The organism is Pseudomonas turukhanskensis, assembly GCF_027922365.1.
Classification (GTDB): domain Bacteria; phylum Pseudomonadota; class Gammaproteobacteria; order Pseudomonadales; family Pseudomonadaceae; genus Aquipseudomonas; species Aquipseudomonas turukhanskensis.
Genome location: NZ_BSFN01000006.1, coordinates 229568 through 285680, shown reverse-complemented (window position 1 = coordinate 285680; position 56113 = coordinate 229568). Strand labels below are relative to the sequence as shown.

At 61.7% G+C, this 56113-nt stretch carries 55 protein-coding genes (1 of these 55 only partly in view); 30 read left to right on the top strand and 25 right to left on the bottom strand.

Annotated features, from left to right (window positions below; all coding sequences use genetic code 11):
- Positions 1–148: 148 nt before the first annotated feature.
- Both PKE98_RS13320 and moaA read right to left on the bottom strand, forming a co-directional pair.
- On the bottom strand, positions 149–961 hold the full coding sequence (locus PKE98_RS13320) for a substrate-binding periplasmic protein (RefSeq protein WP_271195776.1): 813 nt from the start codon (positions 959–961) through the stop codon (positions 149–151).
- Between the two features lie 133 nt (positions 962–1094).
- Positions 1095–2099, bottom strand: coding sequence for a GTP 3',8-cyclase MoaA (gene moaA, locus PKE98_RS13315; protein ID WP_271195807.1), 1005 nt, complete (start codon positions 2097–2099; stop codon positions 1095–1097).
- 225 nt (positions 2100–2324) lie between these two features.
- Here moaA and PKE98_RS13310 point away from each other — a divergent pair, with 225 nt between their 5' ends.
- Positions 2325–2963 (top strand): TetR/AcrR family transcriptional regulator, encoded by a 639-nt coding sequence (locus PKE98_RS13310; RefSeq protein WP_271195775.1) that lies wholly within the window; start codon positions 2325–2327, stop codon positions 2961–2963.
- A gap of 135 nt (positions 2964–3098) precedes the next feature.
- On the opposite strand, the gene PKE98_RS13305 is transcribed toward PKE98_RS13310, so the two are convergent.
- The gene (locus PKE98_RS13305; RefSeq protein ID WP_271195774.1) at positions 3099–3530 is read right to left on the bottom strand and encodes a GlcG/HbpS family heme-binding protein; all 432 of its coding nucleotides are present in this window, start codon (positions 3528–3530) and stop codon (positions 3099–3101) included.
- 317 nt (positions 3531–3847) lie between these two features.
- Between PKE98_RS13305 and gcl the strand changes: the two genes are divergently transcribed.
- From gcl to PKE98_RS13275, 6 genes are all read left to right on the top strand, one after another.
- Entirely contained in the window at positions 3848–5623 is a 1776-nt protein-coding gene (gcl, locus tag PKE98_RS13300) for a glyoxylate carboligase (protein ID WP_271195773.1), read from the top strand.
- 143 nt (positions 5624–5766) lie between these two features.
- Positions 5767–6549 carry a hydroxypyruvate isomerase gene (gene hyi, locus PKE98_RS13295; protein WP_271195772.1) on the top strand — a complete coding sequence of 261 codons (783 nt, stop codon included), beginning with the start codon at positions 5767–5769 and terminating at the stop codon, positions 6547–6549.
- A gap of 11 nt (positions 6550–6560) precedes the next feature.
- Positions 6561–7451 carry a 2-hydroxy-3-oxopropionate reductase gene (locus PKE98_RS13290; protein WP_271195771.1) on the top strand — a complete coding sequence of 297 codons (891 nt, stop codon included), beginning with the start codon at positions 6561–6563 and terminating at the stop codon, positions 7449–7451.
- Positions 7452–7675: 224 nt separating this feature from the next.
- On the top strand, positions 7676–8950 hold the full coding sequence (locus PKE98_RS13285; protein WP_271195770.1) for a glycerate kinase type-2 family protein: 1275 nt from the start codon (positions 7676–7678) through the stop codon (positions 8948–8950).
- Positions 8947–10392, top strand: a complete 1446-nt coding sequence (gene pyk / locus PKE98_RS13280; RefSeq protein ID WP_271195769.1) for a pyruvate kinase — start codon at positions 8947–8949, stop codon at positions 10390–10392. Before PKE98_RS13285 ends, pyk begins: the two co-directional genes overlap by 4 nt.
- A gap of 219 nt (positions 10393–10611) precedes the next feature.
- Positions 10612–11508 (top strand): urea transporter, encoded by an 897-nt coding sequence (locus tag PKE98_RS13275; protein ID WP_271195768.1) that lies wholly within the window; start codon positions 10612–10614, stop codon positions 11506–11508.
- Positions 11509–11698: 190 nt separating this feature from the next.
- On the opposite strand, the gene PKE98_RS13270 is transcribed toward PKE98_RS13275, so the two are convergent.
- From PKE98_RS13270 to dinG, 6 genes are all read right to left on the bottom strand, one after another.
- Positions 11699–12163: an outer membrane lipoprotein gene (locus PKE98_RS13270; protein ID WP_271195767.1), complete on the bottom strand. Its 465-nt coding sequence runs from the start codon at positions 12161–12163 to the stop codon at positions 11699–11701.
- A gap of 101 nt (positions 12164–12264) precedes the next feature.
- Positions 12265–12912, bottom strand: a complete 648-nt coding sequence (gene pdxH, locus PKE98_RS13265) for a pyridoxamine 5'-phosphate oxidase (protein WP_271195766.1) — start codon at positions 12910–12912, stop codon at positions 12265–12267.
- Positions 12913–12967: 55 nt separating this feature from the next.
- Positions 12968–13912, bottom strand: a complete 945-nt coding sequence (locus tag PKE98_RS13260; RefSeq protein ID WP_271195765.1) for an OmpA family protein — start codon at positions 13910–13912, stop codon at positions 12968–12970.
- 221 nt (positions 13913–14133) lie between these two features.
- Positions 14134–15282: a serine hydrolase domain-containing protein gene (locus tag PKE98_RS13255; RefSeq protein WP_271195764.1), complete on the bottom strand. Its 1149-nt coding sequence runs from the start codon at positions 15280–15282 to the stop codon at positions 14134–14136.
- Positions 15283–15381: 99 nt separating this feature from the next.
- Entirely contained in the window at positions 15382–17940 is a 2559-nt protein-coding gene (locus PKE98_RS13250; protein WP_271195763.1) for a beta-agarase, read from the bottom strand.
- Positions 17941–17999: 59 nt separating this feature from the next.
- Positions 18000–20144, bottom strand: coding sequence for an ATP-dependent DNA helicase DinG (gene dinG, locus PKE98_RS13245; RefSeq protein WP_271195762.1), 2145 nt, complete (start codon positions 20142–20144; stop codon positions 18000–18002).
- A 100-nt stretch (positions 20145–20244) separates the two neighbouring features.
- Here dinG and PKE98_RS13240 point away from each other — a divergent pair, with 100 nt between their 5' ends.
- On the top strand, positions 20245–20709 hold the full coding sequence (locus PKE98_RS13240; RefSeq protein WP_271195761.1) for a CopD family protein: 465 nt from the start codon (positions 20245–20247) through the stop codon (positions 20707–20709).
- Positions 20710–20831: 122 nt separating this feature from the next.
- Here PKE98_RS13240 and PKE98_RS13235 read toward each other — a convergent pair whose 3' ends face one another.
- The 4 genes from PKE98_RS13235 to PKE98_RS13220 all read right to left on the bottom strand — a co-directional run bounded on the left by PKE98_RS13235 (position 20832) and on the right by PKE98_RS13220 (position 23602).
- Positions 20832–21611: a collagen-like protein gene (locus PKE98_RS13235; RefSeq protein ID WP_271195760.1), complete on the bottom strand. Its 780-nt coding sequence runs from the start codon at positions 21609–21611 to the stop codon at positions 20832–20834.
- A complete protein-coding gene (locus PKE98_RS13230) occupies positions 21604–21969 on the bottom strand; it encodes a DUF1145 domain-containing protein (RefSeq protein ID WP_271195759.1) in 366 nt (121 codons plus the stop codon). The genes PKE98_RS13235 and PKE98_RS13230 overlap by 8 nt, the downstream gene beginning before the upstream one ends.
- 129 nt (positions 21970–22098) lie before the next feature.
- Positions 22099–22761 (bottom strand): OmpA family protein, encoded by a 663-nt coding sequence (locus PKE98_RS13225; protein WP_373877853.1) that lies wholly within the window; start codon positions 22759–22761, stop codon positions 22099–22101.
- Between the two features lie 142 nt (positions 22762–22903).
- On the bottom strand, positions 22904–23602 hold the full coding sequence (locus tag PKE98_RS13220; RefSeq protein WP_271195758.1) for a PA1041 family peptidoglycan-binding anchor lipoprotein: 699 nt from the start codon (positions 23600–23602) through the stop codon (positions 22904–22906).
- A 131-nt stretch (positions 23603–23733) separates the two neighbouring features.
- Here PKE98_RS13220 and PKE98_RS13215 point away from each other — a divergent pair, with 131 nt between their 5' ends.
- Together PKE98_RS13215 and PKE98_RS13210 are read left to right on the top strand one after the other, a co-directional pair.
- A complete protein-coding gene (locus PKE98_RS13215) occupies positions 23734–24231 on the top strand; it encodes a DUF6231 family protein (protein WP_271195757.1) in 498 nt (165 codons plus the stop codon).
- A 5-nt stretch (positions 24232–24236) separates the two neighbouring features.
- On the top strand, positions 24237–24722 hold the full coding sequence (locus tag PKE98_RS13210) for a YchJ family protein (RefSeq protein ID WP_271195756.1): 486 nt from the start codon (positions 24237–24239) through the stop codon (positions 24720–24722).
- Between the two features lie 134 nt (positions 24723–24856).
- Here the strand turns inward: PKE98_RS13210 and PKE98_RS13205 are convergent, their stop codons facing one another.
- A complete protein-coding gene (locus PKE98_RS13205; protein WP_271195755.1) occupies positions 24857–25417 on the bottom strand; it encodes a hypothetical protein in 561 nt (186 codons plus the stop codon).
- Positions 25418–25544: 127 nt separating this feature from the next.
- On the opposite strand from PKE98_RS13205, the gene PKE98_RS13200 reads away from it, so the two are divergent.
- The 4 genes from PKE98_RS13200 (at position 25545) to PKE98_RS13185 (ending at position 29833) form a co-directional block, all read left to right on the top strand.
- Positions 25545–26039: an LEA/WHy family protein gene (locus PKE98_RS13200; RefSeq protein WP_271195754.1), complete on the top strand. Its 495-nt coding sequence runs from the start codon at positions 25545–25547 to the stop codon at positions 26037–26039.
- A gap of 7 nt (positions 26040–26046) precedes the next feature.
- Positions 26047–26250, top strand: coding sequence for an SEC-C metal-binding domain-containing protein (locus tag PKE98_RS13195; RefSeq protein WP_108097445.1), 204 nt, complete (start codon positions 26047–26049; stop codon positions 26248–26250).
- A gap of 289 nt (positions 26251–26539) precedes the next feature.
- On the top strand, positions 26540–27187 hold the full coding sequence (locus tag PKE98_RS13190; protein ID WP_271195753.1) for a glutathione binding-like protein: 648 nt from the start codon (positions 26540–26542) through the stop codon (positions 27185–27187).
- A 105-nt stretch (positions 27188–27292) separates the two neighbouring features.
- Positions 27293–29833 carry a penicillin acylase family protein gene (locus tag PKE98_RS13185; RefSeq protein ID WP_271195752.1) on the top strand — a complete coding sequence of 847 codons (2541 nt, stop codon included), beginning with the start codon at positions 27293–27295 and terminating at the stop codon, positions 29831–29833.
- Positions 29834–30308: 475 nt separating this feature from the next.
- Here the strand turns inward: PKE98_RS13185 and PKE98_RS13180 are convergent, their stop codons facing one another.
- Positions 30309–32402: an LTA synthase family protein gene (locus tag PKE98_RS13180; RefSeq protein WP_271195751.1), complete on the bottom strand. Its 2094-nt coding sequence runs from the start codon at positions 32400–32402 to the stop codon at positions 30309–30311.
- A 268-nt stretch (positions 32403–32670) separates the two neighbouring features.
- Positions 32671–33531: a polyamine aminopropyltransferase gene (speE, locus tag PKE98_RS13175; protein WP_271195750.1), complete on the bottom strand. Its 861-nt coding sequence runs from the start codon at positions 33529–33531 to the stop codon at positions 32671–32673.
- A gap of 179 nt (positions 33532–33710) precedes the next feature.
- Here speE and PKE98_RS13170 point away from each other — a divergent pair, with 179 nt between their 5' ends.
- Positions 33711–34601, top strand: coding sequence for a DNA-3-methyladenine glycosylase family protein (locus PKE98_RS13170; RefSeq protein WP_271195749.1), 891 nt, complete (start codon positions 33711–33713; stop codon positions 34599–34601).
- A 5-nt stretch (positions 34602–34606) separates the two neighbouring features.
- Complete coding sequence (locus PKE98_RS13165; RefSeq protein WP_271195748.1) at positions 34607–35080, top strand: methylated-DNA--[protein]-cysteine S-methyltransferase; 474 nt, start codon at positions 34607–34609, stop codon at positions 35078–35080.
- Between the two features lie 2 nt (positions 35081–35082).
- Here PKE98_RS13165 and PKE98_RS13160 read toward each other — a convergent pair whose 3' ends face one another.
- Entirely contained in the window at positions 35083–35274 is a 192-nt protein-coding gene (locus PKE98_RS13160; protein ID WP_110618342.1) for a PLDc N-terminal domain-containing protein, read from the bottom strand.
- 155 nt (positions 35275–35429) lie between these two features.
- Between PKE98_RS13160 and PKE98_RS13155 the strand changes: the two genes are divergently transcribed.
- The 3 genes from PKE98_RS13155 (at position 35430) to PKE98_RS13145 (ending at position 39543) form a co-directional block, all read left to right on the top strand.
- Positions 35430–35948, top strand: a complete 519-nt coding sequence (locus PKE98_RS13155) for a sigma-70 family RNA polymerase sigma factor (RefSeq protein WP_271195747.1) — start codon at positions 35430–35432, stop codon at positions 35946–35948.
- Between the two features lie 2 nt (positions 35949–35950).
- Positions 35951–36904: a FecR family protein gene (locus PKE98_RS13150; protein WP_271195746.1), complete on the top strand. Its 954-nt coding sequence runs from the start codon at positions 35951–35953 to the stop codon at positions 36902–36904.
- A 173-nt stretch (positions 36905–37077) separates the two neighbouring features.
- On the top strand, positions 37078–39543 hold the full coding sequence (locus PKE98_RS13145) for a TonB-dependent siderophore receptor (protein WP_271195745.1): 2466 nt from the start codon (positions 37078–37080) through the stop codon (positions 39541–39543).
- A gap of 79 nt (positions 39544–39622) precedes the next feature.
- Here the strand turns inward: PKE98_RS13145 and PKE98_RS13140 are convergent, their stop codons facing one another.
- From PKE98_RS13140 to aroC, 6 genes are all read right to left on the bottom strand, one after another.
- Positions 39623–39835: a PLDc N-terminal domain-containing protein gene (locus PKE98_RS13140; protein ID WP_271195744.1), complete on the bottom strand. Its 213-nt coding sequence runs from the start codon at positions 39833–39835 to the stop codon at positions 39623–39625.
- Between the two features lie 79 nt (positions 39836–39914).
- Entirely contained in the window at positions 39915–40598 is a 684-nt protein-coding gene (mtnC, locus tag PKE98_RS13135; protein WP_271195743.1) for an acireductone synthase, read from the bottom strand.
- A 188-nt stretch (positions 40599–40786) separates the two neighbouring features.
- A complete protein-coding gene (locus tag PKE98_RS13130; protein ID WP_271195742.1) occupies positions 40787–41332 on the bottom strand; it encodes a 1,2-dihydroxy-3-keto-5-methylthiopentene dioxygenase in 546 nt (181 codons plus the stop codon).
- Positions 41329–41964, bottom strand: a complete 636-nt coding sequence (locus PKE98_RS13125; protein WP_271195741.1) for a methylthioribulose 1-phosphate dehydratase — start codon at positions 41962–41964, stop codon at positions 41329–41331. Before PKE98_RS13125 ends, PKE98_RS13130 begins: the two co-directional genes overlap by 4 nt.
- The gene (locus PKE98_RS13120) at positions 41961–43160 is read right to left on the bottom strand and encodes an MFS transporter (RefSeq protein ID WP_271195740.1); all 1200 of its coding nucleotides are present in this window, start codon (positions 43158–43160) and stop codon (positions 41961–41963) included. Before PKE98_RS13120 ends, PKE98_RS13125 begins: the two co-directional genes overlap by 4 nt.
- 59 nt (positions 43161–43219) lie before the next feature.
- A complete protein-coding gene (aroC, locus tag PKE98_RS13115; RefSeq protein ID WP_271195739.1) occupies positions 43220–44311 on the bottom strand; it encodes a chorismate synthase in 1092 nt (363 codons plus the stop codon).
- A 132-nt stretch (positions 44312–44443) separates the two neighbouring features.
- Between aroC and PKE98_RS13110 the strand changes: the two genes are divergently transcribed.
- Complete coding sequence (locus PKE98_RS13110; RefSeq protein WP_373877852.1) at positions 44444–45403, top strand: alpha/beta hydrolase; 960 nt, start codon at positions 44444–44446, stop codon at positions 45401–45403.
- Between the two features lie 91 nt (positions 45404–45494).
- Positions 45495–46304, top strand: coding sequence for a hypothetical protein (locus PKE98_RS13105; RefSeq protein WP_271195737.1), 810 nt, complete (start codon positions 45495–45497; stop codon positions 46302–46304).
- Between the two features lie 203 nt (positions 46305–46507).
- Here the strand turns inward: PKE98_RS13105 and prmB are convergent, their stop codons facing one another.
- Positions 46508–47422, bottom strand: a complete 915-nt coding sequence (gene prmB / locus PKE98_RS13100; protein WP_271195736.1) for a 50S ribosomal protein L3 N(5)-glutamine methyltransferase — start codon at positions 47420–47422, stop codon at positions 46508–46510.
- A 182-nt stretch (positions 47423–47604) separates the two neighbouring features.
- Here prmB and PKE98_RS13095 point away from each other — a divergent pair, with 182 nt between their 5' ends.
- From PKE98_RS13095 to PKE98_RS13070, 6 genes are all read left to right on the top strand, one after another.
- Complete coding sequence (locus tag PKE98_RS13095; protein ID WP_271195735.1) at positions 47605–48198, top strand: cysteine hydrolase family protein; 594 nt, start codon at positions 47605–47607, stop codon at positions 48196–48198.
- A gap of 108 nt (positions 48199–48306) precedes the next feature.
- Positions 48307–48627, top strand: coding sequence for a hypothetical protein (locus PKE98_RS13090; protein WP_271195734.1), 321 nt, complete (start codon positions 48307–48309; stop codon positions 48625–48627).
- A 59-nt stretch (positions 48628–48686) separates the two neighbouring features.
- The gene (locus PKE98_RS13085; protein ID WP_271195733.1) at positions 48687–49244 is read left to right on the top strand and encodes a Smr/MutS family protein; all 558 of its coding nucleotides are present in this window, start codon (positions 48687–48689) and stop codon (positions 49242–49244) included.
- A gap of 131 nt (positions 49245–49375) precedes the next feature.
- Entirely contained in the window at positions 49376–49921 is a 546-nt protein-coding gene (gene folE / locus PKE98_RS13080; RefSeq protein ID WP_271195732.1) for a GTP cyclohydrolase I FolE, read from the top strand.
- A 229-nt stretch (positions 49922–50150) separates the two neighbouring features.
- Positions 50151–50627: a bacteriohemerythrin gene (locus PKE98_RS13075; protein WP_271195731.1), complete on the top strand. Its 477-nt coding sequence runs from the start codon at positions 50151–50153 to the stop codon at positions 50625–50627.
- A gap of 95 nt (positions 50628–50722) precedes the next feature.
- Positions 50723–51094 carry a glutathione S-transferase N-terminal domain-containing protein gene (locus tag PKE98_RS13070; RefSeq protein WP_271195730.1) on the top strand — a complete coding sequence of 124 codons (372 nt, stop codon included), beginning with the start codon at positions 50723–50725 and terminating at the stop codon, positions 51092–51094.
- Between the two features lie 64 nt (positions 51095–51158).
- Here PKE98_RS13070 and PKE98_RS13065 read toward each other — a convergent pair whose 3' ends face one another.
- Complete coding sequence (locus PKE98_RS13065; protein WP_271195729.1) at positions 51159–52280, bottom strand: beta-ketoacyl-ACP synthase III; 1122 nt, start codon at positions 52278–52280, stop codon at positions 51159–51161.
- A 506-nt stretch (positions 52281–52786) separates the two neighbouring features.
- Here PKE98_RS13065 and PKE98_RS13060 point away from each other — a divergent pair.
- The 3 genes in view from PKE98_RS13060 to PKE98_RS13050 are tightly spaced (at most 7 nt apart) and all read left to right on the top strand, a layout consistent with a single transcriptional unit that may run on beyond the window.
- Positions 52787–53533, top strand: coding sequence for a gluconate 2-dehydrogenase subunit 3 family protein (locus PKE98_RS13060; RefSeq protein WP_271195728.1), 747 nt, complete (start codon positions 52787–52789; stop codon positions 53531–53533).
- A gap of 7 nt (positions 53534–53540) precedes the next feature.
- The gene (locus PKE98_RS13055) at positions 53541–55304 is read left to right on the top strand and encodes a GMC family oxidoreductase (RefSeq protein ID WP_271195727.1); all 1764 of its coding nucleotides are present in this window, start codon (positions 53541–53543) and stop codon (positions 55302–55304) included.
- Positions 55301–56113, top strand: the 5' portion of a protein-coding gene (locus PKE98_RS13050; protein ID WP_271195726.1) for a c-type cytochrome. The gene runs 414 nt beyond the window's last position; 813 of the gene's 1227 nt are visible here — the first part of the coding sequence; its start codon is at positions 55301–55303; its stop codon lies beyond the right edge, outside the window. The genes PKE98_RS13055 and PKE98_RS13050 overlap by 4 nt, the downstream gene beginning before the upstream one ends.

The following is a 56113-nucleotide window of genomic DNA, read 5'->3' as shown; positions in this document are numbered from 1 at the left end:
TGTGTATGCCGACCGCTCGGAAAAATGGAGTGGACGCTGTCGTCAAAGGTTCAGGAAAAACGCTGATAGGCACTGCCTGGAAGTGCCTGATATCACGCGGCAAACGCACGCTGCTCGGGGCCTGCAACCGTTGGTCAGGCCCACGTATTCACGGCGTCTGTTTGGCCTTCTGGCGCTTGAGGAAATCGACTTTCCACTGCTCCATGCCCATGAATTCGGAGTCCAGGTTGGCCTCCACCTGGTACTTCTCTTTCAGCGCGGCGATGGCCTCGTGCTGCTCGGCGAGAAACTGGTCGAAGCGCGAAATCAGCTCCGGGTGCTTGGTGCTCGACAGGTTGAAGGTGCCCCGGGTAAACGGCAGCTTGGCATCGAACACCAGCGCGCCGGGCCGGGCGCGGATGTTGTCGAGGTAGTAGGTGGCGACCACCACGTTAAAGTAGGCACCGTCGGCTTCTTTTTTCAGGGCCAGCTTGATCATCGCCGGCAAATCTTCGCTTTCGGTCAGTTGGGTTTGCTTGGCGGCGATGCGCGCCTGATAGGCCCAAGGCGTCCAGCCGCTGACGATGGCCAGGCGCTGCAGTTTTTCCACGCCCATGCCTTGCTGCATCGGCGGCACCAATACGCCATCGACATAGTTCACCACAGCCTGGCTGTAGCGCACGTTGCTGCCGGCTTTTTGCGCTTGCGCCCAGTTGGGGTTGTCGGGGTATTTGAAGTCCACTTCACCTTGCAGCAACGCCGGGAGGAGGCGGTCCACTGGCAGGGCGCGGTATTCCAACTGGATGCCGGCCTTGGCGGCAAACAGGTCGAGCACCTCGCGGGCGAAACCGGAATACACGCCCTGCTTGTCCACGCTGAAGTGCGGCATAAAGGGCGAATTCTCGACGCCGACGACGTAGGTTTGTGCCTGGGCGGTGGCGGCGAACAAGGCGGCAATAACACTGCAAACAAGCTTTCTCACGACAGGCTTCCTTTCTTGTTTTTATGGACGGGGTTTGCTCGGGGAACACATGCCCTTGTAGGAGCCAGCTTGCTGGCGAATTCGCCAGCAAGCTGGCTCCTACAAGGGCTCGCTGTATGCCGCGCAGACGTAATTAACCGCCCGTCATACTCATAAACCGCAACACCTGCACTTGCTCGTGCTGACCGAAGTGATGGCGTTCGGGTTTCAGTTGCAGCGCATTAACCAGCGCCTCGCGCAGGCGTTGGTTGTCGCCTGGGTGGGCGCGCATCAGGTGTTTGAGGTCCAGCGCGCCTTCGTGGCCCAGGCACAGCACCAGCTTGCCCTCGGCGGTTACCCGCACGCGGTTGCAGTCGCCGCAGAAGTTATGGCTGTGGGGGGAAATAAAGCCAACCTGGGTGTCGCTACCGACCACCTGCCAGTACCGCGACGGCCCGCTAGTCACGCGGCTGCTGCGCACCAAGGCAAAGCGTTCTTCGATGCGCGCGCGCACCTGATCGCTGGAACAGAAAGTCTGTTCGCGCTGGTGGCTGGTGATAGTGCCCAGCGGCATTTCTTCGATAAAGCTGATATCCAGCCCGCGCTCGACGGCGAACTGCACCAGGTCGTGTACTTCGTCGTCGTTGCGGCCCTGCTGCACCACGCAGTTGAGTTTGATGCGGGTGAAGCCGACGGCTTGCGCAGCGTCGATGCCGGCCAGTACCTGATCGAGCTTGTCGCGCCGGGTGAACGCGGCGAAACGTTCGCGTTGCAGGGAGTCGAGGCTGATATTCAGGCGGTTGACCCCGGCGTCCTTCAGATGCCCGGCCATCTCGATAAGCTGCGAGCCGTTGCTGGTGATCGCCAGGTCTTCCAGCTCACTGCGCGCGCCCAGGCGTTGCAGCAGCCCGACCACGCCTTTGCGCACCAGCGGCTCGCCGCCGGTAATGCGGATGCGCTTGACCCCCAGCCCGATAAAGGCGTCGGCCACGTTGTACAGCTCTTCAAGGGTAAGAATCTGCGCGCGTGGGGCGAACTGCATGTCTTCGCTCATGCAGTAGGTGCAGCGAAAATCGCAGCGGTCGGTGACAGACAGACGCAGGTAGGTGATGCGCCGGCCAAAGGGGTCGACCAGGCTGGCATCAGGGGCAAGCGGCAAGGACACGACGGATCTCCTACTGCTCAGGGAGCCGATAAATTATTGTTTTGGCGTTAGCTGACCACGAGGTCAGGAATGTACTCAAAAAATGCTGATCGCGTATACAACAATTTGTCCGAAACCCGGCAAAAGCACATACGTTGAGCCCCGCGCAAACGCGGTGCTACCATGCCCGACCACTCAGCAAGCCCATCGATGCGGTGCCACAGCAAAAAGAGTCTTTAGATGACCAGTATTCGCGAGCGCAACAAAGAGTTGATTCTGCGCGCGGCCAGTGAAGAGTTCGCCGACAAGGGCTTCGCCGCCACCAAGACCAGCGACATCGCCGCCAAGGCGGGCTTACCCAAGCCCAACGTGTATTACTACTTCAAGTCCAAAGAAAATCTGTACCGCGAGGTGCTGGAAAGCATCGTCGAACCCTTGCTGGCGGCCTCGCAGCCGTTCAACCAGGGCGGCCAGCCGGCCGATGTGCTGCGCGCTTACATCCGCTCGAAAATCCGCATCTCCCGCGACCTGGCCTACGCCTCCAAAGTGTTCGCCAGTGAAATCATGCACGGCGCCCCGCACCTGTCCGCCGAGCAGACCGCTCAGCTCAACGAGCAGGCCAAGCACAACATCAGCTGCATCCAGGCCTGGATCGATCAGGGCCTGATGGCCAAGGTCGACCCCCACCACCTGCTGTTCAGCATCTGGGCCGCTACCCAGACCTACGCCGACTTCGATTGGCAGATCTCCATCGTTACCGGCAAGGCCAAGCTCGACGACGCCGATTATGAAGCGGCAGCCGAGACCATTATTCGCATGGTGATTGGTGGGTGCGAGGTGAGTGAGGGAAGCGTCAAGCCGGTGAAGGTTGCAGGCTAATTCGCGCCCTTCACGATTCTGGATCCCAGCCTACGCTGCGGTCCGACGATTCGGGATGACGGAGCTAACCTGCAAACACCGTCGTCCCAGCGCAGGCTGGGACCCAGAATTTCGGACCGATCGCCGAATACAGCCTTAACCGATATCCGCCTGCAACCCCACCGCCAACACCCCTTTCACCGCGCATTGCTCGTCGATGTCCGAGGTATCGCCACTGATGCCGATGGCGCCGATCACCTGATTATTCGCATCCCGAATTAGCACACCGCCCGGCGCCGGAATCACGTTGCCGTGCGCGAGGGTATTTACCGCCGCGATAAAGCTGGGGCGCTGCTGCGCGTCGCTGGCGATCTGCCGCGACGCTTTACCCAACGCCACCGCGCCCCAGGCTTTGCCGATGGCAATCTGCGGGCGCAGCAGGCTCGAGCCGTCTTCACGCAACAGCGAAATCAGATGGCCGCCGGCATCCAGCACCGCAATGGTCAGCGGCGCCGTCGAGATGGCACGGGCAGCAGACTGTGCCTGCGCGGTAATGCGGGTAGCGGTTTCAAGGGTTAACACGCTCATGGATCGATCCTTTCTTGTAATTGGAAAACCGAAGGAACACACCGAGGAAAACGCCACGGTGCAATCTGAAGACGGCTTTAACTATCGCAGCCAAAACAAAAAACGCAAGCAACAGATACAATCTGATCTTTTTTTGTATACATACATCACCAGCACAACCCTTACCCCTTCTGCGACCCCCGCTAAAACAGGCGTTTTAAATCTATTTCGCCTCGTTCCAAATTGCTCAAGAAAACTTGTTGACCGCAAAGTCATGCCCTGAATAGAATCTGCCGCAGCAAGTTGTATACAATTTAAGAACAAAAGAGGCACAACAAATGGCCAAAATGAGAGCAATCGAGGCAGCCGTCCTCGTGATGCGCCGCGAAGGCGTCGACACCGCGTTTGGTATTCCGGGCGCCGCGATCAACCCCCTGTACGCCTCGCTGAAGAAAGTCGGCGGCATCGACCACGTTCTGGCTCGCCACGTGGAAGGCGCTTCGCACATGGCCGAGGGTTACACCCGCACCAAAGCCGGCAACATCGGCGTGTGCATCGGCACCTCCGGCCCGGCAGGTACCGACATGGTTACCGGCCTCTATAGCGCCAGTGCCGACTCCATCCCGATTCTGTGCATCACCGGCCAGGCGCCGCGTGCCCGTATGCACAAGGAAGATTTCCAGGCCGTCGACATCACCAGCATCGTCAAGCCGGTGACCAAGTGGGCGACCACCGTCATGGAACCGGGCCAGGTGCCTTACGCGTTCCAGAAAGCCTTCTATGAAATGCGCAGTGGCCGCCCAGGCCCGGTGCTGATCGACCTGCCGTTCGACGTGCAGATGGCTGAAATCGAATTCGATATCGAGGCCTACCAACCGCTGCCGCTGAGCCGCCCTGCCGCCAACCGCGCCCAGGCGGAAAAAGCCCTGGCGCTGTTGAACGACGCCGAGCGCCCGCTGCTGGTAGCCGGCGGCGGCATCATCAACGCCGACGCCAGCGACAAGCTGGTGCAGTTCGCCGAGCTGGTTGGCGTACCGGTGGTTCCAACCCTGATGGGTTGGGGCACCATTCCGGACGATCACCCGCTGATGGTGGGCATGGTCGGCCTGCAAACCTCGCACCGCTACGGCAACGCCACCCTGCTGGAATCGGACCTGGTGTTCGGTATCGGTAACCGTTGGGCCAACCGCCACACCGGTTCGGTGGATGTGTACACACAAGGCCGTCGCTTTATTCACGTGGATATCGAGCCCACCCAGATCGGTCGCGTCTTCAACCCGGACCTGGGCATCGTCTCCGATGCCGGCGCGGCGCTGGATATGTTCATCACCGTGGCGCAAGAGTGGAAAGCGGCTGGCAAGCTGAAAAGTCGTGCGGCCTGGCTGGATTCCTGCCACCAGCGCAAACGCACCCTGCAGCGCAAAACCCACTTCGAAAACGTGCCGGTAAAACCGCAGCGCGTGTACGAAGAAATGAACGAAGCCTTCGGCAAAGACACCTGCTACGTCAGCACCATCGGTCTGTCGCAGATTGCCGGCGCGCAGTTCCTACACGTGTACAAACCCCGTCACTGGATCAACTGTGGCCAGGCCGGCCCGCTGGGCTGGACCATTCCAGCAGCGCTGGGCGTGGTGAAAGCCGACCCGAGCCGCAAGGTAGTGGCGCTGTCTGGCGACTACGACTTCCAGTTCATGATCGAAGAATTGGCCGTGGGCGCGCAGTTCAACCTGCCATACATCCATGTGGTGGTGAACAACTCCTACCTGGGTCTGATCCGTCAGGCACAGCGCGGTTTCGAAATGGACTACTGCGTGCAGCTGGCCTTCGAAAACATCAACGCGCCGGAGATCAATGGCTATGGCGTCGACCACGTGGCCGTTGCCGAAGGCCTGGGTTGCAAGGCCATTCGTGTGTTCGAACCGAACGATATCCAGCCGGCCCTGCGCAAGGCTCAGGAACTGATGGCCCAGCACCGTGTACCGGTGGTGGTGGAGATCATTCTGGAGCGCGTGACCAACATCTCCATGGGTACCGAGATCAATGCCGTCAACGAGTTTGAAGACCTGGCATTGACCGGGGCGGATGCGCCGACGGCGATCTCGCTGCTGGACTAACGGCAGCCCTCACCTTCTGCCCCTCTCCCGCACGCGGGAGAGGGGAGACAAACACCGATCCATCCCCTCTCCCGCGTGCGGGAGAGGGCTAGGGTGAGGGGCCGTTGCGCTTCCCTTTCCCAGCCAAATCGAGGAGAAGCTCCATGCCACGCTTTGCCGCCAACCTGTCCATGCTGTTCACCGAAGTGGACTTTCTGGACCGTTTCGACGCTGCCGCCCAAGCCGGTTTCAGCGGCGTTGAATACCTGTTTCCCTACGACTTCCCGGCCGAAGAAATCAAGGCCCGCCTGAGCACCCACAAGCTGGAACAGGTGCTGTTCAACCTGCCGGCCGGCGACTGGGCCAAGGGTGAGCGCGGTATCGCCTGCCACCCCGACCGCGTTGAAGAATTCCGCGCCGGTGTGGACAAGGCCATCGCCTACGCCAAGGTTCTGGGCAACACCCAGATCAACTGCCTGGCCGGTATCCGCCCGCAAGGCCCGGACTGCGCCACGGTCGAAAAAACCTTCGTCGACAACCTCAAGTATGCCGCCGAGAAGTTGCAGGCCGCGGGCATCAAGCTGGTCATGGAAATGATCAACACCCGCGACATTCCAGGCTTCTACCTGACCACCACCAAGCAGGCCCTGGCCATTCGCGAGAAGGTCGGCAGCAGCAACCTGTTCCTGCAGTACGACATCTACCACATGCAAATCATGGAAGGTGATCTGGCCAGAAGCCTGGAAGGCAATCTGGCGGTGATCAACCACGTGCAGCTGGCCGACAACCCCGGCCGCAACGAGCCAGGCACTGGCGAAATCAACTACCGCTTCCTGTTCGCGCACCTGGACCGTATCGGTTACCAGGGCTGGGTCGGCTGTGAATACAAGCCTGCCACCACCACCGCTGCCGGCCTCGGTTGGCTCAAGACGCATAACGCCATCTAAGGAGAATCCCCATGGCTAAAATCGGTTTTATCGGCACCGGCATCATGGGCAAGCCCATGGCCCAGAACCTGCAAAAAGCAGGTCACACTCTGTTCTTCTCCGAGCACTTCGACAAAGCCCCGGCCGACCTGCTGGGCGACAACGGCGTTGGCCTGGCCAACCCGAAGGAAGTGGCGCAGGAATCGGAATTCATCATCATCATGGTGCCCGATACCCCACAGGTTGAAGACGTGCTGTTTCGCAAGGACGGCGTGGTTGAAGGCGCAGGCGCCGGCAAAGTGGTCATCGACATGAGCTCGATCTCGCCGACTGCCACCAAGGCCTTCGCCGAAAAAATCAAAGCGACCGGCGCCGCCTACCTCGACGCCCCGGTTTCCGGCGGTGAAGTGGGCGCCAAGGCGGCCACCCTGTCGATCATGGTTGGCGGTTGCCCGAATGCCTTCGAACGCGCACTGCCGCTGTTCCAGGCCATGGGCAAGAACATCACCCGCGTCGGCGGCAACGGTGACGGTCAGACCGCCAAGGTCGCCAACCAGATCATCGTGGCCCTGAACATTCAGGCCGTTGCCGAAGCCCTGCTGTTTGCTGCCAAGAACGGTGCCGACCCGGCCAAGGTGCGTGAAGCACTGATGGGTGGTTTCGCCGGCTCGAAGATCCTGGAAGTGCATGGCGAGCGCATGATCAAAGGCACCTTCGACCCAGGCTTCCGCATCAGCCTGCACCAGAAAGACCTGAACCTGGCCCTGGCCGGCGCCAAGGAACTGGGCCTGAACCTGCCCAACACCGCCAACGCCCAGCAAGTGTTCAGCACCTGCGCGGCCATCGGTGGCAGCAACTGGGACCACTCGGCACTGATCAAAGGCCTGGAGCACATGGCCAATTTCTCGATCCGCAAGGATTGAGAGCGATTTTGTAGGTCGGGTTGGTTGGGCAACGCTTGAAACGGCCCCCCGCTTATTGGGCTAAACCCACCCACCCCGATCTACGCCCCTTTTCGACCTCCCGGCAAAGCGGTGTCACGGCCTGCGAGCCGGGTAGGTCGATTTCAGTCCACAGCCCTCCTCCCCGAGGTTTGCGGACTGCAATCGATCTGCCCCCATAACAAGAAACAGCTGGAGTCAGCCTGATGACCTTCGACCCGAAAACCCTGCTGCGCGACCTGTTCGCCACCGCCATCGATGCCGCCCACCCGCGCCAGGTGCTAGCCGACTACCTGCCCGCCGACCGTAGCGGCCGGGTGATTGTGATCGGCGCCGGCAAGGCCGCCGCGGCCATGGCCGAAGTGGTGGAACGCGAGTGGCAGGGCGAGGTGTCCGGCCTGGTGGTCACCCGTTACGAACACGGCGCCAACTGCCAGAAGATCGAAGTGGTGGAAGCTGCCCACCCGGTGCCCGATGACGCTGGCGAGCGCGTGGCCCGTCGGGTGCTGGAACTGGTGAGCAATCTGCAGGAAAGCGACCGGGTGATTTTCCTGCTCTCCGGTGGTGGCTCCTCGTTGCTCGCCCTGCCCGCTGCCGGTATCAGCCTGCAAAACAAACAGGCGATGAACAAAGCCCTGCTCAAATCCGGCGCCACCATTGGTGAAATGAACTGCGTGCGCAAGCACCTCTCGGCGATCAAGGGCGGCCGTCTGGCCAAAGCCTGCTGGCCGGCCAGCGTGTACACCTACGCCATCTCCGATGTGCCGGGCGATGAGGCCACCGTTATCGCCTCCGGGCCGACCGTTGCCGACCCCACCACCTCGCAGCAGGCGCTGGCCATTCTGGCCCGCTACAACATCGAGATTCCCGCCAACGTGCGCGCCTGGCTGAACAGCCCGGAATCGGAAACGGTAAAACCCGGCGACCCGTGCCTGGCCCGCAGCCACTTCCAGCTGATCGCCACGCCGCAACAATCGCTGGACGCTGCCGCAGCCAAAGCGCAGGCCGCCGGTTTGCCGACCCTGATTCTCGGCGACCTGGAAGGCGAGTCACGCGAAGTGGCCAAGGTGCACGCCGGCATCGCCCGGCAGGTTCAACTGCACGGCCAGCCGCTCAAGCCGCCCTGCGTGATTCTTTCCGGTGGCGAAACCACCGTGACCGTGCGCGGCAACGGCCGCGGCGGGCGCAACGCCGAATTTCTGCTGAGCCTGACCGAAAGCCTCAAAGGCCTGCCGGGCGTGTATGCCCTGGCCGGCGATACCGACGGCATCGACGGTTCCGAAGACAACGCCGGCGCGCTGATGACGCCGAGCAGCTATGCCCGCGCCGCCGCGCTGAACCTTTCGGCCAGCGACGAACTGGACAACAACAATGGCTATGGCTACTTCGCGGCCCTGGACGAGCTGATCGTCACCGGCCCGACGCGGACCAACGTCAACGATTTTCGCGCCATTCTGATTCTTGAGAAGCCTGCCCAATGAGCCTGCCCAACACCCACGAAAAAACGTCCAAAGCCGACAAGAAAGTCAAAATTCTCGCCACCCTCGGCCCCGCCGTAAAAGGCGTGGACGATGTTCGGCACCTGGTGGAAGCCGGGGTTAACCTGTTCCGCCTCAACTTCAGCCACGGCGAGCACGCCGACCATGCCCTGCGTTACCAATGGGTGCGTGAAGTGGAGCGGCAGCTGAACACCCCCATCGGCATTCTGATGGACCTGCAAGGGCCGAAATTGCGCGTGGGCAAATTTGCCGACGGCAAGGTGAACCTCAGCCGCGGCCAGGCCTTTCGCCTGGACCTGGACACCACCCCCGGCGACGCGCGCCGGGTAAACCTGCCGCACCCGGAAATCATCGAAGCCCTGGAGCCGGGCATGAGCCTGCTGCTGGACGATGGCCGCTTGCGCCTGGAAGTTACCCGCAAGCAGAACACCGGCGTCGACACCTTGGTAAGCGCCGGCGGCGAGCTGTCGGACCGCAAGGGCGTCAACGTACCCGAGGCCGTGCTGCAACTGAGCCCACTGACCCACAAAGACCGCATCGACCTCGAATTCGGCCTGCAACTGGGCGTGGACTGGGTGGCGCTGTCGTTCGTGCAACGCCCGGAAGACATCATCGAAGCCCGCGAGCTGATTCAGGGCAAAGCGTTTCTGATGGCCAAGATTGAAAAGCCCTCGGCCGTGCAACACCTGGAAGAAATCGCCCGCCTGTGCGATGCAATCATGGTGGCCCGTGGCGACCTTGGCGTGGAAGTACCGGCCGAGAACGTGCCACGCATTCAGAAAGACATCATCCGCACCTGCCGCCAGCTGGGTAAACCGGTGGTGGTGGCCACGCAGATGCTTGAATCCATGCGCTTCTCCCCTGCCCCGACCCGCGCCGAAGTCACTGACGTGGCCAACGCCGTGGCCGAAGGCACTGACGCGGTGATGCTGTCCGCCGAAACGGCCTCCGGCGACTACCCGCTGGAAGCGGTAAGCATGATGGCCAAGATCATTCGCCAAGTGGAAAACGGCCCGGACTTCCAGGCCCAGCTCGACGTCAGCCGTCCGAATGCCGAAGCCACGGCGTCTGACGCCATCAGCTGCGCCATTCGCCGTATCAGCGGCATTCTGCCGGTGGCGGCGCTGGTGAACTACACCGAATCGGGCAGTTCCAGCCTGCGCGCCTCCCGCGAGCGGCCCAAAGCACCGATTCTGAGCCTGACCCCGAATATTCAGACCGCCCGCCGCCTGACCGTGGCCTGGGGCATCTACTCGGTGGTGAATGCGCGGTTGAGCAAGGTGGATGAAATCACCAGCACAGCCTTGGAAATCGCCCAGGCGCAGAACATGGCCAAGCGTGGAGATACCGTAGTGATTACGGCGGGGATGCCCTTTGGGCAATCCGGGACCACCAATAGTTTGCGTATAGAGACACTGCTTTAAACCACAGAAAAGAGGGTTTCGGGGCTAAGGCCAGGCAAGGCGCCCCGGAACCCGGACAGGAATACTCATATCCCATCTGGTTCATGCCAGTTAGGCGTCCTTCGTGCCCTCGTTGGGCGCCTTTTTTTATTTAAATCGTTGGGCTTCGCGCTGCTCAACCCAACTTATGGATTTGTAGGTTGGGTTGAGCGCAGCGAAGCCCAACAGGCCATACCGACAATGACCCAGTTCTCCTACGGCAAAGCCCTGTTAAACGGCTGCAGCCAAATCTTCCTGCAGCAGCACGCCCTGTTCGGCGGGCTGGTTATGCTGGCCATCGCCGTGGCAGCCCCCGACCTGCTCGGCGGCGCCCTGCTCGGTGGTTTTGCTGCCGCCCTGGTGGCTCGTCGACGCCACTACGCCCAGGCCGATATCGAGGCCGGCCTGTACAGCTACAACGGCGTGCTGCTGGGCCTGATTCTGTGCAACCGTTTTGCCTGGTCAGCGCTATTGCCGCTGCTAATCATCGCCAGCGCCGGCGCCTCCAGCCTGGTGCTGGAACGGCTGATGCGCGGGAACCGCCAACGCCAATGGCTGCCGGCGTTTACCGCGCCCTTTGTGGGGTTGACTTGGTTGGTGCTGAGTTTGCTGCCCACGACGTTGACCCCGCCGTTGCAAGCACCCGCCATCAGCACGCCGGTGCTCGATGCGCTGGGCCTGGGCGCTGCGCTGCTCAAAGGCGTGGGCCAGGTGATTTTTCTCGGTAATCCACTGGCCGGGGCCATTGTGCTGTTCGGTCTGTGCCTGGCCAGCCGGCGCGCGGCGCTCTGGGCAGTGCTCGGTTCGACCATCGGCCTGGCGTTTGCGTGGCAACAGGGCTGGTCCAGCGCCAATGCCTTGAATGGGTTGTACGGCTACAACTGCGTGTTGGTGGGCGTGGCGCTGAGCCAGGTGTACCGCAATGGAGCGGTTATTGTGCTGGGCATTCTGCTTGCCCTGCCCTTGCAGCCAGGTTTTGCGGCATTCGCGCTGCCAGAACTGACGGCACCGTTCATTCTGGCGTGCTGGCTGGTGCAGGCCACGCATCGGACATTGCGCCGGGGCGCCGAAGACTCCCGGCCAAGACGGCTGCTATAACGGCGCTTGGCTTTGCCCTCACCCCTAACCCCTCTCCCGCCCGCGGGAGAGGGGAACTTGATCGCATCTCGCCGTCTATACACGGTCAAGCCCCCTCTCCCGCTTGCGGGAGAGGGCTGGGGTGAGGGGCCTTTGAAAGAAAGGCATAAAAAAGCCGGCCCAAGGGCCGGCTGTTCATTAGCGCCAAAACTCAGTGCGCTACACGGCTCGTGCCGTTCACGCTCATGATACGAACGCGCTCGCCCACGCGGAAAATCTCGTTTTCCTGCACTTCCTGCACATAGGCACGCATGCTGCCGTCGTCTTCTCTTACGGTAATTTCTACACCCTGGGCTCGGGTCAGACCTTCTTCGGTCAGCGAACCCAGCAGGCCACCAGCAACGGCGCCGATCACAGCGGCAACGATGCTGCCGCGTCCGCCACCGACGGTGCTACCGGCTACACCACCGACCACTGCACCGGCACCGGCGCCGATCGGGGTTTTGGTGCCTTCGATTTTCACCGGACGCAGCGATTCGATGGTGCCCATACGCACGGTTTGCACGGTGCGCGCTTCATCGCGGGAATAGGAGTCGCCCGTCAGGCTGGACTGGCAACCGGTCAACGCCAGCGCCGCAACCGTGAACGACGCGATCAACAAAACAGACTTACGCATAACGGTACCTCCGGGGGATGACTGGTTATTAGACAGCGCCACTCGGGGCACTGTCACGGCCGCACGCAAGATTAATTCTCGCCTGAGCGCAACGGCACATTTCAGGGTGCCAAACGCTCACGCGACCAGTTGCCGTTGTCTAAACGATAGTTCAAACGGTCGTGCAGGCGACTGGCACGACCCTGCCAGAACTCAATTCGCTCCGGCACTAGGCGGTAGCCGCCCCAATGCGGCGGGCAGGTGGGCGCCTGGTCGAGAAAGCGACGCTCAGTGTCAGCAAGCAATGCTTCCAGCTCGGCGCGGTCGGCAATCACCTGGCTTTGCGGCGAAGCCCAGGCCCCCAGGCGGCTGCCCAGCGGGCGCACCTGAAAGTAGTCATCCGACTCCTTGGCACTCACCTTCTCAACCCGACCTTCAATGCGCACCTGACGCTCCAGCGCCGGCCAGAAGAACGTCATGGCGCCAAACGGGCGCGCCGCCAGTTGTTCGCCTTTGGCGCTGTCGTAATTGGTGAAGAAGGTAAAACCCTGGTCGTCGAGGCTTTTAAGCAGCAGTACGCGGCAGTGCGGGCGGCCTTCGGCGTCGACCGTGGCCAGGGTCATGGCATTGGCTTCAACCGGCAGTTGTTCGGTTTTACGGGCATCGCTGAACCATTGCTGGAACAGGGCCAGGGGCTCTGCCGGGGCTTGCGCCTCGGTGAGCCCATCGCGGGTGTAGTCTCGACGCATATCGGCGAGGTTGGCGGTCATCACGCAGCTCCTGAAGCACGCAGTTTTTTTAAGACAGTACAGTCAGCCGCCAGGCTCAGTTTTTCGCCGCCGCGACCTTGTCCCCAGACTGCGCCGCATCGTTCTTGACCGTTTTGACCGAAGTCGGCTTTGTGGCTGCTGGTTTGCTGGTTGCAGGTTTCGCTGCTGCTTTGGCAGCCGGTTTTTTCGCGACCGTCGCCGATTTGGTGGCCGGCTTGGCAGCGGCCTTCTTGACTGCGGGCTTCTTGGCGGCAGCTTTTGCCGGGGCCACGGCAGGAACCGGCTCATTACGCACCAGGGTTTGTGCCGCCGGTACCGGTGCCGGCTGGGCGTACTTGGCCAGCAGTGCGCTCATGGTGTCTTGCGGGGTCAGCATGATTTCCACACGACGATTAAGGGCGCGGCCTTCCGGGCTGTCGTTGGCAGCCCGCGGCAGTACTGAACCGAAACCGCGCACCATCAGGCGATCATTTTTCAGACCACTCAAACGGAAGATGGCGGTTACAGCGCGGGCACGCTCCAGGCTGAGCTCGCGGTTGCGCGCTTCCTCGCCCGATGGGTCGGCATGGCCAAGAATCAGCACGGCCACCTGCTTGTCGTTTTCCACCAGCTTGGCGACCCGGCTGATCGGCCCCAGAGTGACGGGCATCAGCATGCTGGGGCGGTCGGGGTTGAACGAGGAGTCCACCGGGGCGGACACCACCAGCAGGTTTTCCCGGCGTTCAAGCTGGAACTTGCTGCCATCCAGCGCTTCACGCAGACGCGGCTCGTATTGGTCCATCCAGGCCTGGGTGATTTTCGGGTCGGGCATTGGCACGGCGGCCTTGGCCTCGGCTTTGTCATCGCCAAACGGCCACCACCAATGGCTGCCAGACTCGGCCTTGGCAGCGCTGGCTACGGGCGGTTTGGCGGCGGAAGACTCAGGGGTTTCAGGGGAAGACGCACAACCAGCGAGAGCGGCGCACAGCGCCAGAGCAGCAGCAGACTTGATAGGAAACATTGGAACCTCAAAAACACAAAAAATTTGCTCAAGAACCGGGGGCCCACGCTCTCTGCTTGGGAGGGCGCTATGGCCGGGACCGGCTCGCGTAGCTGGCTGCTTCTAACGGGCAACCATGGCAACGGTGCAGCGGCAAAGATGATCACAATTGACGAGCCCGGTTTTCCGTTCCGCGGGCACGCCCCCAATGCAAACAACCTCGTCAAACACAACCGCAAAAACTATAGACATTCACCTAACGTGCGCGCCAACTTCTGCGCCCGTGGGTCCATCAATACGTAGGGCCCCAGGGTATTGGTGACGAAGCCGAAAGCCACCTTACACTCTGGATCGGCAAAACCGATAGAACCGCCCGCGCCGGGATGACCAAAGGCACGTGGCCCCAGGCCGTAAGTGCCATTTGGCACATTCGGTTGGTCGAGCATGCAGCCCAGGCCAAAACGGGTTTGGGTGAGCAGGGTTTTGTCTTCACCCACGCTGTGTTCACGGGTCAGCTCAGCGAGTAATTGGCTGTCGAGTAACCGGCCGTTCAGCAAGCCGCTGTAGAAGCCGGCCAGGCTGCGGGCGTTGCCGTGGCCATTGGCCGCCGGCTGTTGCATGCGTCGCCACTCGGGCTTGTTGGTGCTGGTCATGATCGACGGCGGGTTGGCAAATGCGCGCGTGCTCATGGAAGCAGGCTCGCTCATCATGGTTTTCAGCAAGCGCTGGGCCGAGGCGTCACCGAAATTACCTTTGGCACGGGAGATTTCGGCCACGCGATAAAACTCCTGATCCGCCAGGCCAACGTGGAAATCCAGACCCAGCGGCTGCGCAGTGCGGGCGACGATCGATTCGCCCGGCCCCTTGCCGTCCACCCGGCGCAGCAATTCGCCCACCAGCCAGCCGTAGGTGATGGCGGCATAGCCGTGGCCTTCGCCGGGCGTCCACCAGGGCGTTTCAGCGGCCAGCGCGGCGGTCATGGTGTCCCATTGGTACAACGCTTCGGGCGGCAGCATCTCGCGCACCGCCGGCAGGCCGGCACGGTGGCTGAGCAGTTGGCGCAGGGTGATGTTTTCTTTGCCGGCAGCGGCAAATTCGGGCCAGACCGATGCTACCGGTGCATCCAAGGCCAGTTTGCCCTCGCCCACCAGTTGCAGGGCGGTCACGGCGGTAAAGGTTTTGGTGCAGGAAAACAGATTGGCGATGGTGTCGGTGTTCCAGGCGTGCTCGCCGTTCTTGTCGGCCGTGCCGCACCAAAGGTCGATCACGGTTTCGCCCTCGACCTGAATACACAGGGCACCGCCGCGTTCCTGGGGGTCGTCAAACAGGGCCGCGAAGGCCTCTTTGACCGCTTCGTACTGGAGATCGAAATAGCCTTGAACTTGCTGCACGCTCAACTCCTTAGGCAACACGCAGTGGGTGGGCATTATTGGGCGCCCACCGCACTCACAACACCATCTTAATAACGGCGCCGAATAGCCACACCGCCCTTAGCCGCGGCCACCGCCGGCGCCACCGGCACCGCCACCATGGCCACCCGCACCGGCACCGCCACCTGGGCCGCCTTTGCCTTCGCCGCCTTTACCCTCTCCTTTCCCTTCGCCTTTGCCCTTGCCTTCGCCGCCCTTGCCGCCTTCGGGTTTGGCTGCCGGTGTTTCAGCAGGGGCTGCGGCTGCCAGCGGTTTAAGCACCGCTTGCAGGGCCTCGAGGTTGGCTTTGCGCACGGCTTTGACGAAGCCGTCGAACGGCCGGTCAGTAATGGCCACCAGACCGAAGTGACCATTCTCGCCGTCCAGCAGGCGACCGGTTACGGGCTGGTCGAGGTATTGGAACAGGTGGGTGCCGACGATCATCGGCTCCTTGGTCGCTTCTTCCACGAAGTGCGCATAGGCCGGGCCGCGCTGCTCTTCGTTGTACACCTCGCTGACGCCACCCCAGAACGGGCCACGATCGCGGGAGCCGAAGTGGAATTCGGTGACCAGAATCGGCTTATCCAGGGTTTTCAACGCGGCGAAGTCATAGCCGTGCTGCGGTTCCTTGGTATAGAAGTTGAAACTCAGCACATCGCAATACTGCGCGCAGGACGCCACCGCTTCCGGGTTGCTGGCGGCAAAACGGCCGCCCAGCAGCAGATGGTTCGGGGCGTGCCAGTTGAGGGCGTCGTCGATGGTTTTGAAGTAGGTGTCGGCGAACAGGCGCTGGAACTGCTGCATGTCCGCTTCGATGGCCGGGTGCTCGGGGTTTGGGCGTGGCGCCTGGAAACCCGGGTCTTCCATCAATTCCCAGGCCGGCAATTCGATACCCCAGGCTTTGGACAGGCCATCCTGGTTGCGGTACTTGTCGCGCAGCATTTTCAGAAAGGCGCGTTTGGCCGGCACGTCGGTGGTCAGGCTCAACGTGCCGTAAGCCAGGGCGTAGCGCGCATTCGGGTCGTTGGCCGGGCCGGCCCAGCCCAATTCGTTGTCGGCGAAGAAGCCAACCAGCCACGGGTCGTCGCGGTGATCGCGGGTGGCAATGGCCACGGCGCGCTCGGCGGCCATGGCGAAGCGCGGGTCGAACGGGTCAGGCATGCCGCCCCACCAATCGACGCCGGTGCTGATGGTTTTGTAGTCGCCACTGATCGACAGCGGCAGGGTGTACGGCATGCGCTTGGCGGCGGCCAGCGACGGGTCGCTCCAGTTGCCGACGGTGTTGAAGCCCCAGGCTTGCAGGCGGTCCAGGGTGTTTTCGGTCCAGCGCACCGGGTCGAAGGCCTTGGTCACGCACTTTTCTTCAGCCACCGCAGGCGCTGCCGGCGCAGCGACTACAGGCGGTGCCACCGGTGCAACGGCGGTGGTGGCCGCGGTGTTGGTGGTGTTCTCGGCGTTGGCCTCGATATCTGCCGGCGCTTCGCTTTCCTCGTCGTTCACCACTTGCGCGGTACTTTTGTCTACCAGGTTGGCACACGGCTGTTCCGGCCAGGTGCGTTGCAGGTTGGCGCGGTAGAAGTCGAACCAGCGGCCCTGGTCGAAGTTGCGTCCCTTGGCGGCGCCGGTATCGGCGCGGCTGCTGCTGCCACCGTAGTAGGCCGCCAGCGGCTCGCCGTCTTTGGGCAAGCCGGTGAACATGGTTTCGCGGCCTTCAACGTAGGTCGCGCTGTTGCCGGCGCTGACGGTGTTTACGCCCAGCGAGTAGAACGGGTGGCCTTCAGGTGTCACCAAGAACCAACGGCCGTCACGCTTTTCGGTGCGGAAGAAGCCTGAGGCCTCAAAGGTCGGGCCGCCGAGCAGGCCGCCGTACTGGTCGGTCTGGCCACGTTTTTCCAGCCAGCCCTTGAGCTGAGTGGCTTCCTTGGCTGCGGCGGCTTTCAGCTGGTCATCGCTACCCACTTTTTCCGGCCACTGGCCACGGGTGTATTGCCCATAGGCATCGACAATGCCGGTGTACAGCTGCTGCTGGGTTTCGTCGCCTTCACGCACGCCGAAACGGCCAAGCAGAATGCTCTGCGGCACATCGGGGCGGCTCATGTAGATGCCGACGGCAGTGACCTTGCTCAGGTCCAGGTCGCCTTCCACGGTGTCAGCCAGAATCACCCGCTGGCCATCGACGGTCCACGGCATCGCCGGCGCGGCGCGCATGCCTTGGCTGCGCGGCGAGGTGGCGTGCAGGGGGATCAGCAGGTTTTGCGCAGGGCCGGCTGGCAGGGCGATACGGCTGGTGAGCACTTTGCCGTCGCTGCTTTCCATGCGAATGTCGAGGGTGAGCGCCCAATCCATGGCGTTCTGGATACGCAGGGTCATGACATTGGCTTTGGACCAATCCCACGCGCCGTTCTGCGGGGTCAGGCGCAGGCTGGGGTTGTCCGAAGGATTGAACGTCACGCGACGCATCGGCTCGCTCTCGGCGGCCAGTTCGGCGGTCAGCGAAGGCAGGCTGGTGTTCTGCGTCTGCACCTGCACCACATCGGCGGGGCTGACGAAGTTGAATAGCGTCTGTTGCTCGGCGGCCAGCGCCAGCGGGGGCGCTGCAACCATCAAGGCGAAAATACCGGGCAGTGAACGGCGAATCATGTGACGGGCTCTCCTAAACAACCAGCCAATAGACAGCAGACTTCGAATTTGATGCTGTCTTAAGTAATTTCTCGGCGAAACGGTGGCAAGGCGTTGAGAATCGCCTTGCCGTAGCGCTGGGTTACAACGCGTCGATCCAAAAGCGTAATAGTGCCGCGATCGGCCTCGGTACGCAGCAGGCGACCGCAGGCCTGCACCAGACGCAGTGAAGCATCCGGCACGGCGATTTCCATAAACGGGTTGCCACCACGCGCCTCGATCCATTCGGCCAGCGCCGCTTCCACCGGGTCATCCGGCACGGCAAAGGGAATCTTGGCGATCACCACGTGTTCGCAGTAAGCGCCGGGCAGGTCCACCCCTTCGGCAAAGCTGGCCAGGCCGAACAGCACGCTGGACTCGCCGTCATCGACCCGGGCTTTGTGTTTGTTGAGGGTCTCCTGCTTGGACAGGTTGCCTTGAATAAACACGCGCTTGCGCCACTCGCGGTCGACACCGTCGAACACGTCCTGCATTTGTTTGCGCGAGGAGAAGAGCACCAGCGTGCCGCGTGAGCCTTCCACCAAACCCGGCAGCTCACGAATGATCGCGGCGGTGTGGGCGGCGGCGTCACGGGGGTCGGCCTTGAGGTCTGGCACCCGCAGCACGCCGGCATCGGAATGGTGAAACGGGCTGGGTACGACAGCGGTCACCGCCACTTTCGGCAGGCCGGCGCGCATGCGGAAACGGTCGAACGTACCGAGGGCGGTCAAGGTAGCCGAGGTCACCAGCGCGCCGTAGGCGACGTTCCATAGATTGCGCCGCAGGGTTTCGGCGGCCAGGATCGGGCTGGCGTTCACTTCGATATCGAACATCGCGCCGCCTTCTGCCAGGGTCAGCCATCGCGCCATGGGCGGGCTTTCCTCAGGGTCTTCGGCGGTGAAAGCCAGCCACAGTTCCCAGTTGCCCTGAGCGCGGGCCAGCAGGCTGCCGAATAGCGGGTACCACTCTTCGGCCTGGTGGCTGGCGATGCCGATGGAGGCTTCGCCGTCCATGGACTTTTTCAGCAGCTCGGTCAGGCCGGTAAAGAGATCCGTCAGGCGCGAGAAGCCTTTCTTCAGCTCCAGGCCCATTTCGGTAAGGTGCTCGGGCACCACGCCGCCAACAAACCGGTGACGCGGGCGCTCGCGGCCTTCCATGTCTTCGCCGGCCTTGAAATCGGCCAGTTGCTCGCAGGCGTTGAACATGAATTGCTGCTGGGTGCGAATTTCCCGGGCCAGAATCGGCACCTGCTCGATCAGACGGCCGAGGTCGCCCGGCAAGGGGTTCTGCGCCAGTAGCTTGGTCAGGTTCTTGGCCGTCAGCTCCAGCCAGTCGGCGGTGGAGCGCAGGCGGGTGTAATGGGCGAAGTGACCAATGGCCTTGTCGGGCAGGTGGTGACCTTCGTCGAACACGTACAGGGTGTCGCGCGGGTCGGGCAAAACGGCGCCGCCGCCGAGGGCCAGGTCGGCCAGCACCATGTCGTGGTTGGTGACGATAACGTCCACCTTGCCCATGCCTTCACGGGCCTTGTAAAAGGCGCAGGTCTGAAAGTTCGGGCAATGGCGGTTGGTGCACTGGCTGTGGTCGGTGGTCAGACGCGCCCAATCGGCGTCCTCCAGGGCTTCGGACCAGCTGTCGCGGTCGCCGTCCCATTTACCGCCGGCGAGCTTTTCCACCATCTGGGTGTAGAGCTTCTGGTTGCCCTGGTCGACTTCGATCTTGAAGCCTTCTTCCTCGAACAACGCCGCTGTGGCGTTTTGCGATTCGCCCTCCTGCATCAGAATGTCCAGCTTGGACAGGCACAGGTAGCGGCCGCGCCCCTTGGCCAGGCCAAAGGTAAAGTTCAGGCCACTGTTGCGCATCACCTCGGGCAAATCCTTGAACACGATCTGCTCTTGCAGCGCCACGGTGGCCGTGGCGATCACCAGGCGTTTGCCGGCGGCCTTGGCCAGGGGAATGGTGGCCAGGCTGTAGGCGACCGTCTTGCCGGTACCGGTGCCCGCTTCCACCGCCACAACCGCCGGGTCGCTGCTGCGCCGGCCTTCGTCGTCGACCTTGATGGTGCCTAACACCTTGGCGATCTCGGCGATCATCAAACGCTGGCCATAGCGAGGCTTCAGCCCTTTGGCTTCGAGAAAGCGGGAATAGGCGCCCTGGATCTGGGACTTGATTTCGGTACTGAGCACGGAGGGTTCTGCGAGGTAAGCGGGCTGGATAAATTTTCAGTGGTCAAACTGGGCGGCTATGATAGCGCGCGTTTTGCTAACCGCCGACCGGAGATTGTGAATGACTGTATATGCCCTGCTCTACGCCCTGCATGTTTTGGCTGCCGTTGTCTGGGTGGGCGGCATGTTCTTCGCCTGGATGGTGCTGCGCCCGGTGGCCGTTATTGCCCTGGAACCCCCGGCACGCCTGCGGTTGTGGGGCCAGGTTTTTCCCCGCTTCTTTCTATTTGTATGGGTGTGCGTGCTGATATTGCCGATCAGCGGCGTGGGCATGCTACAGCTGCATTTTGGCGGTTTCGAGACAGCGCCCAAGTACGTGCAGGTGATGATGGGTCTGTACCTGGCGATGGTGGCGCTGTTTATCCGCATTCAGGCGTTGCAGTTGCCCGAGCTCAAACGCGCGATTGCTGCTGAAGACTGGCCGGCGGGCGGCGCTGTGCTGGGCAAGATTCGTCGTTTGGTGGGGTTTAATCTGTTGATCGGGATGGCAGTGGTGGCCGTTGCGGCTACGCGCGCCACGTTCTGACCGAGCACCAGCGTAGGGCGAATATCGCCACGGGCGATATCCGCCAATACACGGGGGCGAAAGACGGCCATCTTCCAGAGGCCGAAATCGCAACGGCGGATATCCGCAAGCGGATATTCGCCCTACGGTATGCGTACCAGATTGAAACTACCGGCGCTGCCATTGCCGCCCGGTTGCCCGGCTTGCCCTGGCTTACCCGCCTTGGCGCCATCGGCGCGGTACACCAGGCAGCCTTTCGACTTGCCGCCCTGCCCGCCTTTGCCAGCGTCCCCCGCTGCACCGCCCACGCCACCGTCAACTTTCACGGTAATCAGGTTCTCGGCCACGCTAGCCGGCACTTCCAGACGCACCTGGCCGCCGGATGCGCCGGCCTGACCGTTGCCGCCGTTCTGGCCGTCGTAACCCGGCTCGGCCTGGCCCCACGTGCAGCCGGGGCGTTTGCCGTCGGCGCCATCCAGGCCTTGGTAACCCGGCGCGCCGATACCGCCGCGCACATCGATGGTCAGCTCACCCACTTGGACCTGCTCAAACCGCAAGCTCAGGTTACGGCCGGGGGTCGCCGGTTTTTCAAAGCTGCCGCTGGCGCCGCGGGCGTTGATATGGGCGCCGGTGACCAGCTCGCCACTACGAGCCTCCAGGCGGAACGGCTCGGGGCTGGGGGCAATGGCGATATGGGCGTCGCGGCCCATGCGCAGTTCACCCACGCGGATTTCAGTGACGGTGGGCGGCACCACCAGAGTGGCCGAGTCGGCAATGGTCAGACGGTCCAGCAGCAACGTGCTGGTAGCCGTGGGCAAGCGCAGCAGTGAGTTGGAGGCCACGTTCACTTCAACATCGGCCTGCGCCAGGGTGCTGATCAGCAACAACGGCACGGCAAAACCGGCGAGCAGGCGCTTATGCATGTTGCACCTGCGTAGCGTCGTTGGCTGCCTCGGGTGCCTGGGCAATCACTTCGGCAATCGGTTCGGCCAAGGTTTCAGGTACGGGCTCAGCCACCTCGGCCGGCGCGGGCTCGGCCAGGCCATACAGATGGAAAATACCGAACAGCAGCACTTGCACGCGGTGCAGATTCACGTTCGGCAGGCCACGCAAGCGATTGCCAAACAGCCCCAGCTCCACCACATGGGCCAATAGCACCAGTGCGCCAAGCACATCGAGGAGCAAGTCCACTGGTTTGTTCAGCGGGGTAATCAGGTTAACGAGCACCAGCACCCAGAACACCGCGACGGCGGTTTTCCCCACCTGCAAAAACACCTTCATGCCACTGCCCCCTTTTTATTTTTGGTCGTCGCGCACCTTACTCTTTTTGCGTGTAACTGAAACCCGCGTACCGATAAAAAAACAACGGAGGCTCAAGGGCCTCCGTTGGGTGTCAGCAAGGCCGCAGCCCTAGTGGGTGACGTGCAACTCCACACGGCGGTTCTGCGCGCGGCCCTCATCGGTGCCGTTATCGGCGACCGGCTGACTTTCACCATAACCCACTTCAGACACCTTCTCGGCGGGTATGCCCTCGGCGCCAAGGAAGGTTGCCACGCTGTGCGCTCGGCGTTCCGACAGTTTCTGGTTGTAGGCATCCGAGCCTTTGCTGTCGGTATGGCCGGCCACCTGCACGCTGGTCAGGGTGGAGCCCTTCAGGCGTTGGCTGATTTCGGTCAACGAGGCCTTGGCGCTTTCGCTCAAATCGGACTTGTCGAACGCAAACAGCACATCGCCAGCGTCGCTAAGCACGATGGTTTCGGTTTTAGTTGGTTCAGGTGCGGGTTCCGGAGGCGGCGCTGCGGCGGCTACCGGGTACTGCGGCAGTGGACAACCACTGTTGTTGACCGGGGTATTGGCTGGAGTGTCGGCGCATACATCGCGTCGGTCATGCACGCCATCGGAATCATCGTCGCCATCAAGTGCATAGCAGATCAGACCGAATACGGTGCAAAAGGGCCAGTTCCCCTGGTTGAGCGGGGCGTCTCCGTTACTTGAAGTCGACGAGCAACCAGATAGAACACTGCTGACCAAGAGAAGTAGGGGTACCGTTACCCGCATGGTTAGGGTTGGCATTTTTGTAAGTCTCCTGAGTCGTCGGCGAGTGCCGACACCAGAAGTAAAGACCAGCCTTGTTCAATAGGGTTGTCATTATTTTATCGTCGAGGCCCGCATACCGTGCCCTGCAACCTACAGGGCACAGTATTTGACGCGGGGATTAACGGTGAATCTTGATTTCCACGCGACGGTTCAGCTGACGGCCATCGGCGGTTTTGTTATCCGCCACAGGCACGCTTTCACCGGCACCGACCACATCTACGACGTTATTTGGCGACACGCCATTGGCCACCAGATAGTCCGCCACAGACTGCGCGCGGCGTTCCGACAGTTTCTGGTTGTAGGCGTCCGAACCGACGCTATCGGTGTGCCCGCTAACGGTCAGCTTGGCGTTCGGCGCTTCATTTTTTAGGCGGGTAGCAATGGTGTCGAGTTTGGTTTTATCGGTAGCGGTGAGCTTGGCCGAGTCAAACTCGAACAGCACATCACGCACCACGATCACTTCATCTTCAACCACCACCACTTGCTCTTGCACTTCTTCAATTACCGCTGGAGGCGGGCAACCATTGGCGTCCACACGGGTGCCTGGCGGAGTGCCCGGGCACTTGTCGCGGCTATCCGGCACGCCATCACCGTCTTCATCGCCGTCGCCATGGCTCCAGCAATACCCGGCTGCCAACGCGGCGCCACCTAATGCGCCCCAGCCAGCCCAGGACGAACTTTCAATGGCACCCAACGCGGCGCCACCCACACCACCAACCGCTGCACAGGTTGGCCAATCGGTTTTCTGTAACCCGGCGCAGCCGGTCAATAATGTACTCAACAAGATCAGGGGTACTGCAGTCCGTTTAATGCTCATATGCACAGTCTCCTCAGGGGATCGGCGTAAACCGACACTTAGGGATTAAAGACGGCGGTTTTAGAATCCGCCAGCACTAGGCCATATCGCTGCATCAAGCTAGGCTTGTCGCTCCTGTTCGAGGATTTTCGATGACTGAAAGTTTTTCTGCGCGCACGCCGCAACAAGCCGTGGCCGCGCTTCTGGATCGCTACGCACCGGCGCGCTTGCTGGTGGTCGGCGCCGTGGATTTCCCCGCTGTGCAGGCCTTTCAACAGGCGCACCCGGACAGCGTCTGCGCTTTCGCCCCGGCCGGCCCGCTACCGGCTGAACTGGCCGCGCAACGCTATGACCTGGCACTGATCGCCGACTGTCTGGAGCACCTGCCCAAACGCAACGGCCTGGAACTGCTGGGCGGCATCCGCAATCTCAATGCCAGTCGCCTGGCTGTTCTGGTCGACTTGCCCGCCTGCGGCCTACACGACACCGACCTTTACGCGCTGGCCCTGCAAGCCAGCGAGCGCTTCAAGCGCGACGAGCAGGTGCTGACCCTGTTCACCTACGACCTGCGCGAATACAAACAGGTGCCGGACTGGCTCAACGCCAAGTTCTGGGCCAACCCGCAAAACTTCGGTAAGTACTGGTGGTAGCCACAATGCCTCCTTCATCCAGCCCCGAAACAGCCTGCCCTTGCGGCAGCGGCAATCTGCTCAGCGCGTGCTGCGGCCACTACCACGACGGCACCCCGGCGCCGAGCGCGGAAACCCTGATGCGCTCGCGCTACAGCGCTTACGTGCTGGGCAAGATCGACTACCTCAAAGCCACCACCCTGCCCGCTCAGCAAGCCGAATTGGACACCGTGGCCATGCAAGTCTGGAGTGCGCAGAGCACCTGGCTGGGGCTAGAAGTGGAAGGCGCGGAAGTGCATGGCGGCAAGCCGGAGCATGCCTTCGTCACCTTCACGGCGCGCTGGCATGACGAGAACGGCGAGCACGCCCATCGCGAGCGGTCGGGATTTGTGCAGAACGGTGGGCGCTGGTACTTCATCGACAGCACGGTGCCATTGAAGGCGACGCGCAACGACCCATGCCCGTGTGGCGGCGGGTTGAAGTTCAAGAAGTGTTGCGCGGGGTTTGTTTAGGTATTCCAGCTTTAGATTCTGGGTCCCCGCCTGCGCGGGGACGACGGTGGTAGAGGTAAGATTGTCGTCATCCCCGTGAAGGCGGGGATCCAGAATATTGAAGGCTGCGCGACAATATCCCCAGCCGGCATTTTTTATTCCTGCAACTTCAAGTGCGAGATATCCGGCGCAGGCCCTGCCGGCGCGGCCTTGGCCTGGCCCATATCACTGCCCGCCGGCGCCAGGCTGAATTGGCTGAGGTCGACCTTTGGCGGCGCCGGTTCTGGCCTCTCGTCCTGCAAATCGACGCCCACCGGCGCGATGCCGAAGTCTGGCGCCTCCACATCACTGAAGGCGGCCATGTATTCATCGCGCGGGGCCACCACCAAGGGCTTGGGCGCGCCGCCGATGGCGGCTGCGACTGGAGTTGGTGCAGGCGGCTCGTAAGGGGGCGGCGGCGCCATCTCCACTTCTTCGATTTCCACCGCATCCATGTCGCAGACTTCGACCAGCGCGCCGGCTCGCTCCAGCGTCGCGCGGTATTTTTCGGCACCGGCTTCGTCGAGGTTGTTCTTGATCACCAGGCGCCGGCCGGAGAACAGCAAGGCAATGCGTTGGGCATCGGCCTGGAACAGCTTGGCCATATTGGCTTTCACCAGGTCCAACTGGGCACCGGGCACCAATTGTCCGGAGAAGGCAATCTCGTAGCGGCTCATGGGTGCTCTCCTGTGCGAGTCAGTCCTGTGCGATTGAGCTTCAAGTATGGCGTAGATTTTTTTACATAAACAACAGGTTGCCCGAAGGCTGCGGGTTGCGACACACTCGGGCCACAAGGAGTACGCCATGCGGCAGCACGCCACGCGCACCACACACATTGCGATGTTACTTCTGCTCGGCCTGTTTTCAGGCTTGAGCGGGTGTTCGTGGTTTGCCGGCGACCTGCAGGACCCAACCGTCCGCCTGCAGAAAGTGGATGTGGTCAAAGCCAAGCTCACCGAGCAGGAATTTGTGCTGCACCTGCGCCTGGACAACCCCAACGACAGCGACCTGCCCATTCGCGGCCTGACCTTCAGCCTCTACCTCAACGACATCAAGCTGGCCGATGGCGAGTCGGACGTGTGGGCCACGGTGCCTGCCAACGGCCACCGCACCCTGAAGATTCCGCTGCGTACCAACCTCTGGCGCAACCTTCGGCCCATCGCCAAAATGCTGGAAAACCACGACAAGCCGATCCGCTACCGTTTCTACGGCGTAGCCGATACCGGGGTGATATTCGGCCCGAGCGTGCACCTGGAACGAAATGGCGAGATAATTCCCGGCGATTTTATTTCGGAGTAACCCGCTGATGAGCAACGAACCCCACGTTCACGGTCCTGACTGCAACCACGACCATGATCACGACCACCACCATGACCACGGCCACGTGCACGGCCCGGACTGCAACCATGGGCATCAAGAGCCCGTGCGTAATGCGTTGAAAGACGTCGGCCGTAACGACCCGTGCCCGTGTGGCAGTGGCAAGAAATTCAAGAAGTGCCACGCGGCGTAACTGCACGATCGGCTGCGCGTCGACATTGCTGCGTCGAAATGACTTTTGAATGCTCATCGGCGTAGGGCGAATATCGCCTTGGCGATATCCGCCGATGCGCAAATCGAGAGTCGGCGGATATCCGCAGCGCGGATATTCGCCCTACGCCTCAAAACCTTTTTTTGCCTTGCCCCGCTCTAGCTCGCTTGATCTCGATGTGTAGAAAGATCAAAAGCACCAGGGTATTGCTCCCTGAACCTTCCCCGCTTCCCGTCAGTCAGTTGCTTACACGTCTAAACGGAGCTTCCCGATGATCGATCTGTATTACTGGACCACGCCCAACGGCCACAAGATTTCCTTGTTTCTGGAAGAGGCAGGCCTGCCATATCGGGTTTTTCCGATCAACATCGGCAAGAACGAGCAGTTCCAACCGGACTTTCTAAAGATCTCCCCCAACAACCGCATCCCGGCCATCGTCGATAATGAGCCGGCGGACGGCGGCGAACCGCTGTCGGTGTTCGAGTCCGGTGCCATCCTTTTGTACCTCGCCGAGAAGACCGGCAAGTTCATCCCCGCCGACCTGCGTGGCCGCCAGGTGTGCCTGGAGTGGGTGTTCTGGCAGATGGGCGGCCTGGGGCCAATGGCCGGGCAGAACCATCACTTCAATATGTTCGCCCCGGAAAAAATCCCCTATGCCATGAAACGCTATGTGGACGAAACCGCGCGGCTGTATGGCGTGCTGAACAAGCAGCTGGAAGGCCGCACCTTTATCTGCGGCGACGACTACACCATCGCCGACATGATCAGCTACCCGTGGATCGTGCCCCACGAGCGCCAACAGCAGAACCTGGCGGACTTCCCCAACCTGCAACGCTGGTTCAACGCCATCAAGGCCCGCCCGGCCACCGAACGGGCCTACGCCATCGCCGAACGCATCAACCCGCAGCCGAAAAAATAACCCCCGCCACACGCCCGTCCTCGCTTGCGCGGCGGCGGGCGCCTCACTAACGTAGCGCCTGCCGTTTTTCATTCGTTTTTTTGCACCGTGCAGGAGCTTTACACCATGGCGTCGCCAGCCTTTCAGCGATTTTTCACCCGCGCCGCAGCCGCCGCTGCCCTTGTCGGCGCCGTGAGCCTCAGCGGTTGTCAAAGCTGGCTGGACAGCCACTACTCAGACAGTGTGCCGCCGACCACCGGCATCCAGCCGATCAAGGGCCTGGCGCAGAGCGTGTCCATCCGCCGCAACGCCCTGGGCATGCCGCTGATTGAAACCACCACCTTCCACGACGCGTTGTTCGCCTTGGGCTATGTGCACGCCGGCGACCGTTTGAGCCAGATGGTGGGCATGCGCTTGATGGCCGAAGGCCGACTCTCGGAAATGGTTGGCCCCGGCGCCCTGGAAATCGACCGTTTCATGCGGGCGGTCAACCTCAAGCAAAGTGCCGAAGTGCTGTATAAAAACAGCTCGCCGCGGATGAAGAAGTTCTTCGAGGTGTACGCCCGCGGCGTCAACGCATACCTGTATCGCTACCAGGACAAGCTGCCGATGGACCTGGCCGAGTCCGGGGTAAAACCGGCGTATTGGAAGCCGGAAGACTCGGTGCTGATTTTCTGCCTGATGAACTTTGGCCTGTCGGTCAACCTGCAGGAAGAAATCGCCTCGCTCGCCCTGGCTCAGAAAGTCGGCACCGACAAACTGGCCTGGCTGACGCCCACCTACCCGGACGAGCCATTGCCGTTTGACGAAGCGGAAAAACTCAAAGGCCTGGTCTTGAGCGGCCAGATTCAAGGTCTCACCGGATTGGGCCAGGTTACCGAGCAAATTGCCGGCCTGGACATGCTCGGCGTCGCCGCCTCCAACAACTGGGCCATCGCCCCGCAACGCAGCCGCAGCGGCAAGAGCCTGCTGGCCAACGACACCCACCTGCCGCTGTCCATGCCCTCGGCCTGGAACTACGTGCAGATCCGCTCGCCGAAATTCCAGGCCGCAGGCGTTACGGTGGCTGGCGTGCCGGCGGTGGTCGCCGGCTTCAACGGCAAGCTGGCCTGGGGCATGACCATGGTCATGGGCGACAACCAGGACCTGTTCCTGGAGAAGATCAAACGCCAGGGCAGCCAGGTGTTGTATGAAGCCGACGGCAAATGGGTCGCCGCCCGCGTACGTCAGGAAACCTTCTTTATCAAAGGCCAGCGCCCGGTGCGCGAGCCAATCTACGAAACCCGCCATGGCCCGCTGCTGAACAGTGTGCTGGGCGAGCGCAAACATATGCTGCAGCCGCTGCAGATCCAGAGTGGCTATGGCCTGGCGCTGCAAAGCGCTTCACTGGACGGCGACAAGACGCTGGACGCGTTCTTTAACCTGTCCCGCGCTCAATCCGTGGACCAGGCGTTTGAAGCCGCCCGCGATATCCGCGCCATCCCGCTGAACATGGTTTTTGCCGACGCACAGCACATCGGCTGGCAAGTGACTGGCCGTTACCCCAACCGCAAGGCCGGCGTCGGCCTGCTGCCCTCCCCCGGCTGGAATGGCCAGTACGACTGGGACGGTTACGCCGACCCGATGCTGCACCCCTACGACCAGGACCCGGTGCAGGGCTGGCTGGGCACCGCCAACCAGCGCACCATCCCGCGCGGTTATGGCATGCAGCTGTCCAACTCCTGGTATTACCCGGAACGGGGCGAGCGCATTGCCCAGCTTGCGGGTGCGGGAAAGCACGATGCGAAAAGCATGATCGCCATGCAGTACGACCAGACCTCGCCATTCGTGGCCAAGCTGCAAGGCATGCTTGAAGCACCCGGCATGGCCCAACCACTGAAAAAAGCCATCGACGCCCTGCCCGAAGCCGAACGCGCCAAAGCGCGTGAAGCCCATAGCCGGTTGATGAAGTTTGACGGCAACCTGCGCGCCACCTCGGCCGATGCCGCGCTGTACGAAGCGTTTTTGCAGGAAAGCATGCGCCAGACCTTCCTCGACGAACTGGGTCCGGATACCAGCCCGGCCTGGAAAGCGCTGGTGGACACTACCGACCTCTCCTATTCCGCCCCCGCCGACCACCTACTGGGCCGTGAAGACAGCCCATTCTGGGACGACGTGAGAACGCCGCAGAAAGAAGACAAACCGACCATTCTGGCCCGCAGCCTGGCGGCGGCCGTGACCTTGTGCGAAAGCAAACTGGGCAGCGACCGCAACGCCTGGCAGTGGGGCAAGCTGCATACCTATATGTTCGCCACCGACACCACGCAAATGGCCAAGTACATGAGCAGCGGCGATGCCACCAGCATCAATGCCATCAAAGGCTACCTGGACCGTGGCCCCTACGCGGCCGGCGGCGACCACACTACGCTGAACACCTCGGCCTACCACTGGGGCAAAGACTTTGATACCTGGCTGGTGCCGGCCATGCGCATCGTGGTCGACTTCGGCCAACCGGAACCAATGCTGGGCTTGAACAGCACCGGCCAGTCCGGCAATCCGGCCAGCCCGCACTATGCCGATGGCATCGACGCCTGGTTGAAGGGCCAGTACATGACCTTCCCGTTCCAGTCGCAGAACCTCGACAAGGTTTACGGCACCAAGCGCCTGCTGCTGACACCAGGGAAATAGCGACCGTTCGTCGAGCCTGGCTGAACTATTCCTGCAGCCAGTCACTCAGAGACAGTGGACTTACTCCATAGATCTTTTTAGGGCGCCTATTGGCGCCCTTTCTTTTGCCCGCAATAACGTGAAGATGACAGGTGCATGACGGCCGGTTGAACTTTGTGGCCTTCGGCCGTTCAGACCTTATGCATCGTTTGATTCTCCGGGCGCCATCTTAGGCGCCTATTTTTTTGCCTGCGGTTTGGCGCCAGTGCTTGGTCCTCCTTGCGATGCTGGATTCCCCTCCCCGCGCAGGCAGGGACCCAGAATTCCGCAGCGAAAGAAGATTCCAGCAGTCTATTTTCTGCCTGGAATTCGACGAGCTTTTGTAGGGTGTGCTGTGCGCACCAAGCGATCCCCCGTCGATCGCAACGGTGCGCATAGCACACCCTACCAAAGCGAAAACGGGGCCATTGCGGCCCCGTTTTTTTATTGCGGACGATCAGTCTTCGTCTTTATCCGGCATCCCATCCACCACGCCAGCGGTGTTATCCAACAGGCTCTTGGTGGCTGTTTGCAGGAACGCTTCCAGCTGCTTTTTCAGCTCAGGGTCGATATCGCCCGCGACACGGGTGGCGCTCGGTTTGGCGCCGAGGGTGTAGTCGTACAGGCGCGGCTCGAAGCCTTTGGGCTGAATCAGAATGCGTTCAGGCGTGACGATGGCCACGGTCTGCTCGCCACCGGACGGTTTGAACACGCCAATGCCATGGTCGCCTTCAGGCAGGGTCAGCAAGTCGCGGCCCCAGCACTGGTGACGCACCTGGCCACCGAGGCGGCCCATAATGGTCGGCACGATATCGATCTGCGTACCCACGGTATGCCGCACGGCACCGAACTTCTCCTGAATGCCTGGGCCAATCAGCAGCAGCGGCACGTTAAAGCGGAACAGGTCCATCTCCGTCAGCTGCTCTTCGCTGCCAAACCCATGGTCGCCGACAATCACGAACAGGGTGTCTTTGAAGTACGGCGCTTTACGCGCTTTTTCGAAGAACTGCCCCAATGCCCAGTCCGAATAGCGCATGGCGGTCAGGTGTTCATCGGAGCTTTTGCCGGTGTTTACACGCTCCACCGGCAAGTTGGCCGGCAAGGCGTATGGGGTGTGGTTCGAGAGGGTTTGCAGCAGGGCGTAGAACGGCTTCTTGCCGAAGTTGGTTTCCAACTCCTTGGCGCCCCGGTCGAACATGTCCTGGTCGGACACGCCCCAGGTGGGGTCCATGAATACCGGATCAACGAAGTTCTCGCGACCGATGAAGTTGGTCATGCCCTGGTTGCTGAAGAACCCCGACTGGTTATCCCACTGGAAGTTGCCGTTGTAGACATACAGGTTGTCGAAGTCGCGGGCATCGAGCAGTTGCGGCAGGCCGGAAAACTTGTGGCCGCCTTCTGGCATACGCATCAGGTACTCGAAGCTGGGCAGGTTGGGGAAGCACGCCATGGTGGCGAACATACCCTGGTGGGTGTGCGTGCCGTTGGAGAAGAAGCGGTCGAACAGCACGCCCTCCTTGGCCAGCTTGTCGAATTCAGGCGTGATGTTCAGCGGGCTGCCGAGGGCACCTACGAAGTGGCCGGCAAAGCTTTCCATCAGAATCACCACCACGTTTTTCACCTGCGGCAGCGTGGCATCGGCGGGCGGTGTGTAATCACGGCGAATGGCGGCCTTGTCGGCATCGACCAGCACGTCGTGCGGGGTGAGGATCATCTTGCGCACGATCTCCTGGGCATCGGCATCGGGCATGGTGGCTTTCCACGCGTTTTTGCGATGAGAGGAGAAGCTCGCCTGGGCAGCAGACACCAGGGTCAGGGTGCCGTTAAGACCGAGCTGGTTGGCGAACATCGATTCAGTGGTATACGCGTCACCCCAACGCAGAGGCGGGCCCTGTTTCAACGTGCCACGGGCAGCCAGGATGGCCAGCACCAGGCACAGCACGAAGGCCACGCCACGCATCGGCCAGCCAGAACGGCTGCGCGGGCTGGCGCTGAACAACGCCGCTTCGCCACGCGGGCGGCTCAGCAGGTCCAGGCCCTTGAACAGTTTCCACAGCAGCCAGGTGGCCAAGGCCCAGGCGAGCAGGTAACGGCCCACCGGAAACCCGTTCCAGAGCATGCTCATTACCGTTTTCGGGTCTTCCTGGAAGTACTGGAACACCAGGCTGTTGAGGCGCTGGTGGAACTCGCGGTAGAAGTCCAGCTCAGTCAGGCCGAGGAACAGCGTGACGCTGGCGAAGAACGTCAGCCACACGCGCATCCAGCCGCGGCGAGCCATCAGTGGCGGCACCACAATGGCGATCAACAGCGGCGCACAGGCATACACCACCACCCGCAGGTCGAAACGCATGCCGTTGAAAAAGGCCTCGGCAAAGGTCGCGACGGTGTCTTCACCGATCAGTTCGCGGTTGTACACCAGCAGGGCCACGCGCAGCAGCGTGTACAACACCAGAAAGGTGATAGCGCTGAGAAAGGTGAAGACCAGATGGCTTTTTAGCGTGGGCGTACCACGGGTTGCGGAGGAACTGCTCAGGGCGTCCGATTGTGCCATGTTGTCCAAAACTCACTGGTTAGGCGTGCGAGAAAAAAGGGTGACGAAGAATACTCCGCCGCCCCGCCAGAAGCGAAGCCGCGAATAGTCGGCGAGCGAATGTGAAAATTTCGTTGAAAACGCGGATGACGCGCCGGCGTAGGGCGAATATCCGCATCGCGGATATCCGCCGATACACAGATCGGCGAACCGCCGAAGAGGTGTCGCCGAACGAGTCCACGAACCGGGGGATACCCACAGAGCGGCGCGCCCGTCCTATAAGAACGCCCTACGTATTGCTTGGCTTGCCGATGGCGTGCAGCACGTACTGCGGCAGCGCAAACGCGCCCAGGTGCACCTCAGGGTTGTAATAGCGGGTGACAATTCCACTGCCGGCAAAGCGCTGGCGCAAGGTGTCCAGCGGGATGTTGCGCAGGCCTGCAGTGGTCGCGCCCCAGGCGAAGGTCATGGCGCCGCCGATATAGGTGGGCACCGCCGCCATATAAAAATGCCAGTCGGCAAACAGGCCGTTCATGCGCCCGGCGGTGTTCTGTACGCCGTCCAGTTGCATAAAGGGCGTGCCGTTCTGGGTGACGAGAATGCCGCCGTCGTTCAGGCAGCGGCGGCAAGCCTGGTAGAAGTTCTCCGAGAACAGCACTTCACCGGGGCCGATGGGGTCGGTGGAGTCGGAGATGATCACGTCGAATTTTTCCTCGGTGGTGGCCACGAAACGCATGCCGTCATCGATCACCAGGTTCAGACGCGGGTCGTCATAGGCGCCCTTGGAATGCTCGGGCAAAAACTCTTTGCACATGTCGACCACCGTGCCGTCGATCTCGACCATGGTGATGTGCTCAACGCTCTTGTGCTTGCTCACTTCACGCAGCATGCCGCCGTCGCCACCGCCAATGATCAGCACCTTGCGCGCGGCACCGTGGGCCAGAATCGGCACGTGGGTGAGCATCTCGTGGTAGATGAATTCGTCGGCTTCGGTGGTTTGAATCACGCCGTCCAGCGCCATCACCCGGCCCATGCGCGGGTTCTCGAAAATCACCAGGTGCTGGTGTTCGGTGCGCACTTCGTGCAGCAGTTTGTCCATGCGAAAACGTTGGCCGTAGCCTTCGTAGAGGGTTTCCTGATAGTCGCTCATGGCGTTGCTCCTCTGCGCCGCGCCCTTACAGGCGCGGAAAAAAACGGTGGCTGGAACACGGCGGTTCCAGGCGAGCGGCGCATTCTACGTGGCGCGCCATGACAGGTCGAACCTTGGCCGGAATTCAAAAGCAAGAACGGGCAAGACAGCCCCACGGCCGACTCGCTATCGTTGCCGCCATGAACACACACCCCACCACCGTACTGCTGCCCTATGTAGCGCCCTGGAACTGGCAACAGTTTCACGCCTATTTTTCCCTGCGCTGCCTGCCGGACATGGAGCGCGTCAGCGAGCATGGCTACCGCCGCACTTTTCGCATTGGCGAGGTGAGCGGCTGGTTTGCGCTGCGCCATCTGCCGGAACAAGGCGCCCTGGAGTTAACCGTAAGCCCCTCGGCGGCCGCCTTGTTACCGCTGCTGGCGGCACGGGTTGAACGCATGTTCGACCTCAACACAGACACCACGCTGATTGCCCGGCACCTGAGCCAAGACCCGCAACTGACCGCGCTGGTGGCCCGCTACCCCGGCCTGCGCATACCCACGGCGTTCGACCCGTTCGAGCAGGCCGTGCGTGCCATCGTGGGCCAGCAAGTGACGGTAAAGGCGGCGGTGACCATCGTTGGCCGCCTGGTCAAACGCCTGGGCGAAGACGTGGCCGATGCGCCGGAGGACGGCCCAAGCCGGCTATTCCCTACCCCGCTGGCCATCGCCGAGGCCAATCTTGACGGCATCGGCATGCCCGGCAAGCGCGTAGCCACCTTGCAGGGCTTTGCCCGCGCGCTCACCGACGGCAGCCTGGCGCTGCATGCCGATGAGGGTGTGGACGACCTGATCGAACGCCTCTGCGCCCTGCCCGGCATTGGCCCGTGGACCGCGCAATACATCGCCTTGCGCGCCTTCGGCGTGGCCGATGCCTTTCCGGCCAGCGACCTGGGCTTGCTCAAGGCCAGGCTTTGGGGCAGCGCCGGCATCAGCGCCCGCGCCCTTACCGCCCAGGCCGAAGCCTGGCGGCCCTGGCGCGCCTATGCCGCCATGTACCTGTGGCAAAGCTATGCAGAACCCGAGGAGTAAAAACCATGCATTACCGCTACCACGACAGCCCCATCGGCCCGCTGCTACTGGCCGGCGACGAGCACGGCCTGCGCCTGCTGCATATGGATGGCGCGCAGCCATGGCAATTGAACGAAAACTGGCACGCGGCGGATGCCGAGCTGGATGAGGTGTGTCAGCAGCTGGACGAATACTTTGCCGGTAAGCGTCAGCAATTCAGCCTGCGCCTGGCGCCGTTGGGCACGCCGTTTCAGCAGCAAGTATGGAATGCGCTGCAGCAGATTCCTTTTGGCCGTACCTGCAGCTATAGCGACCTGGCCCAGCGTATCGAACGGCCCAGGGCGGTGCGTGCCGTGGGCACGGCCAATGGTGCCAACCCGATTGCGGTGGTCATTCCCTGCCACCGGGTAATCGGCAGCAACGGCACCCTCACCGGCTATGCCGGCGGCCTGGAGCGTAAACAGCTGCTGCTCCAGCTTGAGGGTGCCTGGTTGCTCTGACGCTAGATGCGCACGTTGCCGCGCGGCCCGGCAATGGCCCAGATAATCAGGCCCAGCACCGGCAGCAGCACAATCAGCAGTACCCACAGCACTTTCATGCCGGTTTCGGCGCCGCTTTTCAGCACGTTGATAATCGCCCAGATATCCAGCGCCAGAATGATCAGGCCGATCAGGCCGTTAAACCCATTACCCATGGTGGTACTCCTTCAGATGGGATTGCCCTTCTAGGATAGTCGGCCGCCAGGTTGGTTCAGGGTTCTTGTACAGCGTGGATTGCATGCAATGGCAGCCTATCGCTATTATGCGAACAGTTCTCACTTGAGAGCCATTCACCAATAGTGATCCCGGCATGTCCGCAGCTGAACCGCCTTTCCAGCAAGCCATTTCCGAGTTGTACAGCAACCATCACGGTTGGCTGTTCGGCTGGCTGCGAAAAAAGCTCGGTTGTTCGCACAATGCCGCCGACCTTGCCCAAGACACCTTCGCCCGCATTCTCGCCTCCCGCGATGTGGTGGCCGGTATGCGCGAGCCGCGCGCTTACCTGAGCACCACGGCACGGCGCTTGGTGATCGACCGCGCGCGGCGCAAGCAGATCGAAGATGCCTATTTGCAAGAGCTTGCCCTCACGGCTGAAACCCTAGCCGGCTTTCAGTCGCCGGAGCAGATTCTCACCACCCTCGAAGCGCTGGAGCAGATCGCCTTTGTGCTCGAAGAATTGAGCGCCAACGCCCGCCAGGCCTTCCTGCTGTATTTCCTCGACGGCCTGACCCAGGTGGACATCGCCGCCCAGCTGGGCATTTCCGAGCGCATGGTGCGCAAGCACCTGATGAATGCCCTGCTGCATTGCAGCAATGCGCTGGACGTGTAGCCGTGACCATTAACGAGCAAGCCGCCGACTGGCTGCTGCAACTCAACGAGCCCGGCGCTACCGAGCAACTGCGCGCCGACTTCGAGGCCTGGAAACGCCAGGACCCTCGCCATGGCGCAGCCGCCGAACGCCTGCAGGGTTTTATCGGCCAGATGGCCGCCCTGCGCCCGCAAAAAGCCTCGGTGCATGCCGCCCTTGGCGCCGCCTACGCCAGCCGCAACAAGCCGTATCGCAGCAAACGCAGCGTCAGCGCCTTGCTGCTTTTGCTCGCCCTGCTGCCGGCCTGGGCGCTATGGCGCAGCGGCACGCCGGCGTATTGGCTGGCCGACCTGCACACCGCGCCCGGCCACTGGCGAACCCAGGTTCTGGCCGACCGCTCCGAGCTCACCTTGAATGGCAACAGCGCGGTCAATATCGACTTCGACGGCGAGCGCCGGCATATCCAGCTGCTGCGCGGTGAAGTGCTGGTGGAGGTCGCCCACGACCCGGCGCGGCCCTTTATCGTCGAAACCGAACAGGGCCAGGTGCGCGCGCTGGGCACCCGCTTTGTGGTCAAACGGGAAAATGGCAGCACCCTGCTGACCATGATCGAATCGCGCACGGCCGTGAGCGCCCACGATTCACCCGATAGCAAGATGGTGGATGCCGGGCAGCAGGCCCGTATCGCCCACGACCAGGTGCAACTGCTCGGCACGGTCGATGGCCCGCGCTTCGACAATGCCTGGCAACGCCACCAGTTGCTGGTGGAGGACCGGCCGCTTGGCGAGGTGCTGGAACAACTGGCCAACCAGCGCAGCGGTTACCTCTACTACGACGCCGCAGCGCTGGCGGGCCTACGGGTGTCCGCCGTGCTGCCGCTGGATGACAGCGACCGCGCGCTGCAATTGATTGCCGACGCGCTGCCGGTGCAGATCCAGCACGTTACACCGTGGCTTGTGTTGATCAGCAAACCGTAGGGCGAATATCCGCTTGCGGATATCCGCCGTTCCCATGACCTCGAATCGGCGGATATCGCCAGAGGCGATATTCGCCCTACCCCGAGCACGAGATTATTTCTCAATTGAGGTTCCGCATTGCCGCTCCTGCCCGTCAAGGAAGAAACCAACATGACAACAGGAACTGTCTTGCGATGATCCTCAAGCCCTCTCGACACGCATTGGCGCCCACCGCCCTGGCCGTGCACCTGGCCCTTGGCAGCGCGCTGGCGCTGGTACTGCCGAGCATCAGCCATGCCGCCCAAGCCACTCAGCGCTACAGCATTGCCGCCGGCCCGTTGGGCACCGCGCTGAATCAGTTTGCCCAGCAGGCAGGCGTGGCGATTGTCTTCGACGCCCAGCGTGTGGCCGGCCTCAACAGCCCGGGCTTGAATGGTGAGTACGGGGTCAACGAAGGCTTTGCGGCCTTGCTGCGTAACAGCGGCTATGTCGCCCGCCAGGGCAGCAACGGCTTTGTGCTGCAACCGGCGCCCGCCGATGGCGAGCCCTTGTCGCTGAGTCCGGCTTCGATCACCGGCGAGAGCCTGGGCTCCATCACCGAAGGCACCGGCTCGTATACCACCGGCGCCAGTGCCACGGCGACCAAACTGCCGCTATCGATCCGCGAAACGCCGCAGTCGGTCAGCGTGATCACCGAGCAACACATGCGCGACCAGAATATGGTCAGCCTGGAAAACGTCATCGCCCAGGCGCCGGGTGTGGAATTCAAAAAGAAAGGCAATTCCTCCGACGATGAAGTGGGGATTTTTTCCCGCGGGCTGAAGATCGAGAACTTTCAGGTCGACGGCATACCCACCGTGTTCGAGCCGGAAATGAAAAGCCAGGACAACGACATGGCGGTGTACGACCACGTCGAAATCGTGCGTGGCTCCACCGGTCTGCTCAGCGGCGCCGGCAACCCTTCGGCCACCATCAATATGGTGCGCAAGCGCCCGACCCGCGAGTTCCAGGCCTCCATTCAAGGCAGCGCCGGCTCCTGGGATAACTACCGCACTGAGATGGATGTGTCCGGCCCGCTCACCGAAACCGGCAACGTGCGCGGTCGCCTGGTGGGCGCCTACCAAACCGCCGACTCCTTCACCGACCGCCTGAGCACCGAACGCCAGGTAGCCTACGGCATCATCGAAGCCGACCTTACCGAGCGCGACACCGTGAGTTTCGGCGTCGACTACCAGGTGAAAAAATGTGATGCCTGCGGCTACTTCGGTTTCCCGGCGTTTTTCAGCAACGGCAACCGCACCGACTTCGAGCGTTCCTATAACTCGGCCGCCGACTGGAGCTACGCCGACCGCCAGCGCACCTCGGTATTCACCACCTACGAGCACCGCTTCGATAACGATTGGCTGGCCAAGGTCGCCTATACCAATACCCGCGACAAAAACGACGTGGAGTACGGCTGGTTCAGCAGCGTGAACTACCCCAACCAGCAAACCGGCGCTGGCGCCTCACTGTTTTTTGCCAAATGGCCGAGCCGGCCGGAACAGAACGCTATCGACGCTTACGCCACCGGCCCGTTCTCCTTGTTCGGGCGCGAACATGAACTGATGGTGGGCGTGAGTGCGAACAAGTACACCGCCAACGTCGGCGCCTATCCACTTTGGAACGACTACAGCGGCAGCGGTTGGAACCCGTTCATTCCCGATGTCTACAACTGGCATGGCGACATCGCGCGGCCGCCCATGGCACGTGAAGGGGATATCAAATACCAACAGCGCAACACCGCTGCCTACTCGGCCGTACGGCTCAAACCCACCGATGACTTGTCGGTGATTCTGGGTACGCGCCTGAGCTACTTCAAGTTGGACAAGTCTGTGCAGTACTACTGGGACCCGGGCGTCGAATATGCCCCCGAGGGCGGCAAGCGCAAGGAAACCGGCGAACTCACGCCTTACGCCGGCCTGGTCTACGACCTGGACGAGCATTATTCGGTGTACGCCAGCTACACGAAGATCTTCAAACCCCAGACCGCGCAAACGCTGGAAGGCAAATTTGCCGAACCGGCCGAGGGCGACAGCTACGAAATCGGCAGCAAGGCCGAGTACTACGACGGCAAGCTGAACCTGACTGCCGCGCTGTTTGAAACCAAGCTGGACAACTACCCGGCCGGCACCGATATCAACGACAACCTGGGCAACGAGTATGTCAACCCGACCACTATCAAGATCAAAGGGGTGGAGCTGGAAATAGCCGGTGAGATTCTGCCCGGTTGGCAGATGCAGGCAGGCTACAGCCATATCAATACTTACTATCCGCAGGGCATGGACGTGAACGTCGGCTTCCCGAAAAACAGCGTCAAGGCGTTCAGCACCTACACCTTCCAGGGCGACCTCAACCGGCTGACGCTGGGGGGTGGCTTGCGCTGGGAAAGCGCGACCAGCTACGACAACACCAACGTCATTCCCGGCCGCACCCTCACGGCCAAGCAGGAAAGTTATGCATTGGTGGATGTACTGGCGCGCTACAAATTCGACGAACACTTCACCGGCACGCTGAACGTCGACAACATTTTCGACAAGGAGTACTACGCCAGTACCAGCGTTTACAGCGACTTGTATGGCGAGCCGCGCAGTTTTACGGCGACGTTGCGCTGGGAATACTAAGCGCTTCGCGAGCAAGCTCGCTCCAACGGATTGCGCGGTCTGTAGGAGCGAGCGTGCTCGCGAACCCTGGAAACCCCGATCACGAAAGCTGCCGACGCGGCCCCATCACATACCAGTTGAAAAACCCCAGCAGCGGGAAGAACAGCAGAAAGGTCAGCCACAAGACTTTCATCTGCCGGCGAATGGAGCTGCCAACCACTTGGTAGGCAGCCCACAAATGGCACAGCACCAGAAGCGCCAGCGCGGCGTAACACCAATAGCGGTAAGCCTCGAAATCTAGATTCAGGAACATGGCGTACCTCGACGCGGGGAGTTCTCCCTAGAGAGCCGTAGCCGCGCAACAAGGTTCCGCTTTGCGGACCAACTGCCGATCAGTAAGACGTGAGGTCAATCAGGGCGAAACTGGCCAGCGTTTCATGCCCCGGCAATTCCCCGCCTTCACGCGCCAGGCCGCACGTTTGCAACCCGGCCTCTTGCGCGGCATCCAGCTCCTCCACGATATCCGAGAGAAACAGCACCTCATCCGCCGGCACGCCAATGCTGGCCACGATGGTGCGATACGACTGCGCCTCACGCTTGGGCCCGGAGGTGGTGTCGAAATAGCCGGAAAACAGCGGCGACAGATCACCGGCCTCCGAGCAGCCGAAAATCAACTGCTGCGCCTGGATGGAGCCCGAGGAGTACACGTACAGCGCGTAGCCCTCCTGCTTCCAGCGCTTCAGCGCTTCAACGGCGTCGGGGTAGACATGGCCTTTGAGTAGCCCAGCCTTGTAGCCCTCGGCCCAGACCATGCCTTGCAGCGCTTTGAGCGGCGTGGCCTTGCGGTCTTCGGCGATCCAGCCGAGCAGAATCTCGATCACCCGCACGACATCGGCCTGCGGCTCGCCGCTGAGTTCGCGTACCGCCTGCAACTGCTGGGCGACGTCAGGCTGATCGGCATTGAGCAGCACAAAATCCGGCAGGTGCTCGGCGGCAAAGGGGAACAACACATCGAAAACAAAACTCACCGCGCTGGTGGTGCCTTCGATGTCGGTGAGGATGGCTTTGATGGGCATAAAGGGCGTCCTTTCGAAACCGGAACAAATGTCGTGATGTAACCCACCGTCATCCCAGCGCAGGCTGGGATCCAGAATGTGAGCGTTTACGAGAGAAACCGTGCATACGCCGATCTGCTCGTCCCAATCACTATTCTGGGTCCCAGCGTTCGCTGGGATGACGGCGGCAGAGAGGGAAACCGCGTTGTTTAATCGTCGAGTCGAGGAAACTGGCTGGCGATGCTGTCGCCGGTAAAGTTCGCCACCCAACCCTCGGGGTTGTTAAACAGGCGAATGGCAATAAAGTGCGGATGCTCGCCCATGTCGAACCAATGGCGCGTACCGGCGGGCACCGAGATCAGGTCATTCTTCTCGCACAACACGGCATACACGTAGTCATCGATATGCAGGGTGAACAAGCCACGGCCGGCGACAAAAAAGCGCACTTCGTCTTCGCCATGGCGGTGCTCGTCGAGGAACTTGGCGCGCAGTTCGGCTTTTTGCGGGTGGTCGTCGCTGAGGCTGACAACGTCCACGGTCACGTAGCCGCGCTCGGCCATCAGTTTGTCGATCTGCGGTTTGTAGGCGGCAATCACTTCATCCTGGGTGGCGCCCGGTTTTAGCGGCGTCACCGCTTGCCAGCGCTCGAAACGCACGCCGACAGCGGCCAGGGTGCTGCTGATGTCTTCGACGTGGTTCAGTACTTTGTTGGGAACGTCCGGGGTGGACACGGCAAATACGCTGAGGCTGCTCATACGCGGGCTCCCTGCACTTGAGAATGGGCAAGCGCGAGCATTTTCAGCTCGCACTCGAACAGAAATTCAAAGGCCTCTATCTGGCGCAACGCGTCGCTCATCTTCGCGCCCCAGGTGTACAGGCCGTGGCCGCGAATCAGATAGCCCACGCAATCGGGGTGCTGGTCGAGCCAGGGCTGAACCTTGGCGGCGAGACGGGCGATGTCCTGGTCGTTGTCGAAAATCGGCACGCGCACCTGCGATTCGTGGGTGGCGATACCGCTGAAGGCTTTTTGCAATTCGTAGTCTTCGAACACCAGCTCGCTGGCCGTGGTGGCTCGCGACAGCACCGTGGCGTTTACCGAGTGGGTGTGCAGCACCGCACCGATATCGGCGCGCCATTGGTACAGCTGGGTGTGCAACAGGGTTTCGGCCGAAGGCTTTTTACCGGGCTCCAGGCTGTTACCATCAAGGTCGGTGGTCAGCACATCGTCGGGGCCAAGCTGGCCTTTGTGTTTGCCCGACACGGTCAGCAGCGCTTCGCTGGCCGACAAGCGTGCCGAGTAGTTGCTGCTGGTGGCTGGTGACCAGCCCCGGCCGTAGAGAAAACGTCCTGCCGCGATAATCTCGTCGGCCAATAGTTGCCTGCTCATGCCCGCTCCTCATTGATGGCGGTGTGTGGTGGCAGTGCGAGATTGCGGGCGTTGTCGCTTGGCAAACGCATACCGATGATAACTGCTGCTGCCGTCGCCGCGATGCTGGCGATGGCAAAGGTGGCGGCGGGCCCCAGGGTAGTCCAGCTGTAACCCGAATACAGGGCGCCGAATGCGCCACCAATACCGGCCAGGGCGGCATACAGCGCCTGGCCCTGGCCTTGCTGGTTGGCGCCAAAACTACGCTGCACGAAATGAATGGCAGCGGCGTGAAAACTGCCGAAGGTGGCGGCGTGCAGCACCTGCGCCAGCACCAGCACCGGCAGGTGCTCGGCAAAGTTGCCCAGCAGCAGCCAGCGTAGCGCGGCCAACAGAAAACTGGCCATCAGCACCTGGCGCAGGGAAAAGCGCTGAAGGATGCGCACCATCAGCAAGAACATCAGCACCTCGGCCACCACACCCAGCGCCCAGAGCTGGCCGATAAAGCCACGGGCGTAACCCAGCGCTTCCAGGTGCAGGGTCAGAAAGGTGTAGTACGGGCCGTGGCTGAGCTGCATCAAGCCCACGCACAGGTAAAAAGCCAATACGCCGGGCTGGCGCAACTGGGTGAGAAACCCGCCGGCATCCACCTGGCTTTCACGCACGTAGGGCTGGGCATTGGGCACCCAGCGACTGCTGACCACAATGCCGGCCATGATCGCGATCAGCGCCCAGGGATAGATATCCAGGCTCAACCATTCGAACAGTTTGCCCAGCACCGCCACGCAAACGATAAAGCCGATGCTGCCCCACAGGCGGATCTGGCTATAGCGCGCCGCCTGCTCGCGCAAATGGGCCAGGGTAATGACTTCGAACTGCGGCAGCACCGCATGCCAGAAGAACGCGTGCAGGGCCATGATCAGCGCCAGCCAGGCGTAGCTCTTGCTGATAAAGATCAGGCTGAAGCACAGCAAGGTGGTGGCCGCGCCAAAGCGCACGATGGCCAGGCGCTTGCCGCTGCGGTCACCGATCCAACCCCACAGGTTCGGCGCCACGCAGCGCATCAGCATGGGGATGGCCACCAGCTCGCCAATGCGCGCCGGGGCAAAACCCAGGTGATGAAAATACAAAGCGAGAAACGGCGCCGTCGCCCCCAACAGGGCGAAGTAGAAGAAATAGAAACTGGATAAGCGCCAGTACGGCAATGTGCTTGCCATGGCGTGCTAGCGCGCCACGCCCCGTGCACCCGGGGCGGATGCAAGGGCGGCTAGCGGGTTCACAGTTGGCCCAGCACCGGGGTGCTGACCTGCACGTCGGCGTTCTGCGCGCGGTTGCGCAGCAGATGGTCGAGCAACACGATGGCCATCATCGCTTCGGCAATCGGCGTCGCACGAATGCCCACGCACGGATCATGACGGCCCTTGGTGATCACGTCCTGCGACTGGCCGGCGACGTCGATGGAGCGGCCCGGCGTGGTGATGCTGGAGGTGGGCTTCAACGCCAGGTGAGCAATGATCGGCTGGCCGGAGGAAATACCGCCAAGGATGCCGCCGGCGTTATTGCTCAGAAAACCATCCGGGGTCAGCTCGTCGCGGTGCTCGGTGCCGCGCTGCGCCACGCTGGCAAATCCGGCGCCGATTTCCACGCCTTTGACCGCGTTGATGCTCATCAGCGCATGGGCCAGTTCGGCGTCCAGGCGGTCGAAAATCGGTTCGCCCAGGCCCGGCATCACGCCGTCGGCCACCACGGTGATTTTCGCCCCGACCGAATCCTGATCGCGGCGCAGTTGGTCCATGTAGGCCTCAAGCTCAGGCACCTTGGCCGGGTCGGGGCAGAAAAAAGCGTTGTCTTCAACGCTGTCCCAGGTTTTGAACGGGATTTCGATCGGCCCCAGTTGGCTCATGTAGCCGCGTACCTGAATGCCGAAGCCAGCCAACACTTTCTTGGCAATCGCGCCTGCGGCCACGCGCATCGCAGTTTCGCGGGCCGAGCTGCGGCCGCCACCACGGTAATCGCGGGTGCCGTATTTGTGGTGGTAGGTGTAGTCGGCGTGGGCCGGGCGGAACAGATCCTTGATGGCCGAGTAGTCTTTGGACTTCTGGTCGGTGTTGCGGATCAGCAGGCCAATCGGGGTACCGGTGGTTTTACCTTCGAACACGCCGGAAACGATTTCGACTTCGTCGGCTTCCTGGCGTTGCGTGGTGTGGCGGCTGGTGCCCGGCTTGCGGCGGTCGAGGTCGATCTGCAGGTCCGCCTCACTCAATGGAAGGCCCGGAGGGCAGCCGTCAACGATGGCCACCAGGGCCGGGCCATGGCTTTCGCCAGCGGTGGTGACAGTGAACAGCTTGCCGTAGGTATTGCCGGACATGCAGGAGCGCTCCGCGAAAAACAGCCACAAAATCAAAGACGGCGGAGTATACCTGCGCCACCTTGCCAGTTCATCCTAGAACCTTATTCCATCTGCTGCGTCCAAACGGCAACCTCCTTATAAGTAGCCACCTTGATGCCCCGCGCGTTCGTTCTGCTGCTGTTGTTTTTTCTGCCGGCCCTGGGCCAGGCGCAATCGTTCACGGTGCTGCAACGGCCCATGACCCTCACAACCGCCACGGGCGCACTGCACGGCACTTTGCTGGTACCAAAGACCGATAAAAAAGTGCCGGTGGTGCTGCTGATTGCCGGCTCCGGGCCCACCGACCGCAACGGCAACAACCCTGAGGGCGGCAATAACGACAGCCTGAAACTGCTGGCGCAAACCCTGGCCAAGAATGGCATTGCCAGCGTGCGGTACGACAAACGTGGCATCGCCGCCAGCCGCCCCGCGACACCGGATGAGCGCGACTTGAGCGTAGAAAAATACGTAGCCGATGCCGAGGCCTGGAGCCGGAAGCTGCGGGACGATGGGCGTTTTTCCACCCTGACCCTGGCTGGCCACAGCGAAGGCGCTTTGATTGCCACACTCGCCGCGCCTACCGCGGGCGCCGATGCCGTGGTATCGATTGGCGGCACAGGGCGACCTATCGACCAGGTGCTCAAAGAACAACTGCGCGATCACTTGCCCGCCCCCTTGCTGCCGCAAAGCCTGTGGATGATCGATCAACTCAAAGCTGGCAAAACCGTGGACGCGGTGCCCGGCGACTTGCAGGTGCTGTTTCGACCTAGCGTGCAGCCTTACCTGATGTCCTTGTTTCGTCAGGACCCGGTCGGCGCGTTCGCGCAGCTGAAGATGCCTGCCCTGATTCTGCAGGGCAGCCACGACATGCAAGTGGAGGTGAAGGACGCCGAGGCGCTGAAGGCCGCAAAGCCGGATGCCCAGCTGGTGGTGATTGCCGGCATGAACCATGTGCTGCGCATTGTCGCCGACGACCCCAAGCAGCAATTGGCCTCGTATAACAACCCCAACCTGCCGCTGGCCGGTGAGCTGACCGAGCGAATGGTGGCCTTTGTATCCGGCTTGAAGTAATAGCACTGCGCCAGCCTCAAGCGCAGCGTGGGACAGCCGATAGCAAGCAGGAGCAGTACGCTCGTACAGAACCAGTTTGCGGACCACGCCCATGGCAGACACACCCACAGAAGAACAAGAAGCCCCGCCGCCCGAGGAGGCCACCGCCGTCGCCGAGGTCAGCGATGCGCTGCCCCACCCGTGGAACGCCTTGCCCGACGAGCAGTTTCGCCTGCTGCGCCTGGCGCCGTTGCCGGCTGACCGCTACACCGGCCCGCGCCCCCTGCGCTTTGTACAAATGGGTCGCCTGGCCCGGCACAGCCCCGACCAGAGCTTTCTGCGCCTGAGCATCAGCCTGCCCGGCATCATGACCCGCAAGGGCGACAACCTGCTCGAAGTGTGGATCGACCACCGCCGCAAGGAAGTGCGCTTTGGGCCTGACAGGGGCCTGCACATTGAACCGATCAACCGTGGCCTCGGCCGGTTTCTGCTCGCGCAAGGCATCGCCTGGGCGCAGCAACGGTGCGCGCACTACACCGTGGAAGGCGGCGCGTTGGGCATCAAGGATGTATTAAGTGAAGACGCGCGTTTGCGCCGCGACCACTTTCTCAAGGCTCAGGGTTTTGACCTCGACTACGCCGATGCGCAGCAGGCCAAAGTCACCTATTCAGCCGCCAGGGTCAGCAACCTCAAAGGCGACTGGAACAAGGAAAAGGTGCAAAGCATCGAGCTGATGGACGCCGCCGCGATGCTCGAACACGCCGACCACAACCTGCGCGAGCAAGACGCAAAAATTCTCAAGCAGCAACAGCGCATTGATAGCTTGCGCCGCGAAGACGGCACGCAACGATTTACCATTGCGTGCCTGGTGGCGTTTTGCGTGTTTCAGGCGGGGTTGTTTATCTGGATGGCGTCGAGGTAACAAACTCAAATGCTCTGCTCCCCTCTCCCTTAGAACAAACTCAAAGGCTCTGCTCCCCTCTCCCGCGTGCGGGAGAGGGGCCGGGGGTGAGGGCCTGGGGGCAACTCGGTCGCCGCTAACAGCCCCTCACCCGCAGAACAAACCCAAATGCTCTGCTCCCCTCTCCCGCTTGCGGGAGAGGGGCCGGGGGAGAGGGAATGGTTTTACAACCGCGAAGCAAACAACCCCTGATGCACCCGGCACTGCTGCGCCGTCAGCAAAAACACGCCGTGCCCGCCGTTCACAAAGTCCAGCCAGGTAAAGTCCACTTCCGGGTACAGCGCTTCCACATGCACTTGGCTATTGCCCACTTCCACCACCAACACGCCCTGCTCGGTCAGATGGTCGGCCGCTTCGGCCAGCATGCGCCGCACCAGATCCAGACCGTCGTCGCCGCAGGCCAGCCCCAGCTCGGGCTCATGGTGGTACTCGGCCGGCATATCGGCGAAATCTTCGGCATCGACATAGGGCGGGTTGGACACGATCAAATCGAAACGCTGCCCCGGCAAGCCGGCAAACCCATCGCCCTGCACGGTAAACACGCGCTCTTCCAGGCTATGGCGCTCGATATTCTGGTTGGCGACTTCCAGCGCTTCGAATGACAGATCGGCCAGCACCACTTCGGCCTGGTCGAACTCGTAGGCACAGGCGATACCGATGCAGCCCGACCCCGTGCACAGGTCGAGGATGCGCAGTGGGTTCTCGGGCAACCACGGGCTGAACCGCTGTTGAATCAGTTCGGCTATCGGTGAGCGGGGAATGAGCACCCGCTCATCAACAATAAAAGGCAGGCCGCAGAACCAGGCTTCGCCCAGCAGATAGGCCGTGGGAACGCGGTCTTCGATGCGTTGTTTGAGCAGGGTGTGCAGGTAGTCGCGCTCGTCGTCTTCAAGGCGGCAATCGAGGTAGGCATCGGCGATTTCCCACGGCAGGTGCACGGCGCCCAGCACCAGCTGCCGCGCTTCGTCCCAGGCGTTGTCGGTGCCATGGCCGAAGAACAATTCTTCGGCATGAAAGCGGCTGACAGCCCAGCGAATGTGGTCACGCAGGGTACGCAAACGGGAAGTCGAAACGGTCACAGCGGCATCTCCAAAGTCGAGGCCGGCAGTTTAGCCGAAGGCGCATTGGGCCCGGCGGGTTTATTGCGCCCGGCTGCAGCCAGCGCAAACCGTGGGGTAGCACACGCGTACAAGCAAAAAGATTCACAGCCATCGTCTGTGGGGTGACAATGGCGGCCATTCGCATCGTCAGGAGCCTAGACATGTCCCAACCGCAAACCTTACTCCAGCTCACCGGCCGCAGTTATGCGCCGGCCAGTCTGAGTAATGCCTGCCTGCTGATCATCGATGCGCAAGAGGAATACCGCAGTGGCGCCATGCCGCTCCCCGGCCTTGATGCCGCCATCGGCGAAATTTCCGCCCTGCTGGAAACAGCCCGCGCCAACGGCTCGCCCATCGTGCACGTCAAGCACCTGGGCGTGCCGGGTGGTTTTCTCGACCCGCAGGGACCGCGCGGCCGTTTTATGCCTGAACTCGCTCCGCTACCGGGTGAAACCGTGGTCGAAAAACGCCTGCCGAACGCCTTCTCCGGCACCGACCTGCATGCCCGTCTGGAAGCCATCGGCCGTCTGGATTTGATCATCTGCGGCTTCATGACCCACTCCAGCATCAGCACCACCGTGCGCGCCTGCAAGGACTATGGTTATCGCTGCACCCTGGTGGACAGCGCCTGCGCCACCCGCGACCTGCCTTACGGCGATGGTGTGATCAGCGCGGCCGAAGTGCACCGCACCGAAATGGCCATTCTGGCGGACAACTTTGCCGCATTGGTCGGCCATGCCAAGGCACTGATCTAGGCTCCATAGCGCAGGCCAATAGACGAACTGCCCGGCGCATTTGCGGGCAGGAGTGAACCTCACCTCCTCGCTCCGGTCATACCGCCGACACCCTGAAAGGAAAGCGGAATGAAATTGTCTGATGGTTTCGACGCCCGACGCCTGCGCCCACGCGGTCCTGGGAGCTGGCGCTGGCGCTTCGCCGCCGCGCTTTCGGCACTTTTTGCCATGCTGGGCATATTGCTGGCGATGGCCGGTACGGCCACCCTGCTCGGCCGCCCGCCAGCCCTGGGCGGTCTCAACGACACGCCGGCCAGCGCCACCGTCATTCTGGTGTTCGGCCTGTTCCTGTTGTGGCTCGGTGTGGTGGCCTGGCGCCGCTGCCGTCGCCGCCTGCGTCGCCCCAGCGATCTGGCCATGGCGCCGCACCTGATGAAGAAGCACGACTAATCCGCCCGTGAACGGCTACCGCTGAATGGGTAAACTAGGCCCATTCGCGGAGACCTCCCATGCAAGACGACGATTTTTCCCTATTCCAAGCCGAAACTCGCGGCATCAAACCCCTGCAACACGACCGCGCCGAAACCGGCAAACCCAAAGCCGACCGCGCCCGCGTGCAGGCCTTGCGCCAGGCTGCGACCATTTCTGAAGGCGTAACGCGGGTGGACGGCCTCTCCGACCAGTTTGTGATCGACGTCGGCGCCGAAGACCCGCTCTACTGGTCGCGCGACGGTGTGCAAGAAGGCCAGATGCGCAAACTCAAGCTCGGCCAGGTGAGTTTCGAAGGCAGCCTGGACCTGCACGGCATGAACGTGGAAAAAGCCCGCGACACCCTCTGGGAATTCCTCGCCGAAGCCAACAAGCTGGAGATCCGCTGCGTGCGCGTTACCCATGGCAAAGCCGTGCGCATGGACGGCAAGCGCCCGATGATCAAAAGCCACGTCAACACCTGGCTGCGCCAGCATCAGGGCGTGCTGGGTTTCACCTCGTGCCTGGCCAAACACGGCGGCACCGGCGCCATTTATGTGCTGCTCAAACGCACCATGATGGATGGCCGCGACGAGTAACTACTCACTTCACCTTGGGAAAATGGCGGCATATCTGAGTGCTTGTGGCGTGCTATGCGCTTGCAAGCCAAAGCGCAGCGCCCTACCCTGCGTCTCTGCTTACTGCCCACCAAAGCCTTACAGGTAGATCCATGTCCCTGGAACAGAACTACAGCGCGATCCTCAGCCAACTGGGTGAGGACGTTTCCCGCGAAGGCCTGCTCGACACGCCCAAACGTGCCGCCAAAGCCATGCAGTACCTTTGCCGCGGTTATGAACAGACCCTGGAAGAAGTCACCAACGGTGCCCTGTTCAGCTCCGACAGCAGCGAAATGGTGCTGGTCAAGAACATCGAGTTGTACTCGCTGTGCGAACACCACCTGCTGCCGTTCATTGGCAAGGCCCACGTGGCTTACATCCCGAGCGGCAAGGTGCTGGGCCTGTCGAAGGTCGCCCGTATCGTCGACATGTTTGCCCGCCGCCTGCAGATTCAGGAAAACCTCAGCCGCCAGATCGCCGAAGCCGTACAGCAGGTGACCGGCGCCCTGGGCGTGGCCGTGGTGATCGAAGCGCAGCACATGTGCATGATGATGCGCGGTGTCGAAAAGCAGAACTCGTCGATGGTGACCTCGGTGATGCTCGGCGAATTCCGCGAAAACGCGGCCACCCGTAGCGAGTTTCTCAGCCTGATCAACTGAGTTCTGCGGACGTGAAAAGACCGGCCCTGCGCCGGTTTTTTTGTACCTGTCGCGCCACCGCCATACGCGCGCTTCGTAGGGTGTGCTCCGCGCACCAAGCGATCTCAAGCCGGCCACAACTAGGAAAATTCCTACAAGCTTGACCCAGGTCAGCCCCCATTCCAGAGCGGCTCTCTAGCCTTGGCCATCGCTCGTTCGCCTTCGAGCCGCACGCTAAGGAAGCACCACCATGGCCTATCTAGTCTGGCAGGAAGACCTCAACACCGGCATCCAGATCATCGACGACCAGCACAAACGCATCGTCGCCATGATCAACCTGCTGATCCACGCCAACGAAAACAACCACAGCCGCGAAGAAGTCGGTGAAGTGCTTGGCGAGCTGGTGGATTACACCCTGTCGCACTTCGCCTTCGAAGAAGCGCTGCTCGAAGAAGCCGGCTATGCCTTTACCCGCCCGCACAAACGGGTGCATGAAATTTTTACCGCGCGGGTCAGCGAGTTCAACTTGCGCTTTCAGGCTGGCGAAGACGTGACGCAAGAGTTGATCAACCTGCTGTCGCGCTGGCTGTTCAACCATATCCGCAACGACGACAAGGCCTACGCGCAAACGGTGAAAACAAACATTGCCCAACTGGTGGAAAACAAACACAGCGGCGGCTGGTTTTCGCGCTCGTTCAAACGCTTTTTCGGGGATGCCCACGCCTGACCAGCGGTTGCGGCAAATGCGCCCAGGCTGCGGCCAGGGCGCGCGCATTCAGGTAAGCTGCCGCCCTCGTTTTTTCCGCCGTAGAGGGTGTTGCCGTGCTTATCAAAGCGTTGCGGGTTGGCCTGGGCCAGCTCATCGTGTTCATCGACTTCATTACCCGCCCGCGCAAGCAAAAGCGCACGCCCGAGGCACAGGCTGAGGTAGCACAGGCCACGGCCGGCATGGCGTTGTATCAATTCCACGCCTGCCCGTTCTGCGTACGTACCCGCCGCACCCTGCACCGCCTGAACCTGCCGATCGCCCTGCGCGACGCCAAGAACAACGACCAGCACCGCCAGGCCTTGCTGACCCAGGGCGGCGCGATCAAAGTGCCGTGCCTGCGCATCGATGAAAACGGCGGCACCACCTGGATGTATGAATCCAAGGCGATCATGCAGTACCTGCAAGACCGGTTCGCCAGCGTCTGATTGGCGCGTTTTGCACAGACAAAAAAAATCGCGGCTCAAGCCGCGATTTTTTTTATGCCTCGATTTAGTGCTTGCGCAGAATCACGCTGCCAATCGAGTAACCCGCACCGAACGAACTCAGCACGCCCAGCGAGCCGCTTGGCAGGTCGTCCTGGTTTTTGTGGAAAGCGATAACAGAACCGGCCGAGCTGGTGTTGGCGTAGGTGTCGAGAATCACCGGCGCCTCTTCAGGCAGCGCGTCGCGGCCCAACAGCTTTTTGGTGATCAGCAGGTTCATGCTGAGGTTGGCCTGGTGCAGCCAGAAGCGCTTCACATCCGATACCTGAATGTCGTTGGCCGCCAGGTGCTCGCCCACTAGCTCTGCCACCATCGGGCACACGTCACGAAATACCTTGCGGCCTTCCTGCACGAAGAGCTTGTCGCGCTTGCCCACGCCTTCTTCGGCGGCACGGTTGAGGAAGCCGAAGTTGTTGCGGATGTTGTTGGAGAACGAAGTCAGCAGCTTGGTGCCGACAATATCGAACTGGTACTTGGAGGTGGCCAGGTCCGCCCGCTCGACGAGTACGGCAGTGGCAGCGTCACCGAAAATAAAGTGGCTGTCGCGGTCACGGAAGTTCAGATGGCCAGTGCAGATTTCCGGGCTTACCACCAGAATCGCGCGGGCCTGGCCGAGCTGGATGTTCTGGGTGGCAGCCTGAATGCCGAAGGTGGCCGAAGAGCAAGCCACGTTCATGTCATAAGCAAAACCGGTGATGCCCAGAGCCGCTTGAACCTCGATGGCCACGGCCGGGTAGGCGCGTTCCAGGTTGGAGCAGGCGACGATCACGCCATCCACATCGGCGGCGGTCTTGCCAGCGCGTTGCAGGGCCTGTTCGGCAGCGGCAACGCCCATTTGGCAAAGAATGCCCCACTCTTCGTTGGAGCGCTCTGGCAGGCGCGGGGTCATGCGCTGTGGGTCGAGAATGCCTTCTTTGTTCATCACAAAGCGGCTTTTGATACCGGAGGCTTTTTCGATAAAGGCGCTGCTGGACTCGCTCAGCGCTTCGATTTCACCTTGTTCGATGGCAGCGGCATTGTCGGCGTTGAACTGCCGCACATAGGTATTGAAGGACTCCACCAGCTCATCGTTCGAAATGCTGTTTTCCGGGGTATACAGGCCGGTACCGCTGATGACGACGTTATACACGGTCGATCCTCTTGCAAGCTTAATTGATCGGAATGGCGGCTATTGTGCCCGAAAATGACTACAAACCCCCAGCGATACACGCTGACGTTCGTCAGCCTGAAGAAGGCACGTGCGTACCGGTAAAAAGCGGCAAGCCGCTCCGTTCGTAGCAGCGAGCTCGCTCGCGAACGCTGAAAACGGTTTAAGCGAGAAAATCACTTGGCGAGCACGCTCGCTCCTACCAACCGGCAACCGCTCTAGCCTGCGGATTATTACGTAATCCGTAACAGATATTTACCTATGTAAGACCTGCAACATTTTGACACACCCCCTACTCTAAAAAGGCGCGTGGACTAGACGAACGCGGATAACGCCTTGCCGTTAATCCGCTCCAGGGGCGTGAACCGCCACCTCTCGCAACCCGCTCAGCCCGTCTGGCCGTTGGCCGGACCCGCTCACAACCGTGAACTGATACGCCAACGCCGCGCTGTACAACAGCGCGCCATACCCGGCGTCAGGAGCCCTGCATGACCGAGCAATCCAAAGGCCTCACCCGGCGACAGCTGTTAAAGACCTCCGCCACCACCCTGGCTGCCGGCGCCGCCGCCAGCGCCCAGGCCGCCACCGTGATCGGTACGCCCAAGTGGCTGCCCTTCGACCATAACGGCCCGATGCACTACGACAGCCCCGGCTGGCAGTTCTTCACTGCCGAAGAAGCCGCAGAAGTGGAAGCCATTGTCGAACAACTGATTCCCGCCGATGAATTGAGCGTCAGCGGCAAAGACGCCGGTTGCGCAGTCTTTATCGACCGCCAGTTGGTGGGCGACTACGGCGATTTCGGCCGCCTGTACATGGAAGGCCCCTTCACCCCCGGCACCCCGGCGCAGGCCGACCAGTCGCCGCTGGTGCCGCGCGAGCGCTACCGCATCGGCCTCGCTGGCTTGAGCAAATACTGCCAGGCCACGTTCCAGAAAAACTTCAGCGCCCTGGCGCCCGAGCAGCGCGACAAGGTGCTCACAGACCTGGAAAAAGGCGCCATCACCCTGGAGGGCATCGAGGCCAAAGCCTTCTTCCAGCAAGTGCTGGACAACACCATGGAAGGCTTCTTCGCCGACCCCATCTACGGCGGCAACCGCGACATGGTGTCCTGGAAGATGATCGGGTTCCCCGGCGCCCGCTACGACTACCGCGACTACATCGGGCTGCATAACCAGAAGCTGAACCTCACGCCGATTTCCATCATCGGCAGCTCCGCCTGGAACAAGAAGGGTTAAACACACCATGGCTAAAAAATTACCTTCCACCGACGTAGTGGTCGTGGGGCTCGGCTGGGCGGGCTCGATCATCGCCAACGAACTGGCCGACACCGGCCTTAACGTGATCGGCTTCGAACGCGGCCCGTGGCGCGACACCGCCACCGATTTCAACCTGGCCTCGGCCACCGACGAGCTGCGCTACAACCGCCGTCAGGAACTGATGCTGCGCACCAAACAGAACACCTGCACCATGCGCAACAAAGAGTCGGAAACCGCACTGCCCATGCGCGTGTGGGGCTCGTTCCACCCCGGCAACGGCACCGGCGGCGCCGGCAACCACTGGGCCGGCATCACCTTTCGCTTCCAGCCCACCGAGTTCCGCCTGCACAGCTACCTGACCGAGCGTTACGGCAAAGAACTGCCCGCGGAACTGACCCTGCAAGACTGGGGCACCACCTGGGAAGAAATGGAGCCGCACTACGACGCCTTTGAGCGTCTGGCCGGCGTTTCCGGCAAAGCCGGTAACCTCAACGGCACGATCGTCGAAGGCGGCAACCCCTTCGAAGGCGCACGTTCCAAGGAATACCCGAACCCGCCGACGGCACAAACCTACGCGCCAACGCTGTTCGCCGAAGCCGCCAAAAACCTCGGCTACAAGCCCTTCCCGGTGCCTTCGGCGCTGGCCTCGCGGGCTTATACCAACCAGCTCGGCGTCACCATGGGCCCATGCACCTTCTGCGGTTTCTGCACCAACTACGGCTGCGGCAACTATTCCAAAGCCAGCGCCATCGTCAACGTGCTGCCGGCGCTGATTCGCAAGCCCAACTTCACCGCCAAGACCAACTCCGAAGTGCTGAAAGTGACCATGGACAGCACCGGCACCCGGGCCACCGGCATCATCTATGTCGACTCCAGCGGCCAGGAATGGGAGCAGCCGGCAGAGATCGTGGTGGTCGCCGCCTTTATCTTTGAAAACGTGCGGCTGATGCTGCTTTCGGGTGTAGGCGAGCCGTACAACCCGATCACCAATACCGGCACCACCGGGCGCAACTACGCCTACCAGACCGCCAACAGCGTGAAGATGTTTTTCAACGACAAGAACTTCAACCCCTATATCGGCGGCGGCGCCATCGGCATGGGCATCGACGAGTTCAACAACGACAACTTCGACCACTCCGGTTTGGGCTTTGTCGGCGGCGGCAGCACCCGGGTGACCCCGATTGGCGCAGCGCCCATCGACTCGCGCCCGACCCCGCCCGGCACACCGGCCTGGGGTGCGAAGTGGAAAAAGGCCACGGTGGACAACTACCTCTCCACCATGTCCATCGGCTGCGAAGCCAGCAGTTATTCCACGCGCAATAACTACCTGTCGCTGGACCCCAACTACAAGGATCCGCACGGCCGTCCGCTGCTGCGCATCACCTTCGACTTCCCCGAGAACGACCTGAAAATGGCGCAGTACGTCACCAACAAAGTGGTGGAAATCGCCAAAACCATGAACCCCAGAGAAATGGTGCCGGCGCCGAGAAAAGGCCCGTGGGCTAATACCTCGTACCAGTCCTCGCACATCGTCGGGGGTTTCATCATGGGTGCCGACCCGAAAAACAGCTCGGTGAACAAGCACCTGCAAGTGTGGGGCGTGCCCAATCTGTTTGTGGTCGGCTCCTCGGCCTTTCCGCAAAACCCTGGCTACAACCCCACCGGCACCGTGGGCGCCCTGGCCTTCAAGGCGGCGGATGCAATCAAACGACTTTATCTGCAACGCCCAGGGGAGATGATCAGCGTATGAAGACTCTTCTCTCCCTTAGCGCCATGGCACTGCTCGGCCTGACCGTACAAGCCGCCCACGCCGGAACCGGCGCCGACTCCTACAACCTGGTGGAAAAAGGCCGTTACCTGGCGGTGGTTGGCGACTGCACCGCCTGCCATACGGTGCCAGGCAAAGCGCCTTTTTCCGGTGGCGTGGCGATTGAAACGCCGTTCGGCAAACTGGTCGGCGCCAATATCACCCCCGATCCGGACACCGGCCTTGGCCACTGGACCTTCGACGACTTCCAGAAAGTGATGTCCGAGGGTCATAGCAAAGGCGGCAAACGCCTGTACGGCGCCATGCCCTTCACCGCCTATACCAAGGTGCGCAAAGAGGACAACCTGGCGCTTTGGGCCTACCTGCAAACCATCGAGCCGGTTAACAACCCGGTGGAAACCAACCAGTTGCCCTTCCCCTTCAACGTGCGCACCAGCCTGATCGGCTGGAACATGCTGAACTTCACCCCCGGCGAGTTCACCCCCAACGCGGAAAAAACGCCGCAATGGAACCGCGGCGCTTACCTGGTGGAAGGTCTTGGCCACTGCGGCACCTGCCACACGCCGAAAAACCTGATTGGTGGCGACAAGAACGACCAGTTCCTGGCCGGCTCCAACCTGCAAGGCTGGATAGCGCCCGACATCACCGCCAACGCCCACAGCGGCATTGGCCAGTGGAGCAATGAGGAAATCGTCGAGTACCTGAAAACCGGCGCCAACCGCTTCGACATCGCCTCCGGCCCCATGGCCGAAGCGGTGGAAAACTCCACCCAGCACTGGACCGATGAAGAC

What these genes read in the sequence shown, in the direction of transcription:
- PKE98_RS13310 (WP_271195775.1), top strand. Translation starts at nt 2,325, where the DNA reads ATGACCAGTATTCGCGAGCGCAACAAAGAGTTGATTCTGCGCGCGGCC.
- PKE98_RS13305 (WP_271195774.1), bottom strand. Translation starts at nt 3,530, where the DNA reads ATGAGCGTGTTAACCCTTGAAACCGCTACCCGCATTACCGCGCAGGCA.
- gcl (WP_271195773.1), top strand. Translation starts at nt 3,848, where the DNA reads ATGGCCAAAATGAGAGCAATCGAGGCAGCCGTCCTCGTGATGCGCCGC.
- hyi (WP_271195772.1), top strand. Translation starts at nt 5,767, where the DNA reads ATGCCACGCTTTGCCGCCAACCTGTCCATGCTGTTCACCGAAGTGGAC.
- PKE98_RS13290 (WP_271195771.1), top strand. Translation starts at nt 6,561, where the DNA reads ATGGCTAAAATCGGTTTTATCGGCACCGGCATCATGGGCAAGCCCATG.
- PKE98_RS13285 (WP_271195770.1), top strand. Translation starts at nt 7,676, where the DNA reads ATGACCTTCGACCCGAAAACCCTGCTGCGCGACCTGTTCGCCACCGCC.
- pyk (WP_271195769.1), top strand. Translation starts at nt 8,947, where the DNA reads ATGAGCCTGCCCAACACCCACGAAAAAACGTCCAAAGCCGACAAGAAA.
- PKE98_RS13275 (WP_271195768.1), top strand. Translation starts at nt 10,612, where the DNA reads ATGACCCAGTTCTCCTACGGCAAAGCCCTGTTAAACGGCTGCAGCCAA.
- PKE98_RS13270 (WP_271195767.1), bottom strand. Translation starts at nt 12,163, where the DNA reads ATGCGTAAGTCTGTTTTGTTGATCGCGTCGTTCACGGTTGCGGCGCTG.
- pdxH (WP_271195766.1), bottom strand. Translation starts at nt 12,912, where the DNA reads ATGACCGCCAACCTCGCCGATATGCGTCGAGACTACACCCGCGATGGG.
- PKE98_RS13260 (WP_271195765.1), bottom strand. Translation starts at nt 13,912, where the DNA reads ATGTTTCCTATCAAGTCTGCTGCTGCTCTGGCGCTGTGCGCCGCTCTC.
- PKE98_RS13250 (WP_271195763.1), bottom strand. Translation starts at nt 17,940, where the DNA reads ATGATTCGCCGTTCACTGCCCGGTATTTTCGCCTTGATGGTTGCAGCG.
- PKE98_RS13240 (WP_271195761.1), top strand. Translation starts at nt 20,245, where the DNA reads ATGACTGTATATGCCCTGCTCTACGCCCTGCATGTTTTGGCTGCCGTT.
- PKE98_RS13235 (WP_271195760.1), bottom strand. Translation starts at nt 21,611, where the DNA reads ATGCATAAGCGCCTGCTCGCCGGTTTTGCCGTGCCGTTGTTGCTGATC.
- PKE98_RS13230 (WP_271195759.1), bottom strand. Translation starts at nt 21,969, where the DNA reads ATGAAGGTGTTTTTGCAGGTGGGGAAAACCGCCGTCGCGGTGTTCTGG.
- PKE98_RS13225 (WP_373877853.1), bottom strand. Translation starts at nt 22,761, where the DNA reads ATGCCAACCCTAACCATGCGGGTAACGGTACCCCTACTTCTCTTGGTC.
- PKE98_RS13220 (WP_271195758.1), bottom strand. Translation starts at nt 23,602, where the DNA reads ATGAGCATTAAACGGACTGCAGTACCCCTGATCTTGTTGAGTACATTA.
- PKE98_RS13215 (WP_271195757.1), top strand. Translation starts at nt 23,734, where the DNA reads ATGACTGAAAGTTTTTCTGCGCGCACGCCGCAACAAGCCGTGGCCGCG.
- PKE98_RS13210 (WP_271195756.1), top strand. Translation starts at nt 24,237, where the DNA reads ATGCCTCCTTCATCCAGCCCCGAAACAGCCTGCCCTTGCGGCAGCGGC.
- PKE98_RS13205 (WP_271195755.1), bottom strand. Translation starts at nt 25,417, where the DNA reads ATGAGCCGCTACGAGATTGCCTTCTCCGGACAATTGGTGCCCGGTGCC.
- PKE98_RS13200 (WP_271195754.1), top strand. Translation starts at nt 25,545, where the DNA reads ATGCGGCAGCACGCCACGCGCACCACACACATTGCGATGTTACTTCTG.
- PKE98_RS13195 (WP_108097445.1), top strand. Translation starts at nt 26,047, where the DNA reads ATGAGCAACGAACCCCACGTTCACGGTCCTGACTGCAACCACGACCAT.
- PKE98_RS13190 (WP_271195753.1), top strand. Translation starts at nt 26,540, where the DNA reads ATGATCGATCTGTATTACTGGACCACGCCCAACGGCCACAAGATTTCC.
- PKE98_RS13185 (WP_271195752.1), top strand. Translation starts at nt 27,293, where the DNA reads ATGGCGTCGCCAGCCTTTCAGCGATTTTTCACCCGCGCCGCAGCCGCC.
- PKE98_RS13180 (WP_271195751.1), bottom strand. Translation starts at nt 32,402, where the DNA reads ATGGCACAATCGGACGCCCTGAGCAGTTCCTCCGCAACCCGTGGTACG.
- speE (WP_271195750.1), bottom strand. Translation starts at nt 33,531, where the DNA reads ATGAGCGACTATCAGGAAACCCTCTACGAAGGCTACGGCCAACGTTTT.
- PKE98_RS13170 (WP_271195749.1), top strand. Translation starts at nt 33,711, where the DNA reads ATGAACACACACCCCACCACCGTACTGCTGCCCTATGTAGCGCCCTGG.
- PKE98_RS13165 (WP_271195748.1), top strand. Translation starts at nt 34,607, where the DNA reads ATGCATTACCGCTACCACGACAGCCCCATCGGCCCGCTGCTACTGGCC.
- PKE98_RS13160 (WP_110618342.1), bottom strand. Translation starts at nt 35,274, where the DNA reads ATGGGTAATGGGTTTAACGGCCTGATCGGCCTGATCATTCTGGCGCTG.
- PKE98_RS13155 (WP_271195747.1), top strand. Translation starts at nt 35,430, where the DNA reads ATGTCCGCAGCTGAACCGCCTTTCCAGCAAGCCATTTCCGAGTTGTAC.
- PKE98_RS13145 (WP_271195745.1), top strand. Translation starts at nt 37,078, where the DNA reads ATGATCCTCAAGCCCTCTCGACACGCATTGGCGCCCACCGCCCTGGCC.
- PKE98_RS13140 (WP_271195744.1), bottom strand. Translation starts at nt 39,835, where the DNA reads ATGTTCCTGAATCTAGATTTCGAGGCTTACCGCTATTGGTGTTACGCC.
- mtnC (WP_271195743.1), bottom strand. Translation starts at nt 40,598, where the DNA reads ATGCCCATCAAAGCCATCCTCACCGACATCGAAGGCACCACCAGCGCG.
- PKE98_RS13130 (WP_271195742.1), bottom strand. Translation starts at nt 41,332, where the DNA reads ATGAGCAGCCTCAGCGTATTTGCCGTGTCCACCCCGGACGTTCCCAAC.
- PKE98_RS13125 (WP_271195741.1), bottom strand. Translation starts at nt 41,964, where the DNA reads ATGAGCAGGCAACTATTGGCCGACGAGATTATCGCGGCAGGACGTTTT.
- PKE98_RS13120 (WP_271195740.1), bottom strand. Translation starts at nt 43,160, where the DNA reads ATGGCAAGCACATTGCCGTACTGGCGCTTATCCAGTTTCTATTTCTTC.
- aroC (WP_271195739.1), bottom strand. Translation starts at nt 44,311, where the DNA reads ATGTCCGGCAATACCTACGGCAAGCTGTTCACTGTCACCACCGCTGGC.
- PKE98_RS13105 (WP_271195737.1), top strand. Translation starts at nt 45,495, where the DNA reads ATGGCAGACACACCCACAGAAGAACAAGAAGCCCCGCCGCCCGAGGAG.
- PKE98_RS13095 (WP_271195735.1), top strand. Translation starts at nt 47,605, where the DNA reads ATGTCCCAACCGCAAACCTTACTCCAGCTCACCGGCCGCAGTTATGCG.
- PKE98_RS13090 (WP_271195734.1), top strand. Translation starts at nt 48,307, where the DNA reads ATGAAATTGTCTGATGGTTTCGACGCCCGACGCCTGCGCCCACGCGGT.
- PKE98_RS13085 (WP_271195733.1), top strand. Translation starts at nt 48,687, where the DNA reads ATGCAAGACGACGATTTTTCCCTATTCCAAGCCGAAACTCGCGGCATC.
- folE (WP_271195732.1), top strand. Translation starts at nt 49,376, where the DNA reads ATGTCCCTGGAACAGAACTACAGCGCGATCCTCAGCCAACTGGGTGAG.
- PKE98_RS13075 (WP_271195731.1), top strand. Translation starts at nt 50,151, where the DNA reads ATGGCCTATCTAGTCTGGCAGGAAGACCTCAACACCGGCATCCAGATC.
- PKE98_RS13060 (WP_271195728.1), top strand. Translation starts at nt 52,787, where the DNA reads ATGACCGAGCAATCCAAAGGCCTCACCCGGCGACAGCTGTTAAAGACC.
- PKE98_RS13055 (WP_271195727.1), top strand. Translation starts at nt 53,541, where the DNA reads ATGGCTAAAAAATTACCTTCCACCGACGTAGTGGTCGTGGGGCTCGGC.